Origin of the sequence: Bifidobacterium thermacidophilum subsp. thermacidophilum DSM 15837 (assembly GCF_000426425.1) — a bacterium.
GTDB classification, from domain to species: Bacteria; Actinomycetota; Actinomycetes; order Actinomycetales; family Bifidobacteriaceae; genus Bifidobacterium; species Bifidobacterium thermacidophilum.
Window position 1 is genome coordinate 1 of record NZ_AUFI01000011.1, and the last position, 57,671, is coordinate 57,671.

Sequence of the window (57,671 nt, forward strand, 5' to 3'; positions counted from 1 at the left end):
GTCCGGGTTGCCGGGGGTATGGTTCGGCCCCCGCCCGCATGGTGTGGACGGGGGCCGAAACCGGATTGGGCGCCGCTAGGGACTCAGACGCCGGGGCTCGGTAGGAGACACGTGGCTCCTACCGCCGCGGCTCAGTAGGCGACGCGGGATTGGACGAGTTTCTCGAACTCCTTGCGGTCCTGGCACCGCTGCTCGGCCACGTCGAGCTGCACGTCGCCGCGGTTGACCAGCCGCGCGAGGTCCTGGTCCAGGGTGTGCATGCCCAGGTCGCCGCCCGACTGCAACTGCGTGCGTACCTGGTGCGTCTTGCCCTCGCGGATCAGCGCGCTGATCGCCGGCGTCGCGTACATCACCTCGGTCGCCGGGACACGCCCGTGCCCGCTCGCCTTCGGCAGCAGCGTCTGCACGATCACCGCCCGCAACGTGGACGCGACCTGCACGCGGATCTGCTGCTGCTGGTTCTCCGGGTACACGTCGATCAGACGGTCCACCGTCGAGCCCGCGTCCTGCGTGTGCAGGGTCGCGAACACCAGGTGACCGGTCTCCACCGCCGTCAACGCGGTGCTGATCGTCTCCAGGTCACGCAACTCGCCGACCATGATGATGTCCGGGTCCTCACGCAACGCGTGCTTGAGCGCCTCCGCGAAACTCAACGTGTCCGTGCCGACCTCACGCTGGCTGACCACGCAGTTCTTGTGCCGGTGCACGAACTCGATCGGGTCCTCGATCGTGATGATATGGTCGTGCCGCTCCGCGTTCGCCTTGTCCACGATCGCGGCCAGCGTGGTCGACTTGCCCGAACCCGTCGGCCCGCACACCAGCACCAGGCCGCGCGGCAGGAGCGCCAGGTCCGCGATCCTCTGGTCCAGGCCCAACTGGTTGACCGTCTTGATCTCCAACGGGATCGTACGCAACGCCGCGCACACGCCGTTACGATCCTGGTACACGTTCACACGGAACCTGACCAGGTCACCGATCGCGAACGACACATCCAACTCGAGCTCCTGCTCGAACCGCTGCAACTCCTCATCCGTCGTCATCACCTGCACCGCAGCCAACGTCCGCTCCTTATCCCAGACGGACGTGTTCGGCGTGGGGACAAGCTTGCCGTCCACGCGGAGCATCGGGTGATCGCCCATGACTAGGTGAAGATCGGACGCGTTGAAGGCCACGAGCTGACCTATCGCGTTGATGAATTCAGGATCGGCATCGGGGTGCTCGGAGTATAGGGTTTGTGCGACGAGCTGCGCCTTGGCGATGCGTTCTTTGGTGACGGCGTCGTCCTTGCCTTTGTTGTCGGGAACGACGAAGGTTGGTGCCTGCAGGTTTGCCGGCGGCACGAGGGGCGTTTGCGGCTGTTGCTGTGTCGGGGGTTCCAAGGTCGGGGCGTTCCCGTGCGGAGCCATGGGATTCGATGCGCCACGTTGCCGCGCAAGCCGAGATTCGTCAATGGACGAACGCTGGTTTTGCGCGTCAAGTACGCGTTGCGCGGCGGCTTCGGTTTGGGCTTGCGCCTGATTGATGGCGGATTGCTGCGCGGTTTGCGCGAGCTGATGCCCGCCGGCCGCTGCCTGCTGTGCGTAACCGGCTTGCGCTGTCGCTTGCGTCTGGCCTTGCGCATCTTGAGCGCCTGTCGCCCCTTGCGTTGTCTGGCCTTGCGTTTGGCCTTGCACTGCCTGCTGCTGCATCTGCCGGATGCGCTGTGCCTGCATCATCTGCGCCTGTTGCAGTTGCTGGGCCTCGGCAAGCTGGTTCGACTGCATGCCGTTGCGGGACTGGCCTTGCGCTTGCATTTCGGCTTGTGCCAGGGCGGCCTGCTGCGCTTGGAACTGCTGGTAGGCCTGGGCTTGTGCCTGCCGGGCCTGTTGTGCGGCGATGGCTTGCAAGTGCGCTTGTTCCTTCGCTTGAGCGGCTGCGATGGTTTGCAGGCGGGCTTGCTTCTGCGCCTCTTCCTGGGCCTTGGCCCGTGCTTCGGCTTCGGCTTTCGCCCGTGCCTCGGCCTCCGCCTTGGCTTTCGCTTCCGCTTGGGCGCGTGCCGCTTCGGCAGCGGCCTGTTGTGCCGCTTCCGCCTTGGCTCTGGCTTGCGCCTCTACTTGGTCGATGAAGGAGGATGCCGCGAATAGCGCCTCATGCGTGTCCTGCTTTGCTTGGGCTTCTGCTTCCGCTTTTACCTTGGCTTCTGCCTTGGCGCGCTCTGCCGCTTCGGCGGCGGCTTTGGCTTTGGCGGCGGCCTTCTGCCGGGCTTCGGCTTCGGCTTTGGCCTTGGCGGCTGCTTCTGCTTGTGCTTGGGCTTCTGCTTCCGCTTTTGCCTTGGCTTCGGCGGCGGCCTTGGCCCGTGCTTCGGCTTCCGCCTTGGCCTTTGCTTCTGCTTCGGCTTTGGCTTTGGCGGCGGCTTCCGCGTCGGCGCGTGCCTTGGCTTCTGCGGTTTCTTTCGCGTAGCGTGCGGCGGCGTCGCTGCTGGCTCTGCTATTGGGGTCGCGGTGGTATGCGGCTTGCGCTATGGCATGGTCCATGGCCGCTTCCCAAGCGGACTTTTTGGGTTCTCGTTTGGCGTTCTTGGTGCTTTTGCGATCGTTGTCCGCTGCCGGTGCCGCCGTTGCTTGCGGGTCGGCGTTCTGGGATGGTGCCTGGTCGGTTTCCTTCGCTTGCTCCTGCTCGTCCTGCTTGTCGAGCAGGTTCAGCAGATCCTGCATGTGCGGGTCGGAGGTGTCGAAGGTGTTCTCGTTGGAGTAGTGTCGTCCACGATTTCCGGCGTCGCCGAAAGATGGCGCGGTGCTCGGAATCGTTATTCCCTTGAGTCCGGAGAGATGCCCGTTGCTATAGTTCCAATCATCGGCGGTCGCGCCGTCATCCGGCGACGTGTCCTCCGGTACTTCAGTAGCCCTGTCGTCTTCCATGATGGTTTCCCTCGTCCACAGTGATTCGAGTGTTTTCAATTATAGGACAAGACCATGATGTTGTGCGTGATGTTCACTTGCGATGATGACGCAGTCTTTTCGGCGATGTTTTCGTAACCATCCGCCCCGCGGCGCTATCTGTGAATCGGCAGGATGCATCGGGATGATTCGGATTGTCTGTTCTCAACAATCGCGGGGACCGGTTGGGGTGCCGGACATCCTGCGTCGGCACCCCGAGCGGCAGTCAGAAATTACCGCCGTTCCATCCCCAATCCGTGGTCGCAGTATATCGGATGTAGGTGCGGTCCTTGGGAATTCCCAGCTCGCGGTGCAGCGCATCCATGATCTGCCGGGTCAGCTGTTCCCACGCGGAACCGGGAACGCTGGAACCGAAGACATTCACCTCGACGTAGGCAGCGGGCTGTTCGTCGCTACCCGCGAAATAAATCGGCATGTTGTCCTCGAACGGGCACATCAGCCAGCCTTCGGACTTGCCGGGGACCGCGGTGATGGCTTTGCCATAGGCGGCCTTGAGTGCCTCGCGCTGCTCTTTAGTGGTGGAGACGGATACATGGGTGTGGATCACTGGCATAAGGTTCCTCCTGAAGCGTGCCGGCCCGGGAATCGGGTCGGGCTGTCAGTTTCCAGTCTAGTCGTCTTTGTGATTACTGAGTTGTGGATGGTTTTGCCGGTTTGTCTGGTTCACTGCGCTTTTCCGGATGAGTGCCGTTGAACTTGGGTGGTGTGGATGGTTGCACAATACAGGGGGGATGCTGTTCGGTTTCCTGATGGGTTGCTGGGTGGGCCCCGGTTGCGGGGCTGTGGAAGGGAGGGGCGGCGGTTTAGTGTCGGCGGGTGCGGTTGTGGACTGGTTCCGATTTCATGGTGTGATTTCCGGTTCGGTCCGCGGGCTCGGGTGGTTGTGCTGCTGATGTCCTGGCGGTTGGCCTCCGGGGTGTTGACGGATCCTTGGTATTCTGCGGTTTGAAGGTAGGTCGCTGCCGTTGGCGCGGATGGCGGCGGGTGTGTGCACGGACTGGATCGGATTCCGGCTCTCATTCTCCGGTTCGGTCCGTGGTCCGGATGGCTTCGGTGGTTGATTTGGCGGTGGTTGGTGATGATGGCGTGGTCCGATCGTTGGGATTCCGCGGTTTTGTGGTGTGGCTGTGGCAGGTGGGTGTGTGACATCCAATGCTGTTGTGGACTGGATCGGTTTTCGGGCTTCGTTCTCTCATGCAGTCCATGATCCGAATCTTTCAGATCACGGTCCGGGGGTGATTGATTGTGATGGTGTGAGTGGATTGTTGGGATTCCGCGGTTTTACGGTGTCGCCTTGGTTGGCCGTCGAGTGGCAGCGGGTGCAGTTGTGTACTGGTTCCGATTTCATGGTGTGATTTCCGGTTCGGTCCGCGGGCTCGGGTGGTTGTGTGGCCGGCGCCCTGGCGGCTGGTCTTCGGGGTGTTGGTGAAATCCTTGGTATTCTGCGGTTTTGTGGTGTAGACGTGGTTGTCGGGTGGATGACGGCCGGTGTTGGCGTGGGCTGGGTTGGTTTTCGGGTTTCATTCTCTGATTCGGTGCCGGGTGCCCATCCTGCCGCCACCAAAATCACATCATCTTCACCACCATCCTCCCATCCCCGCCCCTCAACCCGTCTAGATCAATCGACGAGACCGCCCAGAAAGGTGATGGCACAATACAAGTCAGATTGGCGGAACACAGCGGGTTCCGCTTGATTGCGGCGTTGATGCGTGGCCGAGTTCGCGGAAAAGGGGGCCACGGCGATGGACTCACGGATTCAGAAGGGATTCAGAAAAGATCGCGGCGGCGGATTCAGAAGGGGGCCACGTGGTCGGATTCAGAAGGGGGCCACGTGGTTGGATTCAGCGGCGATATGGGTATTACCGCGGGTTTGTGGAGATGAGCCCAGGTTCGCACTGACGGATTCAGCAAGCCCATGGGCCCGGATTGATAAGGAACCGTGAGGATTCCCGGTTCCAGACGGACATCGTCATTGTGCGAGTGTTTAATGGTGGGTTGTGAAAAAACTCATCGAACAGCTCATGAAATTCGGCGTCGTCGGTGTTATCGCCTTCATCATCGATGTCGGTGTGATGAATCTGCTGATGCGGTTCCTGCATATGCCGAATGTCGCGGCAAGTACGATTTCGTTCATTGTCTCGCTGATTTTCAACTATCTGGCGAGCATGAAGTACGTGTTCAAGCATCGCGACGATATGGCCCGGTGGATGGAAATGCTGATTTTCCTGCTGTCTTCGGTTATCGGGCTGCTGATCAATGATGCGATTATCGCGGTGAGTACCCTTGGCATGGCGGCCGACGCGATTGTCACCCAGCATGCCGTCTATGTGCTGCGGACGAATGCCGGCAAGCTGGTGGCGACCGCCGTGGTCGCGGTGTGGAATTTCGTCATTCGTAAATGGCTGTTGGACGATACCCACACGAATGCGGCGAATCGTCTGCGGAAAGCTGACAACAGGCTGACCCAAGAGGAGCTGGATGCCAAGTGGGAGCGCAGTTTCTCTCACCGTCTGGGATTGTGGTCGCTCAAGCATACGCCGGCGGGCTGGCCAAAGTAAGCGCCGCGAACGGGGTGGTGAGCGTCAGGCGGTAAAGCGCCGGGCAGTAAAGCGTCAGGCAGTGCGCGCTGGATGGAGATTCCGCGTTCACTGCCTGATGCTTTTTCACACCTCCACTTCAGTCAATGTCGGTGTTTCGGTGCTGGATTTGATTTGCCGGATGCCGGTCAGCGCGATCAGCAGCGAGCCAATCGCCAAAGCGGTGACGACCGTGAACCCGCCGTGTGATCCCGCCCGGTCAATGAAAACGCCGGCGATTGCCGATCCCATGGACGAGCCGATGGAATTCATCGCGCCCATCCATGCCATGCCTTCCGTGAATCGCGAGGGCGGCACGAGATGCAGCATGAGCTGGTTGCCGTTGATCCACGTCGGCGCTTGGCATACGCCAATCACTAGGTAAATCACCATAATGACCCACAGATGCTTGGCGAACAGGAACGAGCCGATACCGAGATTGACCACGGCAAGGCATACATAGAATCGTTTCCACAGCGGGATCATCCAGTTTTTCGCGCCGTACACGAGTGCTCCGGCGAGTGAGCTAAGCGAGAAGCATGCGAAGACGAATCCCGTGTACTGCTTCATATGCTGTTCCGTCGCGAAGGCGATGATGGAAATGCCGGCCGCCGATTGGAACGCGCCGAGGCCGAACCAGGTGGCGCACACGGCGATCAGTCCCGGCCCCCAGATTGACCCGCGTGAGTGCTTTGACTTACCTGTGTTTCCTTCCAGCGTCGCTTCTTGCAGCGCTGCGGCCTGTTGCGCTTCGCGTTCACGATACTGGGCGCGGGTGAGCCCCGCATTGCGGGCGAGTTGCGTCTGTGAAGGCGGTTCCGTGGTCCGTTCGGTCAGGAACATCAATGCGCCGACAATGACGCACATGCCGGTGAACGAGAATGCGAGCAGGCCGGAAATCACCGCCAGCGTGGAAGCGAGCGGATTGCCGACCACCCACATGCATTCGTCGAGCACACCGGAAAGCGACAGCGCGCGGTCGGTGCGTTCACGGTCACCGCGCAGCAAGCGTGCCCATCGTCCTCGGCTCATTGCACCCCACGGCGGGATGGCGGCCATGAACGGCACGATGGCGTACAGCACCCATTCGGGCGCGTGGTGTGTGATCGCGGTGACGAGTGATGTCGAGGCGATGATCCATACGATGATGGTGGGGATTGACACCTGTCGCTGACCGTAGATGTCCACGAGCTTGCCCAGCAGCGGGCTGACCAGCGCGGTCGCGATCGCCTGAATCGCGGTGAGCGCGCCGGCGAGGGCGTAATTGCCGTAATAATGCTGTACGGAGATTGTGATGGTCATGCCGACCATGGGGAACGGCATGCACGCGATCACCGAGCCGATGGCGAATCGCGCGGTGTGCGGCATGCGCAGCAGTTCGGCGTATCCTCCGAACAAGCGTTGGGTGAGGTTCTTGACTCCCGCGGCGAATGTGGTCATATCGTGCGGCCTTCTGTTGTCGTGTCTTCTATGTGATTGTCGAAGCGTTGTCTTCCGTGCTGTCCGTTGTGTGGCGGGGCGTTGAGGCGGGGCATTGGGTGTCTGCCGGCCAGGCGTCTTGTGCCTGCGTGCCTGTCTGGCAAGTTGTTGGCGGCCGTGGACGACGGTTTGTCGATGTCTGTTCGCCTGTTGTTCACTGAAGCGCTACATCTGTTGCGACGTAAAGTGTTTTGGCGCTCCGCTCGCCACTGTTCGGACAGCCATAGCAACTTTAGCCCGGTGCCGTGCATGACACGCGGTACATTGGAAAAGCAAGCGCCGGATTTCGGCGTCTCGTTATCGTATCACACCGCATACGCAGGAGGACCACATGCCGTCAACCACCATCCATTTCATCCGTCACGGCAAGGTCGAGAATCCCGATCACCTGTTGTATGAGCGGCTTCCCGGCTTCCATCTGTCTGATCTCGGCCGCCGCATGGCCCGGGCGGCCGCCGATTACGCGGCCGCGGATCCGCAACTGTCCAGCGTCGTGGCCGTATATTCATCGCCGCTTGACCGGACTCGCGAAACCGCGGGCATTATTATCGGCGCGCTCAACAAGGTCCGCGTCGAACGCGGGGAACAACCGCTCGAACTGCAAACCGACAGCCGCATCATCGAAGCGGGCAACGAATTCCGCGGCAAGCGCATCGGATACGGCGAGGGGGCGCTGTGGCGCAACGGGAACTGGCATCTTGTACGCAATCTGTGGAAGCCCAGCTGGGGTGAAAGCTATCAGCATATCGCCGCGCGGGTAGGGGATTTCGCCCAGGAGAAAGTCCGCGAATACGCCGGCAAGCAGATCATCGCAGTCAGTCACGAATCGCCGATCTGGTCGTATCGCCATCTTCTGGAAACCGGGCATCCCGAGCATAATATGTTCCTGCGTCATACCGCGCTCGCCTCGGTTACATCCATCACCTATGACAGCGAAACGGGGAAGATGCTGTCCATCAGCTATGCCGATCCTGCGAAGGACGTGCACTGAGCACGAAGATACGGCACGAAGGTACGGCACGAAGGCAAGAGGCGATAGAACGGTCGCCGCGCACCTTCGACGATGACGACAACGTGCTGACACGCCGCGAAAGCCTGCAGAAGCGCGGTAGTGTTGAATAAGTGCAAACATACGCGTTGGAATGTGGGCAAAGGAGCATGAGCATGACCATGATGGACGGACAAGTGCAAGATGAAATGCGGCGGCTCGCCAGTCTGCCGGATATCCGCGATGCGGCGGAGCGTGGCGCCGCGTTGACGTCCCTATGGCCGTTGACCGATGCGACGATGATGGGCAACGACGCGAAATATGCGGAAAATCTACAGGTACGGGAAAGTCTGGTGATTGCGCACGCGCTGACGGGACTCGACGTGACCCGTGCCGATGCGGAATACGTCTATGAGGGTGCGGACACGATTCCTGGCCGTCCGCAGGATATCGTCGACGCGCTGTTGGCGGCGAATGATGCCTGTGATGCGGCTGCTGCATACCGCGGACAGCCGGATTCTACGGTGTTCGCGGGTGTCGCGCAGGCGTTGGGGGCGTCTTGGAATGCCGAGATTGCGGGCGATATCGCGGATATCGTCCGGCGGGCTTCACAGTTTGCTGCTGATAATGTTGTAGCTCGCGATGGGGTGAATGATGCTGGAACTGCAAGTGGCGCCGCCGAAAGCGGCACCGCATCCGAAGCGCTGCGTGTCGCCGGTGACTTGGCGGTATATACGCTTGCAACAGCGGCCATACTCCGTCAATCGGATGCCGCGCAGGCGGGGACGGCAGGGGCGTGCGCCGTGCTGCTCGCGTTGAACGAGTGGTGTGACAGTATATCCTTGCCGCGGCTGTTCTATTCGCCGCAGCTGCTGTCGCAGCTGCTCGACGTTCGCAAGGCAAACGGTGATGGTGTCTGCGAGGCGTTCGTCTCGGTTATCGCTCAGGCCGCCGCCGAGGAATGGGACAAGCATCGCGGCGACGTGTTGTGGAATCCGAAAGAGGCGAAGCGTCAGGCAAAAGAGGCTGACGAACGCCGGAATAAGGCCGAATTGTCAGCGAAATTCTCCAAATAACGTGGTCGACTTCGCCGACGCGTGAAGCGAACGCGCGTGCCGTGTTGGTGTCGTTTGATACCGTTTGGTGCCGTTTGACATTGCGCGCGTACTCGCTTCACGCGGCGGACAGGGCATGTCACGCCTGGCTGTTGTGGCTGTTTTCGCTGTCTTGGTTGTGTTTGCTGTCTTGACCGGGAACGTCCCACGGGGTTGTCGGCGTTGTAGGGGATTGGACGGTGGTGCCGGCACCGAAATCCGCGAAATTCGTTGGAATCGCTGGCGCGCCGGGGTTGTCCGGGGCTGTCGGTGCTATTGTCGGCTGACCGGTGAACGGGAACTGCGGCTGTGCGGGGACGTGGACCTCATCAGTGGGGAAAGACACTGATTGGAGAGCCTGAGCCGGGTCGGTCGGCATGACCGGGGTTTGCGGGTCAGGCATGAAGCTGAAATCGGCGTCGGGTGTGTACGTTCCGGTCGGCATCTGGATGCCGTGCACGGTCTGCGGCTTGACCGCGGGAATATCGGGCACGCCGAGGGAGGATGGCGTGAACGTGACTCCCGACATCGCGGCGAGGACGGCGCTGGTGGTGTTCGCTTCGTCCGTCGTAGTCTGTGCGATTTCCGGCTGATCTGATGCTGACTGATTGGCTGCCGGCTGGTCGGAGGCGGAAACCGGTTGGATATCTGCCGATTGCGCCGGTGCGGGGTCTGACGCGGCTGACTGGACGGAACCGGATGCCACGGGCGTTTCGGATCGCTGCGCCTGCCAGATGTCGGGGTGCGTCGTGGTCGGTTGTGAGACAACTGATGGTGTGGCTGCCGGCTGTGGCCCTGCCGGCTGGTCGGTGTTCGTCGGTGCGAACGTTTGGCCGCCGATTGGGGAAAAGCCCATGGGGGCGGCCGTCGCCGGAGTCTGCGCGATGTCGATCTGCTGCCATGCGGGCGCTGTCTGTGCTGGAGTTTGCGGTATCTGCAGCATCTGAGCGTTCCATGGCGTTGCCGAAGCGTTTTGGGCCGCCGGTTGTTGCATCGTCTGCTGCGACTGCAACGGCTGTTGCGGCTGCTGGGGGAAATACGCCGGTGCCGTCGGAGTGTTGAATGTGCCGTCCGATTCGGTGCTCGGCGTTGGCATTGGTGTGACGGTCCGTTCGGCTTGTGCCGTTTGCATGGCCTGTAGCTGTTGCGCTGGCGCCCCGAAATCAGCCATCTGTATCTGCGGCATGTTGCCGAACTGTGGGGTATCGCCAAATTGCGGGGTATCGCCGGACTGCGGTGTGCTGCCGGATGGCTGTGCGCCGAACTGCTGGCCGCCCGCGATCGCTCCCGCGCCGGCGACGACATTCGCTGTGCCTTGCATATTCGGTGCGGCCGCGGGCATCGTATCCCCGCCACTTGCCTGAGCGGTCGGAGCTGCTGGAGTCGTAGAAGCTGTCGGAGCGGGCAGCGGGGCCATCGGCTGGTAGGTCATTCCGGCCTGCATGCCGAGATTTTGCGGTGTCGCCTGGCCACTGCCGGGAACCCAGACCACGCTGTTCTTGTCGAAACGCGCTCCTTCCGGCTTGGAGGAGCCGGCGAGGAGCCATAGCCACACCACCATGTCCAGGATGTAACCAAGTATCATAATCGCGAATCCGCCTGTCACCGCGGATTCCGGGGCATTGAGTTGTCGGGCGCCAACGCCCATCACGGCCAACCCGATCACGAGGCATATGATCGACGGGACCGATGGCGCGAAGATCCACCAGCCAGAGCGGTTCGTATCGTGCAAACGCCTGAACGTCAACGTGATGATAGGGAAAACCAGTGCGAGCATCAGCAAATCAAGCACCAGCGCCAGCGCATTCTGGTGATGCTTCGTCGCGGTGTCCACCGGATAGTAGAACACGGCGCACAAGATGGATATGTACAGGTACGCCCACCAGAATTCGCTTCGCGACGCGCGGCCGGAAAACACGAAATACTTGCGGTACATGCGTGCGATCGCCTTTGGGAACGAGCAGCCGTAGCAGGGCAGCTCTAGTTCCGAGCCTTGGTAGACAGGTCCATGCATCTGATTGAACGCGGCCGGCGACCATGCCGGGCCTCCCATCATTGGGTTGCCGCCATTGGGATTATTGCTTGGATTGCTCATAGGTGTTCCTTCTCTCAAGCCATAGCACAAGTATAAAGGAGAAAACCTGAATTCGATGTAACTTCATGACAAATTCGTGACTTTTTCATAAAAAGTCCGTTCACGCGTTCGTTCGCTGTACGTCCCTCACGCGCGGCACAATAGAGCGTATGACCGAAGCTGATAACAAAGAAAGCAAGGATACCAAGCCTGAGCTGCCGAAGGACGTGCGCGTGCGCTTCTGCCCGTCGCCGACCGGCACGCCGCATGTGGGCATGGTCCGTACCGCCCTGTTCAACTGGGCGGAGGCACGCCATACGCATGGAACCTTCGTGTTTCGCATCGAGGACACCGACGCGCAGCGCGATAGCGAGGAAAGCTACAATCAGATTCTCGATGCGCTCAAGTGGCTGCATATCGACTGGGACGAGGGCATCGAAGTCGGTGGCCCGGACGGCCCGTACCGCCAGTCCGAGCGTACCCAGATTTACAAGGACGTTGCCGCCAAGCTGCTTGAGGCGGGGTACGCCTACGAGTCCTATTCGACTCCTGAGGAGATCGAGGCCCGCAATGTCGCCGCCGGACGCCCGAAGGCCTTCGGCTATGACGGTTATGACCGAAACCTGACCGAAGAGCAGAAAGCCGCCTTCCGCGCCGAGGGCCGCAAGCCGGCGCTGCGCATTCGCATGCCCGACGAGGACATCGCTTTCGACGATCTGATCCGTGGGCGTATCGAGTTCAAGGCAGGGTCCGTGCCGGATTACGTGATCGTCCGCCCGAACGGCGACCCGCTGTACACGCTCACCAACCCGGTGGACGATGCGATGATGCGCATCAACGTTGTGCTGCGTGGCGAGGACCTGCTGAGCTCCACCCCGCGCCAGATTGTGCTGTACCGCTATCTCATCAAGCTCGGCATCGCGAAGGAAGTCCCGCTGTTCGGCCACATGCCGTACGTCATGGGCGAAGGCAAGAAGAAGCTGTCGAAGCGCGACCCGGAATCAAACCTGTTCCTGCACCGCGAGAACGGCTTCATTCCTGAGGGTCTGCTCAACTACCTCGCCCTGCTCGGCTGGTCGATCGCGCCCGACCGTGACGTGTTCTCGATGGACGAGATGATCGAGAAGTTCGATGTGCGAGACGTCAAGGCGAACCCCGCCCACTTCGACCTGGATAAGGCGATTTCGATTAACGCGGAGCATATCCGCATGCTCGAGCCGCAGGACTTCCTCAACCGTTCCGTGCCGTATCTGCACCGCGACGGTGTGGTGTCCGCCGACAGCTGGGATGCCCTGACCGATCGTGAGCGCGCGATTCTCACCGCCGCCGCGCCGCTGGTGCAGCCGCGTGTGCGCCTGCTTGGCGAGGTGTCCGGCATGGTCGGCAGCCTGCTGAGCGAGGAGCCCTACATTGAGCCCGCCGCGGATGCGCGCAAGACGCTCAAGGATTCCGCCGGCGATGTGCTTGACAAGGCGATCGCAACGCTCGAGGCCGTGGGCGAGGCCGATTGGAAGGCTGAACCGCTGCATGAGACCCTGAACAAGGCGCTGATTGAGGAGGCCGGTTACAAGCCGCGTTTGGCGTTCGGACCGGTGCGTGTCGCCGTGTCTGGCCGTCGTGTGTCCCCGCCGTTGTTCGAGTCGATGGAGATTATCGGCAAGCCGGTGACGGTGGCGCGTCTCAAGGGGCTGCGCGAGCATCTGTGATGTCTGTGCGCGGGGCCCGGCGCGGGCGGTAGATGCCGAGACCGGCGCTGAGCCCTTGTGGCAGTAGTGATAAGGCGGTCTGGAGCGTGATGTTCCAGACCGCTTTCACATTTCGACACGCCGATGAGGTTGGGTGATTTGCGCGGTGCAAGTATCCGCTGTATATTATTCAACTGTTGCGTCGAGAGACGTAAACAGATAACTAAACGCCCCCGTCGTCTAGCGGTCTAGGACTACGCCCTCTCACGGCGCCAACACCGGTTCAAATCCGGTCGGGGGTACGACCGACGAAGCAGTGCCAAGAACTGCGGCGCCTGCCAATTGGGGTATGGTGTAATTGGCAACACAGGTGATTCTGGTTCACCCATTCTTGGTTCGAGTCCAGGTACCCCAGCCAACGGAAAGCCACTGCAAACGCAGTGGCTTTTTCCGTATCCACCCAGATCAATCGTCAACATGCGTGTCCGCAGCAAGCAAACCGCGAGCACAATCGTCACAACCTTCTACCGACGCTTACGATGCAGTCAGCGTTGGTAGAAGCAGATGCATGCAACACGGTGTCGTCAACACGTATGCGACTGGCGTCCCCCTTCCCAAACTGTCTACGCTGAGCCCTCCGTCGGCGTAGACAGTTTGTACCAGACCACAAACTGGTGACGCTGACGAGGGTGTTTGCGCAGGTAGTTTGACAGGCAGGGTTTATTTCTTGTGTAGGGCGCGACGCAGGCGACCGAGCAATCCGGGTTTGCGCAGCAGGTCCATCGATTCGCCGATCTGGTCTGTTTCGCTTGAAATGGCGAACGTGTACGTCTTATGCGAGTTGGGCTTGCCGACCAGGTCGCCGAATTCCAGTAATTGCGTGCGCGGATGATATGGGTGTCGGATATCGAATTCGAACAGCCTTGCCGCGACGCGTGCGGGCGCCGGACCATACGACCCGAATCCGCAAGTCGGGGAAGCGACCATCAGCATGCCATCGACTTCACCAGCGAAACCATTGCGGTGATCATGTCCTGCACAAATCGCGAAATATCGGTCGCCGTTCGTAAGAATCGCGTATTCCCCGCTGTCGGCATCAGGACAGCTCACGCCTTCGCCCAGATAACTGCCAGGCAAGGTCTTGTCTTCGTCCAGAACATAGCTATGCCCAGAGAACACGCGATACCCTTCCACGGCGTGCGCCGCGTTCGGCGGCACCGATTTGAGCAGCCGGTAATACTGCGGGATGGGGAAATGCTGGAACACCATCATGCGAGTGTGCAGGACATCGGGCATGAGGCCAAGGAATTTCAACGCCGCGTCCGATGGCGAACCATACCCGCCGGAACGGGCATAGTCCCCGGAATCCACCACGGCCAGCCCCAGCACGGTGCGCTTGCGGTCCACATCCATCACCGGCAGCGCGAGCGTCCCCGCCTCACACGGGTAGATGCGCTGGTCGGGGAGTCCGGAACTTGAGCGGGTGCGAGGCAAATCAGGGCGCGATGCGGTTGACTCGACGTTGAGACACCCGGGAAACTCGCGGTAGATTGCGTCCATCTCCTCGCGACTCAGCCCGCACTGGCTGTCATGGTTACCGTACGTGACCACCCACGGGATGCCACGGTCGATCAGCGGTTGGAGAAACTGCCCGATGCTCTGTCGTACCATGTCGCGCGTATGGTCGAGCTGCTCGTGGCTCGCCTCGTTCTGCCGTATGCGCTCGAGCGGTGTGCGCCACGTGCGCTTTCGGAATGTAGCGGCGTACGCGCCATCATAGCCGGCGATCTGATTGCCGGTAAATATGACGATATCCGGTCGAGCCGCGTCTATCGCCGCGGTAATGAGCCGTATCGTATCGCTGGATACCTTCGGGCCGTCCTGGATGTCGGAAAGCTGTAACACCCGGAATTTGCCGGATTCATGGAATTGCAGGCGTCCCAGATGCGCGGACACCGATGTCGGCCGGCGTGTGGCGTTGCGTGTTCCATGATTGGGACGGCTGTCGGGACGTTGCTTGTCGCTCATGTCATCCACACTAGTGCACGTCGGCCCGGATTGCATGCCGAGTGGCCTGTTCGGCGAGGTCCGGTTTTGCCGTGGCGGGTCACGGAACCCTGTGCCAGCTGGACGCATTTGGTCGAAATGCCTCCTACCGTTGCCCCGGGGACGATTGCCGTGCAGGCTGGACGAACCCGGGCATGAAGCTGAATGATCTGCCATGCAATTGGTAGCGCATACCCAGTGTGCCGCATCGTTGCCCCAAGCATCGGCTGGTTATATAAGAGCTACCGGCAAACGGAACCCCTCCGGAGTGAGGCGAACCGGCGAGGTTTCGTCCGAAGCCCCATAACTATAATTGAACCCTTCTTCTTCTCTTCTCTCTCCTTGGCCCCGGCGGAAACGTCGGGGCTTCTCTTTTGCCGGGTTCCTCGGTTGTCGACATGGTCATTACGGATGTATCAGCTACTAGTTGATGCGGCATACAGAAATCAAGGGTATCGCTGTTGGAGCCTTGTTCAGATGTGTATGTAAGAACATGCGCAACTCGACGTAACACCGTCGACGGTCACGCAATCAGGTGGGATTCGACGGGTTACGAATGCCGCGGCACACGCAAACGTATTGGACGTCCTGATGGTGGGCTGCGTCTTGCGATATCCGACGGGTTGTGCATGTCTCGACATGCAGGACGTGACTGTCTGTTCTATCCGGTTGCGGTACTGAATGATAACCCGCGGACGATGCATGGCGGGACATACGTGGCAGGATATTTCGTTGCAGGGAGGGTGTGAATCGTCTTCTATCCGACGTATGACGTATGTCGCGTCAATATGCGCCCTGTCATCTCTCCAATCATGTTGTATGATGGCTTCTGTCTTTATTGGAGGGCTGATAGCAAAGTCGCGGAAGGGGAGCCTAAGGTGTGGAGTACTATCAGATTATCCGCGTATGTTCCCCGTTCTGAATGGTTCGCCCAAGCGACGTCGATATTCGTCAGGATTATTACCTTTCTGGCATTGGCTGGTGTATGGGCGCAGGCCGGTACAGGGGATGGGCGCGCATACTTGGTTTCGTATATGGCCATCGCGCAGGCGTTGGGTTTCCTGTTGCAACCCACGACCGCTATGGGGGATGACTTGGCGAACGGCACGGTCGCGACACGTATGCTGTGGCCGATAAGTCTCGTGAAATACTATGTTTCGCAATGGCTGGGCCATGTTATCGTCCCGTCGTTGATTTCAGGTTGCCTGATTCTTATGGCGTGGCATATCGCATGGTCAGGGTCTGTCCAGATGGGGCGTATTCCGGTTTTCTTGGTATCCCTGCTCTTAGGCGTGATAATCGGTATCGAGTTCGATTTCATATTCTCGATGCTGATTGTCAGAGTGGAGAATGAGACGTGGTTCGCGAACGCGATCCGATGGTCATTGGTTGCCATCTTCAATGGCTCGGTCATCCCTTTTGTGATTCTTCCCGAGAGCTGGCAAGGGGTGCTGCGTTGGCAGCCGTTCGCCTCGATGGCGAACATTCCTATCGATTTGTTGGTTTCGAGTGGATTCTCGCTTTCCTCGCTGGCCATCCAGCTGATATGGGTGGTCGTGTTCACCTTGGTATGTGTTCCGCTGTACCGGGCCACATGGAAGCGCATTACGGTGTTGGGAGGATGACCTGTGCTTGACATGTTGAAAACCAGCATGCGTCTCGGACTCGAGCCTATTATCGACGGCGGCGGGAGGGGACTGGTATGGATGTTCGGTGAACTGGTGTTGGCCATCAGTGCGATTGTGCCGTCATTGGCCATGGCGGTTGCGTTGGGTCGAGTCGGTGACTGGACTCGTCAGGATTTGCTCTTCCTAGTCGGGTTCGTGTTGACCGCCCGGGGTCTCGCCCAAGTCGTCGGCGGAGGTAACATCCTGATGATCAGCAGGAAAATCGGCCGCGGGCAGCTTGACCACAACCTGTTGCAGCCGCTTCCGCTTTGGAAATCATTGGTTGTCGAGGGATTCGGTTCCCTTGACCTGATTGTCTCCCAGCTGCTTGGTGTGGGGTGTCTGTGTTGGGGATTGTCTTACGTCGCGCGACCGGAACCGGCATGGTGGTTCGCGCTGATTGTGAATATCGTGTGTGCGGCGGGTCTCGTCATAGCCACACAATATTTGTGGGGAACCCTCGCGTTTTATGCTCCGCAATCCGCCGAGGAAATCAACACAATCACGGACGGGGCAATCAGCCAGTTGTCCGTGCTGCCATTGAATGGCGTGATACCGTTCGTTCGGGCTGTGTTGACTTCGATTCTGCCTGCGGCAATGATCGGGGCGGTACCGGCTTCATACATGCTGCATGCATATGGTTGGCGGCTTTATACGATGCCCCTGTTCGCGTTGGCGTTCGGCATTATCACCATCGTTATTTTCAGGCAAGGACTACGTCACTATGGAAAATACAGTGTTTCCAGGTATTCGAGCTTCGGACATCGTCGTTAGACTCGACGGTGTCTGCAAACAGTACAAGCAGAGGCAGGGGCATGACGGTACGCCGCGTTCATGGCGGAATCTGTTCAGGCGGCAGTACAAGACCATCACGGCACTTGACAATCTGGATCTCACGATCCATCGCGGTGAAACCGTGGCATACGCCGGTCCGAACGGCGCTGGGAAGAGCACGACGATCAAGCGTATTGCAGGATTGCTCACACCGGACTCGGGGACCGTGACATCGCTGGGAATGAACCCATTCTCTGACCGTGTCAGATATGTGCGGAATATCGCCGTGGTTTTTGGCCAGCGAACGGAATTATGGTGGGACCATCCGGTCTCGTCGTCTTTCCGATGGAAGAAAAGCATCTGGAAAATCGACGACGAGACATATTCCAGGCAAATTGGCATACTGCGTGAACGATTCAATCTGGCCCCTATATGGAACTCGTTGGCGCGTGATCTGAGCCTGGGGCAGCGAATGAGAGCCGATCTTGCGCTTGCCCTGCTGCCGGATCCCCAGCTGTTGCTGCTGGACGAGCCGACGCTCGGGCTCGATGTCGAAGCACGTATGGCAATGCTGAGGTATATCGGCGATCTCAACGCGAACACCGGGCTGACGATTCTGATCACCTCGCACAATACGTCTGATCTTGAGGAGCTGGGACAGCGTGTCGTACTGGTAGCGCAGGGCACGAAGCGATTCGATGGAAGCTTCAGTCAATTGCGTGCGCAGGTCGGTGATGTGCGTGATATGTGCGTGGTGACGGACTCATCCCGACCCCCGCAGGTTCCGGACACGATCGCATATGACCGTTCCGAAGGACGTGCACATTATTACCATTTCATGGCGGACGAGCACAATATCATGGATATCATCGACATGATTGGAAGACAGTGTCGGATTCTGGACATATCGATTGAACGGACATCCATAGACAACATTCTCACGCAACTGTACAGACGATACAACAGCGCATGATGCATTGACTGCCCATCGACATAACAAAAACCTTCTATCGACGCTGAGGCGATTGTCAGCGTCGGTAGAAGGTTATCGGAGGTGCCTAGGAATCTTAGGCCGGTTTGGAAACTGTCCTCGAGGACGGCGGTCCCTCAGCGCTCGCCGCTGGCACGCAGCAGGGCTTCGGTGAGGTATTTGCCGGCGGCCATCACGAGCGGGGCGTACCGGCGGCCAGGGGTCGTGCCCATGCGACCAGTCGGCCCGGAGATGGAAATCGCGGCGATGACCTGGCCGGAGGGGTTGCGGATCGGCGCGGAGATGGAGCATACGCCGTCTTCGCGTTCGTTGATGGATTCCGCCCATCCGCGCTTGCGCACGGCGGCAAGCTTGGCGGCAGTGAATTTCGCGTGGCGCAAGCCCTGATGCAGGCGTTCTGAATCTTCCCACGCGAGCAGGATCTGCGCGGCGGACCCGGCTTCCATGCTCAGCAGTGCCCCGACGGGGATGGAATCGCGCAGACCGCTGGCGCGCTCCACAGCGGCGATGCACACGCGCTGGTCGCCCTGACGACGGTAGATTTGTGCGGATTCGCCGGTGCGGTCAAGCAGAGTCTGCAGAATTGGGCCGGATGCGGTGAGCAGGCGGTCTTCGCCAGCGGCGGCGGCGAGTTCAGCGAATCGTGATCCGAGAACGAAGCGTCCATGCTGGTCGCGGATTACGAAACGATGGCGTTCCAAAGCAATGGCCAGACGATGTGCGGTCGGTCGGGCAAGACCCGTTTCGTTGACCAGCTGGCCGAGGGTGGCAGGCCCTGATTCGAGCGCATCCAATATTTTGACCGTTTTGTCAAGTACTCCGACGCCGGAATGGATATCGCCATCAGCCTGCGGCGGCTGATTCTGATCGAGGTTGGGACCCATGAAATCCTTGGTGTCAAAGCGTTCCGGTCCCACGGGGACGCGCAATGTGGAAGAAGTCATATTCCGGATTATGCCATCTCACATATCGAAACGCAAAAGCAGACACCCGTCGAAAACCGACATAGTGGAGTACAGAGGGCCATGTGGAAACGCATGGCTGAAGTAATTGTAGGGCGAAAACGTTGAAATTCCGCCAAAGGAGACAGCATGGGAACCACATTGGCCGAAAAGGTATGGGCTGACCATCTCGTACAGCAAGGCGAAAACGGCGCGCCGGATCTAATCTACATCGACTTGATGCTGATGCATGAGGTCACCAGCCCCCAGGCGTTCGAGGGGCTTCGTCTCGCGGGTCGCAAGCCGCGTCACACGGATTTGCTGATTGCGACGGAAGACCACAACACGCCGACCGTCGACATCGACCGTCCGAACCCCGACAAGACTTCCGCGCTTCAGCTAAGCACGCTGGAGAAGAACTGCAAGGAATTCGGCGTTCGTCTGCACCCGCTCGGTGACGCCGACCAGGGCATCGTGCACGCTTTCGCCCCGATTCTAGGCCTCACCCAGCCGGGCATGACCATCGTGTGCGGCGATTCCCACACTTCCACGCACGGCGCGTTCGGCGCCCTCGCGTTCGGCATCGGCACCTCCGAGGTCGAACACGTGATGGCCACGCAGACGCTGTCGCTCAAGCCGTTCAAGACCATGGCCGTGAACATTGAGGGCGAACTGCCCAAGGGCGTGAGCGCCAAGGACATCATCCTCGCAATCATCGCGAAGATCGGCACCGGCGGCGGCCAAGGCCACGTCATCGAATACCGTGGCGAAGCGATTCGCAAGCTGAGCATGGACGAGCGCATGACCATTTGCAACATGTCCATTGAGGCGGGCGCCCGTGCCGGCATGATCGCCCCTGATGAGACGACCTTCGAGTACCTGAAGGGCCGTCCGCACGCGCCTGAAGGCGAGATGTGGGACAAGGCGGTTGCCTACTGGAAGACGCTCAAGACCGATGACGACGCCGTATTCGACAAGGAAGTGACGCTCAACGCTGCCGATTTGACGCCGTTCGTCACTTGGGGCACCAACCCCGGCCAGGGCGTGCCGATCACCGGCAATGTCCCCGATCCGGCCAATATCGCCGACGCTGAGCAGCGCGCAGCCGCCCAGTCCGCCATCGACTACATGGGCTTGAAGCCCGGCCAGCCGATGAAAAGCATCCCGGTGGACACGGTGTTCATCGGCTCGTGCACCAACGGCCGCATCGACGACCTGCGTACCGCGGCGAAGATCATGAAGGGCCACCACAAGGCCGATTCCATCCACCGCGTGCTCGTGGTGCCAGCATCCTCCCGTGTGCGGCTTGAGGCCGAGCGTGAAGGACTTGATAAGATCTTCAAGGATTTCGGCGCGGAATGGCGCAACGCCGGCTGCTCGATGTGCCTGGGCATGAACCCGGACAAGCTGGTGCCGGGCGAGCGTTCAATTTCCACTTCGAACCGCAACTTCGAGGGACGCCAAGGCAAGGGATCGCGTACGCATCTGGCGTCGCCCGCCGTTGCCGCCGCAACGGCGATCCGTGGCACGATTTCCAGCCCCGAGGACCTGTAAACCGCAATCCCACGCCAAACAGGCTGAACAATTTAAGACGCATAAACGCGCAATCCGGCCGCCGACAACACGCCTGCGGCCGGTGAAGGCCGGCAGGCAGACGCCGGCCGATGAAAGGAATCGTTATGGAAAAGCTGACCGTGGTGACCGGAACCGGCGTTCCGCTCCGCCGCTCGAATGTGGATACCGACCAGATTATCCCCGCCGTGTTCCTCAAGCGGGTCAAGAAAACCGGGTTCGAGGATGCGTTGTTCTACGCGTGGCGTCGTGATCCCGAGTTCGTGCTTAATCGCCCTGAATACAAGCAGGGCAAGATTTTGGTCGCCGGACCGGATTTCGGCATCGGCTCGTCGCGCGAACACGCGGTGTGGGCGCTGCGTGACTGCGGTTTCCGTGTGGTCATCTCCTCCCGCTTCGCCGACATCTTCTACGGCAACACCGCGAAGAACGGTGTGCTGGCGGCGATTATGCCGCAGGAAAGCATCGAGCTGCTGTGGAAGTTGCTTGAAGAGGAACCCGGCCGTGATATGACCGTCGATTTGGGTGCGCGTACCGTGACTTGCGGCGACGTGACCCTGCCGTTCGAGGTGGGCGACTACGTGCGCTGGCGTCTGATGAACGGCTATGACGACATCGATCTGACGCTCCAGCACGAGGATGATATCGCCGCCTACGAGAAGATGCGCGCTGAGAAGTTCCCGTTCAAGCCGAAGACGCTGCCGGCCAAGCATTGGCCGGACGTGCCGATCCAGTCCGCGCGTGAGTCCGAGGAGACCAAGCCGTGGGCCGGGCCGATTGGTAGCCGGGAGTAGTCGGGGCATACGCTGTTGGCCGCGGAATCCGTGTGGATTCCGCGGCCTTTTGCGTTGTAGACGCGGGTGACGGGATGCTTGATTACGGGCACATTGTGCAGGCGAGCGGTTGCGGGAATCCGGTGAATACAACCATTTCTGGGGCATCGCTCCCGTGGGACTTCAGAAATCACAAGGCGGAAACCAACGCCCATCGGCTGTTGGCGATTTGGCGATTCGCCGCACCGGATACGGTACGCTTACGGGGACAGCGCAGCCGCATCCGGACGAAACCGGAGCGCGTCCCGACCGGAATGGAGCAACACATGGCGAAATACGCGAACGTCGAGGAATATCTTGGCTCAATTGCCGACGAGCGGCATCGCACCAAATTCAAGGAACTGCTCGACTGGGTGCATGCCACATGGCCGCAGCTGGTCTGCGAAGTCAAATGGAACCAACCCATGTTCATGGACCATGGCACATTCATCATCGGGCTCACCGCGCTGACCAACCATGTGACCGTCGGCTCCGAACCGCGCGCATTCGAGCATGCCATGCCGCTAATAGAGCAGCAGCATCTCAAGCGCGGCAAGAAGACCTTCCAGATTCCGTATGAGCGCAGTGACGCGTGGGAGGTGCTCGAACAGATTATCGAATTCACCATCGCGGACAAGCGCGACGTGCAGACCTTCTGGGATCAGCGCCGTCCAGGATGTTGATATCCGCGGTTTCGTGAGGTAAGCCGCAGGATTGCCTGCGTGGGTTGGCGGCGGATTATCCAAGGATTGTCTGCGCAGAACCCTAAGCAGAAAGGCTGGTGAGCCACGTCAACAGTATGCTCGTGCTGACCTGTTTGCCCGCTCTGATGGGATTGGTCTACGCGGTTTGGTTCATGCGCCGATGGCAGCTTTGATGCGCCGGACGAGCGTCGCATCCCACATGGCGCCGGTCGCGCTCATGACCGCATCTGCCCCCGCCTCTCGGTACGCGAGGTAATGTTCCGGCTCGATGACCCCGCCGACGCCGATGATCGCAAAATCAAGCCCGAGGCGCTCGCGAATCGCCGACAGGCGGCGGACCATGTCCAGTCCAGCCCCACGGATCGCGTTTCCGCACACGCCGCTGCGGTCGCGCCCCTCGCCAGGAAGCGCCTGATTGCCGGAAGCGTCCACGAGTTTCGCGGAAATCGTGTTGATGGTGGAGAAACCTTGCGCTGTGCCATGTCCGACGGTTTCGCGCACCATGGTCTCGAGCTCGATATCCGAGGGGAAATAGGCGAGTTTGACGATGAGCGGCCGGTCGCCAATCTCGTTCTTGACTGCTTCGGTGATGCGGCCGACCAGATGCGGGTCGTGGCACAGCAGGCGGTTATGGCCTTCGTTCGGGCAGCTCGTGTTCATTTCCATCAGCTGTGCGCCGGTTTCGCATACGAGCCGCGCAGTGGCCACGTGGTCGGCGATGTACTCGTCGGTGCTCATGCCGGCGACGCGTGAGCCTTGGAAACTCGGCACCAACAGCTGTCCGGGGCCGGCGGCGGCGATGGCGTCACGCATATCTGGCTGCCATACGTCAGGGTCGCGCGACGGCACGCCGAAGGAATTCGAGATGGAAATCGGCAAATCATACCGGGTGTCCGCGAGCACGCCTTCATCGAGTTCGGGGCTGCCGGGGGTGAGCGACCCGTCCGCCGCCTTGGGGTGCACGGCCAGCACGTTCGGGAAGGGGTTGCAACCCCAAGCGCGCGACCGCACGGTTTTGTACACGGCCAAATCGAATCCCATACGGAAGGCGGCGGTCGTGAACCGTGAGTTGAGCAGCGGGCCGGCGGGAATGCCGAACGGCAGATTCACCGGGAAACCGAGCACGGTTGCGGGTTCTGTGGGGGTTGCGTGTGTCGCAGCGGTTTCATCGGTTGTCGGAGCCGATTCGGAAGTCGCCGCGGAATCCATCGTGCCGCTGTTGGACGCTGCAGCCTCGCCTTTCAGTGCCGAAGCCTCACCCGCCAGCGCCTGCGCGAACTGGCCGAACGGCCCGCGCCGGTAATTGTCGTCATAGGTGAGGTTGACGTCATAGAACGGCTCGAATTGCTCGTTGGTCATGCTTGCAAACTCCCGTCATTTGCCTTTCGGCACCCGTATTTGCTCCCAGTATATGGATTGGCGTGATTGGTCGTGGCGATGTGCGGCGCTGGTGAGACGATTTGCGCGGCTGATTCAGAACGACCGATTCGGGTGGCATCCCAAAACCGACCGCGCAGTCGATTCCGACCAGCAATTACTCGCAGGCTACGCCGTCGCCATCGCGGTCGAGTTTCCTGGAATACCCCGGTTGCCCCTGATACAGCGGAGCCTTGCCCGCAGCGCGGACGGCCGAGCAGTTCTGGTAATAGACATCCCCGCCGGATTGCTGCGTGGGCGCTGGAACCGGTGCAGCCTGTGTCTGTGCCGGTGCTGGTGCCGGTGCGGGTGCGGCTTGTGTCTGCGCCGGCGCGGGCGTCTGCGCAGGCTGGCTGTCCGCTTGCGCAGAGGCGACCACGCCGCCGCCATCGGGTACGGTCTGCCCCGGGCAGCCGGACAATACGTTGGTCATCGCGTCTTTCTCAGCCTGCGTCACCCATAGCGCGTACTTGTGCTTCACGCCGATCTGCCGCGCGACATACTGGCAGCGGAACGACTTGTTCGACGGCAGCCAGGACGCCGCGTCGGAATCGGATTTCTGCTGGTTTGCCGGCCCGTCCACCGCGAGCAGATTGTATGGGTCATTCGCCAGTTGCAGCCGCTGGTCAGCGTTGAGCTGCTGTGCGCCCTTCTGCCACGCGTCGGACAACGCGACGACATGGTCGATCTGCACGGCGGTCGACGTATGCTGTCCGCGCACGAAATTGATGGTTTTCCCGGTGTACGGGTCGTTGAGCGTGCCGGTCTTGACCACGCAATCATGCGTGCCGGGTTTGAAGGTCACGTTCGTCATATCGCGTTTGAGGATGTCGTTGCGCGTGTCGCAGCCGTTGTGATCGACGTCCGACCAGGCGGCACCGAACTGGGTGCGCGCGTATCCGGTTTTGGGTGCGCGCCCTTTAACCGGCAGGGTTGCCAGCATGTCGACGGCGGCGCCGGACGCGTTGGATGATCCCGAATTTGCGTCGGATTGCGCGGATGCGTCGTCTGACGGGCTTGCGCTGGATTCGGGCGTTTCGCTCGGAGAGGCGGATTCGGACGGAGTCGCGCTCTCCGACGCGGAATCGCTTGACAACGCCGATGTATCGCTGTCGGACCCGCCGCACGCGGACAACGGCAGCAGCATTGTGCCTGCGAGGATTGCGGCAATCAGCTTGGTCAGCGAACGTCCCCTGGAAAAGACGCCACGCGTGATATTCGAATATTGGCGCTCTCCCGCGCCGCCGGAATTGCTCATGTGATGCTCCTCCACATGCTTGATCATTCCAAATCCCTCCGAAGCACCGCCCGATAGCGTGCTTCAACGAGACATTCTATGTCCGCAGGAAGGCTGACAACCGGCATCTCGCAAGCGTGTCATGGACGGTGTTGTCGTTGTTCTGTGGCGATTGGCGGAAAACCGCTTTTCACGTACGATTCGGCTGGTAGCATGTTCACCGCTTATGCACATGCGGTGTGGCACCATTGGTGATACCAACCAGTAGTGTGTCAGCGTCGGCCGCCCATTGGGGCGACAGACGTGTCCGGGCAAGGGAATCGAAAGAGGTCGACGTGGTCGAAAAGAAAGACGATGTGCTCCATGTTGAGGGCGGCAAACCGCTCCATGGCACGATCAAGGTTCGCGGAGCCAAGAATTTCGTAAGCAAGGCCATGGTTGCCGCCCTGCTCGCGCCCGGTAAGTCCGTCTTGAAGAATGTGCCGGAAATCCGCGATGTCCACGTGGTGTCCGATTTGCTGCGCCTGCACGGCGTGGACGTGAATGTGGACGGCAAGAACGGTATCGTCACCATCGACGCTTCCCACGTCAAACTCGCGGATGTCGCCGATGTGGACACCTTGTCCGGCTCCTCACGCATTCCGATCCTGTTCTCCGGCCCACTCGTGCATCGCTTGGGCGAGGCGTTCATTCCGGCGCTCGGCGGCTGCAATATCGGTGGGCGTCCGATCAACTTCCATCTCGACACTCTGCGCAAACTCGGCGCCGACGTCGACAAGGAACACAAGGACGGCATCCATATCACTGCTCCGAACGGCCTGCATGGCGCGAAAATCCATCTGCCGTACCCATCGGTTGGGGCCACCGAGCAGACCCTGCTGGCGGCTGTGCTCGCCGAAGGCAAGACGGAACTGTCCGGCGCGGCCATCGAACCGGAAATCATGGATTTGGTCGCGGTTTTGCAGAAGATGGGCGCAATCATCTCCGTGGACGTGGACCGCACCTTCCGCATCGAAGGCGTGGAAAAGCTCCAAGGCTTCACCCACACCGCACTGACCGACCGCATCGAAGCCGCCTCTTGGGCTTCCGCGGCGCTTGCCACCCGCGGCGACGTGTTCGTCAAGGGCGCCACGCAGGCCGACATGATGACCTTCCTTAACGTGTTCCGCAAGGTCGGCGGCAAGTTTGACATCACCGACGAGGGCATTCGCTTCTGGCATCCGGGCGGCGACCTGCACCCGGTGGCCATCGAGACCGACGTGCACCCCGGCTTCATGACCGATTGGCAGCAGCCGCTCGTGGTCGCACTGACCCAGGCGAAAGGCCTGTCGATCGTGCACGAGACCGTGTACGAGAACCGTTTCGGCTTCACCAAGCCGCTGGTACAGATGGGGGCGACCATCCAGCTGTACCGTGAATGCCTCGGCTCGCTGCCCTGCCGTTTCCATCAGCGCAACTACAAGCATTCCGCGGTGATTTTCGGACCGACCCCGCTGACCGGGCGCGATATCGACGTGCCCGACCTGCGCGGCGGCTTCAGCCATTTGATCGCGGCGCTTGCGGCTTCCGGCCCGTCCGACGTGCACGGGATCTCACTGATCGACCGCGGGTACGCGGACTTCCGCGGCAAGCTGCTCGCGCTTGGGGCTGATATCGACTGACGTTGGCTTGGTGCTTGACGCGCGGTGCTCTGTGCTCGGCGGCTAGTCTGGTAGGTCCGGCTGGTCTGGGAGGTCCGGGCGGGGATGTTGCCGGGTTAGCTGATTCCGATGGCTGTTGGTACTGATGGTGCCGTTCTCCGATGTGGAGGGCGGCACCACGTGTTTTCGGGCGGTATCTGGCGGTGGTATCCTGGTGTTGTGCGACTCGGCGGTTGCAGGGCAGCTGGGTTGGAGGATGGTTCCGGCGCGGTATCTGGACGAGGCGTGACGTGGAAGTCACACGGCGGGCAGATGACGGATGACAGCAACGAGTCGGTACCTATCGTCAGCCGCGTGTCGCGATGTTAAGATGGCGCTCAGTTGAGAAGTACAGCCCGGAAGACGAGCGTTGTTGTTCGGTAGGATTCGGGGCGCTGAGACGAAGGGATTCGCCATGTATTGTGGGCACTGCGGATGGAAGAACACCGATGATGCCAAGTTCTGTGCGTCATGTGGCAACCCTCTGCGTCAATCGGGCGTGGGGCAAGCAGCGGCTCAAACCGCGGTACAAACCCAGCCCGGTCAGGTGATGGCACCTGATGGCTCTCCGGCTTCGGCTCCGGATTCTGTGCGTCCAGCAGCGTCGCCATCATCCATCGAACCGAATGGCACTGTGCCGAATGCCACTGCATCGAATACCCCTGTGGCTGCCACACACCAGCCCAAAGCCATCATCGCGGTGATTGTCGCAGCGGTGCTTGTCGTCGCAGCGGGTGTAACGGCAGGCCTGACATACCATGCTGAACTCTGGGGCGGCAAGACCTTGCCTGATATCGCTGCCGCCAGTGCGAACGCCGGAAAACAATCAGGAAAGGCGAAAGCGGCCGTCACTGCGGATTCCGTGGTCGCGCAGTTGAAGGCCAAAGGCATCACTTCAGCCAAGCGCCAGGAATTTTCCGGGGCTGAGAAAGGCGCGTTCCTCGGGTATGGCAACGCCAAGGCCGGGCAGCGCGTGCGGTCCGGTTCCAGCGTGGTCGTACGCGAATCCGCAGGGCCCGGCGTCCCGAGCAATGTCGAACATGCGAAAGCCAGCACGGCAGTCGCCACACTCAAGACTATGGGCGTGCCGGTCCACACCAAGCAGATCGCAGTGAGCTCCTCCTCGAAACTCGCCAGCGGCACGGTGATCGCGACCTACCCGCTGGCCGGTCAGGCGGTCACCGACACAACCACCGGCATCTACGTCGGCGTTGCGGCGAAAACCGACGGCAAGACCCCGGCCATCCCCTATGACGCCATCGGTACGGATATCAACAGCGTGAAAGACATACTCGCCAAAGCCGGCGTGAACGTCGTCGCCAAGCCGCATTTCTCGTCCAAGAAGAACGTCGGCAAATTGGTCTCTTCAAGCCCGGCGCCCGGCACCGTGCTATCCTCGGGCGAAAGCGTGACGCTCTACTACGGTGTCGGCGCCGACAAGGTACAGGAGGCGACTGTAGGGCAAAGCAACGCGCCGTATTTCTACGCTTCGGAACTCAACGACACGGTGACCGGCACATATTGCAAGAGCACTGTGACCGACGTTGCAAAAGATTGCATCACGCTCGCGCAGGATGAAAACGGCTCGGTATACCGCGTCACGGCGAAAGACACCGGCACAAGCAGTGATGAGCACAGCAACGACTTGCTGACCATGTGCTTCCCCTTCGCGGACGGCAACGCCGGTGACATCGGCACCTGCTCGTACGGCGGCTCACAACTGCCGCCAGGGGAGGGCGGCATGGCGAAGCGTCTGATCGCCAAGCAGTGGGGCGCCTTCGATTTCGGCGAGCTCGGCGGCTCACCAAGCTGCGGCACCGCCATGTTCTCCCCGTACGACGAAGGCTGCAACGCCAGCAAACAGGTCGTGCAGGACCAAGACATGTCCGGAGCGACCTTCGACATGCATGACTTCTACGTGTTCTTCGCTTCCGGTGCGAATCTGGATGCCATCGAGAAGAGCGGGTATTTCGACGACAGTGCGCTCGCGGCAGCGAAGAAAAGCTCGAAGCCGGACACATCTCGCCCGTTCATTCTCGCCCGTGACGCCTCACAATACGACACCACGAGCGTTCCATACAGCAAGGCGCCGGTGCCGTCCGGGCAGACGCTGGTGCAGGACCCCTTCGTCCCCGGAGTCGGCGAATTCTCCGCATCCGTGAAGTTCAAGCCGGCGCCCACCGATGCGAACGCCTACTATCTCGTCGAATCCGGCCAGCCCGACTGGCAGAATCTGCCCAACTGCGACGCCAACGGCAAGGTATCCGAAGCGGTCGCACAGGAGCAAGGATTCTGGCGCCAGGTGCAGGGGAAGTATATTTTCTCCGTTGGTGCCGGCGCATGGTCAACGATAATGACGGTTAATGTAGATGGCACATTCTCTGCTGATTATCACGATTCCGACCTTGGGGTAACCGGCGATGGATATCCGAATGGATCCAGATCAATCGCGGCCGGCACAGGTAAGTTCAACTATTCCAAGCGCAACGATGATGGCTCGTTCAGCATGACATGCGACCAAAAGGCGTTCCACCAGAACGGCACCGTCGGCGACGTGACCATCAAAGACGGTGTCCGGGTGGAAACGGTTGACGGCATTTACGGGCTGACCCCGTGCGGCACGTTCACCGTGTATCCGGCCGGATACGCGACCAGCGCGCTGAGTGACGACGTGAAAAGCTGGATGTACGGCACGGTCGGCAATCCGCTCCCAACGACGCTGGCCGGTCCGCTCATCGTCAATGACCGCGGTACGTTCGCTTTCATCTACGACCAGAACTGATGACGGAGTGGCTATCTTCTGGCAGTGTATTGAAATCTTTTTTGAACTGATTGGTTCAGAATAATGATTCAAGGATCGGCCAGATTTTTCGTTAGCCCATCGGAACTGGTGAAGCGTTTGTCGATACGAGCATCCGTCTGTTGCGTGGCCTCGACGCTTGTCAGACTTTCCCGTGTGACCTTGAATGGCAGCCGTTCTCACGGATGGATTGCCGCGGAAATACGCTGACGGGCAGGTGATATTCCGGTTAGGCACATTTGTTGCGCATTGCGATTTGCTCCCGGGAGATCTCGCGCGAATCGGTCGAGAACGGGTAAAACTCCCGGATTCTCGCGGGAGTTTACAGCAGATATGCGAATACGGTGCTGTTCTCCCAAAATCGGCTTTTGGGTCGATTTTTCAGAACCGCGGAATTCCAACGTTCCTGTTGGGAGATTATCTGTCAGGGCACCGGATTGCGCAAAACTCCCACGTCCCGCGCGGGAGTTTAGCCGCAAATCGCAGGATTCGCCGAGTTCTCCCGCAGGAACGTCCCTTTTGGTGGCGACAGGGTAATCAAATCAAACCAAGCCGGCTGAACGCGTGCGCGAACCCGTCATCCTCCACGCTGTCGGTGACCATGTCCGCCGTATGCTTGATCTCCTCAATCCCGTTGCCCATCGCGACGCTGGTGCCGGCCGCGAGAATCATCGCCATGTCGTTGCCGCCGTCGCCGAGCGCGATGGTGTCCTCGATGCGATACCCGAGCGTGCGCGCGATCTGTGCCACGGCGGTGCCTTTGTCGGCACCGGGGATCAGCAGCTCCCCGTGATTGTCCGAAATCTTGCCGTACGTGCCCGGTACGGCGGTAAACCACCGGCTGAGCGCCTTGCACGTGTCCTCGAACGACGTCGGATTGCCACGATCGGCGAAATACGAGCCTTTGCTCGCCCTGATGGATGCGCCGAGGCTCTGCCCGTGTGTGTCGAGATCATCGATGACATGCCAGCGGGACGCGAACTGTGGATCCTTCCACGCGGAGTCTTTCGCTTGCAGATACTGCATGTACCCGCGCGACACGTACAGGCCGTCCGGCCCCTGCCACTGGTAGTTGCGGATGTCGTGTTCCCGGAAGTACGCGGTCGCCGCATCGATGGCTTCGGGGCTGATTAGATGTTCGAACAGTGTGCGGCCGTTGATGTCCGCCCGCGCCCCGGCGACCGAGACCACGCCATCGAAGCCGAGGTCGAGGATGCTCTGCTCGATTTTCATGAGCGACCTGCCGGTGCAGATGAACAGCAGATGCCCGTTGCGCTGGGCCTGCCGGCACGCGTCGATGGCCGATTGTGGCACGTGATGGTGCTCGTCGGCCAGTGTGCCATCGATATCGATGAACACGAGCTTGCTGCCGGCAGACGCATGCTGACCGGATATGCGCGGTTCGGCAGACACCTGTCGGTCGTCCGGTGACACATTGCTGCGATTTCTGCTGTCCTTGCTGTCTCTGTCGCCCTTGCCGCACATGCAGTCCACACAGTCCATGCTGCCCATGTCGTCCCTGCGGTTCATGCCATTGGCATCACTGATATCGCTCATACCGCCACCGTACCGCCCACCACAGTCAGATTCCTGGCGATTGAACGCCGGGAATCCGCACAACACCCGGTTTTCGATTGATAATGCGGTCCGCCGCTGACAATCAGTCGAATCCCGACGGATTGACGGATTTCATGCGCGCGCAGCCCTCAGCCTCCTCTGCCTCTGCCTTGGCCGGCGGTTGCGGCACAATGGTGGTATGACTTCGAAAGGCAAACCATCGCCGCGCAGCGCGGTCAAGCCGCTGAGCGACGAACAGGTCGCGAAACTTGCGCAGCGCCATCATCTGGTCGATCCGACCAAGGAATACCCGACAGGCCCGCGTACCCCGAACGATGCGGAAATCAACGCGCAGAACCCGAAAGCCACCGCCCGCCTGCTCAAAGGTGTGTCCGTGGTGCTCAGCCAGCGCAGCAAAGTGTACGCGTGGGGCCTGGAGCATGTTCCCGAAACCGGCCCGTTCATCACCGCCGCCACACACGTGACCATGTACGACGTCTTCGTCCCGATGATGAGCCTGTTCCACCTGGGCCGCCGCCCTCGGTTCATGGCCAAGGCGGAAATGGCGCATTGGCCGGTTATCGGTAAATGGTTCCAGACCGTCGGTATGCAGCCGGTCCCGCGGCGTTCAGGCAAGGCGAAAGCCATCGAGGCGGAATCCATCAACATCCTCACCTCCGGCCGTCCGCTGACCGTCTGGCCGGAAGGCACCCTCACCCGCGATCCGCAGAAATGGCCGATGAGCATGAAATCCGGCGTCGGATACATCGCGCTCGAAGCCTCACGCCGGCTTGGCTACCAGATCCCCTTGTACTGCTCAGTCACATGGGGCGCGGCAAGCATCAACCAGTTCTGGCCGTGGCCGCGCAAGAACGTCATCATGTGCTATGACGACCGGCTTGATTACGCCGATCTGCTCGTCACACAGGATTCGTGGGGTGACGAGCCGCCTGTCGAACTCGCCCAGGCGCTCGCCGACCGTGTACGTGCCCGAATGGAAGAGGTCATGGCCGAAATCCGCGGCGAACAACCGCCGGCCGAAGGATACTGGGATTACCGCACGATGAGCCGCAAGCCACGTCCGCAGATTTCTTTCCGACGTGAGGACGGCGAGACGCCGTTCATCGCGGCCACGCAGGGCGCCGCACCGGCTTCAGCCGTGTGATTTAGGCGTTCGCGCACGACTTTCTTCCAGTACTCTCACTTCGCATTCGCGCGTGTATAGGCGGGGCGAGTACCATGAAGCCCAGCACTACGGAGTCCGCCCGCAGCAGGCGGGCTCCAGCGGCGGCAGCGACAACCGCCACGACCACAATCAGGCGCCGCAACACGTCTGCAAGGAGATTGACATGACAAACATCACCGTCCTGGGTGCAGGAGCATGGGGAACCGCGTTCGGCCAAGTTCTCGCCGACGCGGGCAACACCGTGACCATGTGGGCGATTGAGCCGGAAATCGTCACGGACATCCACGAGCATCACCGCAACTCGTACCGTCTGCCCAGCGTCGAACAGCTGCCGGCGACCATGGACGCAACCGGTGACCGCGCACAGGCGGTGGCGCATGCGGAAATCATCGTCGTCGCAATCGCGGCCCAGTTCGCCCGCGTCGCGCTCGCCGAATTCAAGGATCTGATCCCGTCCACTGCGCTTGTTGTCTCCCTGATGAAAGGCATCGAACGCACCACCGGCAAGCGCATGGACCAGGTGGTTCGCGAATCCCTGAACCTTCCCGAGGAGCGGTTTGTCGCGATTTCCGGCCCGAACCTGAGCAAGCAGGTCGCCGACCGCCAGCCTGCGGCCACTGTGGTTGGCTGCGCTGACATCGACAACGCACGCACGGTCGCAAAAGCCTGCGAAACCAAGTATTTCAAGCCTTTCGTCACCACTGATGTCATCGGCCTGGAAATGTGCGGGTCACTCAAGAACGTGGTCGCGCTCGCCGTCGGCATGGTTCGGGGAGCCGGGTACGGGGAGAACACGGCCGCGATGATTGAGACTCGCGGTCTGGCGGAATTGACGGCGTTAGGCAAGGCTGCGGGCGCCGACCCGAAGACCTTCGCGGGACTCGCCGGCGTGGGTGATCTGGTCGCCACCTGCGGATCCCCGCTGAGCCGCAACTACACCTTCGGCGCAAATCTGGGCAAGGGCCTGAGCGTCGAGGAAGCCACGAAGGCAAGCAATGGCGTCGCCGAAGGCGTGCCGACCACTGATGCGGTGGTGGCGCTCGGCCGTCAGCTTGGCGTGCCGACCCCGCTCGCCAGCGCGATGAGCGATGTGCTGGGCAAGGGCATCTCCTGCGCCGACATGCTGGGCGAGTTGTTCGGCGGCGACATTACTGAGGAGTAACGCCACCGAGGAGTGACATTACTGAGGAGTGATGTCACCGAAAAACGACGTCACCGAACAGTGCCGCCGCACAGGCAGTGGCACCGTTAAGATTTCCGGCGATTCGTGCCCCTCGCGGCCGCCGAACCATGGTTCGCGCTATGGTTGCGGCAGACGAACGCGCAGCGATCCGCCGCCATGAGGTTTATTCGAAGTCAAGGTGAGAACCGGGCGCCCGCGCGTAGGCGGGGAACAGCCCACAACGTAAAGGATGATTATGACGAAGCAACGCATTATGGTGCTGTACGGCGGCAAGGCCGACGAACATTCGATTTCCTGCATTTCGACCGCCGGTATGCTCAATGCGCTTGATACCGAGCGTTTCGAGCCGATTCCGGTGGGTATCACCAAGGACGGCAAGTGGCTGGTCGGCGGAACCGACCCGCGCACCTTCTCGCTGGACGGCGGTGAACTCCCGGTCGTCCAGGCCAGTGCCGACGCGCGCGAAGTGGTGCTTGACCCGGCGCGTGGGGCGGATGGGTTCTTCGCCCGCGAACAGAACGGAACGCTGACTTCCCTCGGACATATCGACGCGGTGTTCCCGGTGCTGCACGGTCCGTACGGTGAGGATGGCACGGTTCAGGGCCTGCTTGAGATGATGGGCGTGCCGTATGTGGGTTGCGGCGTGTTCGCTTCCGCCGCTTGCATGGACAAGCATTTCACGAAGGTGCTGCTCAACGCCGCCGGCATCGCCACGGCTCCGGGCATCACCCTCGACACCCGCGATTTCGATGCGGCCAACGGGTTCGCCGCCCAAGGTGAGGCGCTGATCTGCCAGGTACGTGAGGCAGGGCTCGCATACCCGCTGTTCGTCAAGCCGTCGCGCGCCGGTTCAAGCTTCGGTGTGACGAAAGTCGAGCATGAGGGCGATGCCGCCGAACTGGCCGCCGCCGTGTTCGAAGCTTCCCGCCACGACTGGAAGGTGCTGATTGAGCAGGGCATCGACGCGCGTGAAATCGAATGCGCGGTGTTCTCGCCCAAGCCAGGCGGACAGCCGCGCGCCAGCTGGCCGGGCGAGATTGTGCTCGACCGCCGCGACGATGGTGAGGACCAGTTCTACGACTTCGACAGCAAGTACATGGACGCACAGGCATCTCACGTCGAGGTGCCAGCCAAGCTGCCGCAGGAGACGCTCGAACTGGTGCGCAGCACCGCGATCAAGGCGTTCAAGGCTGTTGACGGCGCCGGATTGAGCCGTGTGGACACCTTCGTGACGAAGGACGGCTCGGTGATGGTCAACGAAATCAACACGATGCCGGGATTCACGCCGATCTCCATGTACCCCAAGGCCTGGGCCGCGACCGGTCTGCCGTATGGCGAGCTGATTTCCCAGCTGATTGACGGGGTGCTCAAGCACTGAAACCGCTGTCGTACGCAAGCCGGCGGAACTTGTAACCGCTCGGCTTGCTTCGCGCTTGTAGCATCCCTTGCTATGATGAACCTCACCAGTGCTTTGCGGCGAGGGCTGAGCATGTGGACAGTGGTCGAACAACGCAAGGGATGCTCATGACATGGATGAATGATAACAATCAGCCGGATGACAGCCAGCCAGGTGGCAGCCAACTGGACGACAGCCGGCAGGATGGCAACGGGACAACGGAATCTCAGCAGATGCCGCAGCCGGAACAGACGCCGCAACAGGAGCCGATTTCGCAGGAGCAGAAGCAGTCTGCGCCGGCGGGACAGCCATATCTGCTCGCCCCGCACCAAGGGCCAGTGAATTCTGCGGCGCCATTCCCGTATGCTGTGCCGTATGCTGTGCCGCCGCAGTCACCGCAATTGCCGGTGACGCCGGTTGTTCCCGGTCCGCAGACCATGGCGTATCCTCCGACGATGGGGTATCCGCCAATTCCACAACCCGCTCCGCAGCCGGTTCCTATGGCTCAACCGTACGTGCCGCAATACCGGGCGATGCCCCCGCAATACCCCGCTATGCCGCCGAAGATGCCCCAATCTGCGACGCAACCGCAATTCCAGACCCCGTCGCCGCAACCCCGGCCAGTGCCTGAGCCACAACAAGCGCCACAGGGGCAGCAGACCCCGCATCGCCAACAGCCGTCGCCGTCCCCGCAACAGCCCTATCAGCCGGCATACTCTGCATACCCAACGTATCCAACGTATCCAACGCCGGCGTACCCCGCGTACCCGCCGTATCTTCCGCAGGTCTTCCCGCCTGCCCAGTTCGCGCAGATGTTTCCTCAGCAGTGGCAGGCATGGTGGCAGGCGAAGCGCCGCACACAAGCGGCGAAACACGACTACTCAATCATCGGCTGGGCGCTGATACTCATCATCGGGGTGTGGCTGGTCGGCGCGTCCCTTGTGACCGTCGGCGTCGCTTTGTCCCACAATGGTGAAAACATCCCCACTGGTTTGCTTCTTCTGCTGAGCAACCTGCCGTTGTATGCCATCGCGATGCCCCTGTCGTTGCTTGTGTTCCGCAACGTGCCGAGGCTGGCGACCAAGCGGTTCGACATGTCGCCCGGCACATTCATCAAGCTGTTCGTCGCCATTGTGCCGATCATGTATATCGGCGCGATTATCGGCAATCTCGTCTCCGCACCGTTTTCAGGCGACGACCAGGATACGCTCGAATCAGCGTTGGCGAACACGGACTATTTCTCCCTGTTTCTGTTGACCTGCGTGTGCGCCCCGATTTTCGAGGAGTGGATCTTCCGCAAGGAAATCATCGACAGAACCCGCAAATACGGGGAAAAGACGGCGATTGTGGTGTCCGCGCTGTGCTTCGGACTGTTCCACGGCAATGTGCGGCAGTTCTTCTACGCATTCGGTCTTGGCTTGATTTTCGGATACATGTATGTGCGCACGTCGAAACTGTGGTATTCGATGCTCATGCATGCGCTGGTCAATCTCAACGGCGGAGTCATTTCGATTTGGGTGACGTCCCAGATCGACGACAAAGCGCTGATGCGCGCAATGGAACAGTCCAACGATGCTGCGATGCGTGAGGTGCAACGCCAGATGGGCGGACTGATTATCGTCGGTGTCTATGTGCTAATCATGTTGGCGTTGTTCATCGTGGGCATCGTCATTCTTGTGCGCAACCGCAAGCGTTTCGTCTTCTTTGATGCGCCCGAGCAGCTTGAGCAGGGTACCGGCGTGAAGACGGCGCTCGGCAATCCCGGCATGATTGTGTTCCTCGTCGTCGGTATCCTCATGACCATCAGCGCGTTGGTGATGTCGAAGATTCCGGCGGAGGGATCGTTCGGCGTCGATGATGCGGGTTCGGCAACCATCCTGCTACAGATGCTCGGAGCACTGATCGGCTGAGGGTGCCGGCGTTCCGCCTGTGCCCTGTCGGAGTGTTGTTTGAGCTTGGACCGAAGCTCTGCTGGGTTTCCGCAACACCGTTTTCCGCAGTTTTGATATCGCTGAAATCAATGCCGCTGAACCCCGTTGTGTGAGGATTTGCTCACACAACCGGACGGATGCCTTTCGGCTCATTCCCCGGTCGCGGCGCGCTGCTCGAGGAACTCCTCGCCGGCCAACGACCGGACCGCCGCATCTCTCACGGTGGACGCGAAGATGCCGGGCTTGGCGAACACCATGATCTCGCCCTCGACCCCATACGGGGAGAAGCCGGTGAACTTGACAAGCGGCGGGTTCCCGTCCGCCGCATATTCCGCCGTCGCCTTGCCGACTGTTGCGATCATCCGCATGGAGGCGGCATCGAGGTCGGTTCCTGATTTCAGTGTGAACGGCACGGTGACGCACCCTTCGCTCGCTTCGGTTACGCGCTCGAGCGACGAGGTGTTCAGCACGGAATTGGGGATGACGATTTCATCGCCGCTGCGGGCTTTGACCACCGTGTGCCGCCAGGTGATGTCTTTGACTACGCCTGTTGTACCGGCTACGGTGACCAAATCACCGGGCTGAATCACTTTGCCCAGCATCAGCCCGAATCCGCCGATGACATTCGCGATGGTGTCTTTCATACCGAGGGAGATCGCGACGCCTCCAACGCCGAGCGCGGTGATCAGCGTGGTCGGATTGATACCGAACACCGGTTGCAGCACGATGGTCACGGCAATCACCCAAATCAGGACGCGCGCCAGATTGATGAAAATCGAGGCGCTCGGCACTTGCGAGCGGTCAAGCAGCGTACGCAGTCCCCGGCTGACGAGTTTTGAGATGATGATGGCGGCGATGATCACTGCCGCCAGCCAGATGAGTTTGCCTGCGTTGGCGCTTAGCCACGCGATGATATATTCGACGATGCTCATATTCCCTCGATTCCCGGGTTACCAACGCCGGTGCAGTGCCGATACCGTATTCGGATACCGCATAAATCCGGCAGAACCAATCCGGCAAATCAGATCCGTTCCGTTCCCGTTCCAGTATCTTGTATCTTGCACCATCGCGTCGCGACTGTGCGCCCGTTCGTGGCCGATTCGCACAGAATCAACGAATTGCCGGCAATCGTGTTGCGGGCATGGCTCGCAGAACTGGAAAGAATCGCCGCCATGCCCTGTCACGGTGTCGAACGGTTCTCGACTACGATGATGGTATGGGCAACATCGTCGATTATGTGCGCACCGATTTCCGTACCTTCGCCGAGCATCCGTTCTCCGCTGTTGATTCCTTGCTGCTCAGCGAGCTGTCGTATATCCGTTTGCCGTTGGTGGTCCCGGTGTTCGGGGCGGCGCGTTCGATTGACACCATCGCGTTGACAGGATTGTTGCGGGCGGAGGATTTTCCGATGATGTTCGCCGCCGACTCCCAGCAGGTCAACAGCGCTCGTCTTGATTTGCTGGTTGCCGTCGCTGAAAGCCCGAGATTCCGCGGCTTGCGCGTGGGTGAGTACATCCAGCGCGACGATGTCGACCGTGAACAACAGTTTGCCGCGATGACCTTCGATCTTGGGGATTGCGCGGGTATCCGCGATTCCTTCGGTCCCGGCGGCTTGCTGTATATCGCGTTTCGTGGTACCGACGGCACGCTGCTTGGCTGGAAAGAGGACTTCAATATGGCGTTCCGCTGCCCAGTCCCGTCGCAGGAGTCGGCGGCGAAGTACCTTTCCTCAATCCTTGACCGGTCGGCGGGCGTGCCCGGCGGCGATGTCCCCGCCGTGATGGTGGGCGGACATTCGAAGGGCGGCAATATGGCGGTGTACGCGTCGGTTCGTATGGCTGCGCGCGATCTGGATGCCATGCAGTGGCTCGCGGATGAATCCGGCGAATCGCAGTTACCGATGATTGAGGCGACGTCAATGGCGGGCCGCCGGACATCCGACAAGCAGTTGCGCATCGGTAGCGCCGACCCCGGTGACGCCGGCAATATCAGCCGTGGCAGCAAAGACAGCCAAAACCTCCCCACTGACAGCACCACCCAATACGTTCAACCCGCCCAACGCAACCGGTACGCTGCGCGTATTTGCCGGGTGTTCTCCCATGACGGTCCGGGATTCCCCAAGCGGCTCGAATCCGCGGCGTTCGATGCGGTGGCGTCGCGCGTGGACAAAACCGTTCCGCAGTCATCGGTCGTCGGCATGCTGATGGATGACGGTCTGCCGCACCGGGTCATCGAAGCCGATGCCGTCGGTATCATGCAGCATCTGGGCATGTCGTGGCAGGTGCAGGATGGCGAGTTCGTCACAGCGCCCGGATTGTCGGCGACCGCGATGTTCGCTGGCAGCACGGTCAACGCATGGATGCTCAGTATCGACCCGGCTGACCGTCGGAAGGTGATCGACGAACTGTATGTGATTTTCTCGACTCCCGGCTACCGCAGTTTCGGCGAGCTTGCAGAGCATTGGACGACAGCGCTCCCGGTGATTATCGATGCCGCGCGCAAGACGGACCGTGAGACGCGTCGGCTGGTCGCCGGTGTGCTGGCCGCGTTGCCGGCGACGGCTTGGCGCAACTTGCCGCAGGTTCCGCAACTGGTGATTGATTCGCTGCGTTGACGGTTCGCGATAACGAAACGTTCGTCGTGCCGGCAGCCGAGTCCAAGTAGCCAAGTCCTGACAGTCAAGCCCCGCCGGCCCTGTGAGTCGCCGACTATTGGATGCGCGGCGCGGCGGAGGGGTTGAATACCCGCTTCCAATAGCCAAGCATGTCGGTTTTCGACAGGCTCAGATACATGCTCATCGCCAAGGCGGCGGTATCGTCGTTGAGCAGGTCTTCCGGCTTGATGCGGCCCGACAGTTCCGGCCAGCGCCGCAGAACGCCAAACATGCCGCCGATCGCGAAGTCAAGCATGAGGTCGGTTTTCAAATCCAGTTGCTGCGGGTCGATTTGCAGGATGCTCATCAGGTTGAGCCGCGAGAAGTCCCGCAGGGATGCAAGCAGTTCCGCCGAACCGTGCGGCCCGGTGACCAAGGACAGCCGGTCAAGCCGTTCGCGTTGCTCCGGCGACTGCAAAACATTGGCGACATTTGTCCGCCAAGCTGTTTCCGGGTCGGTGCCTGACTGCGGCAGCGAAACCGGTGTGTTTTCCACCATGTGCAAGATTGCGGCGTCGGCGAGTTCGGGCAGGCCGCTGAAATGGTAGTAGAAGGAGTTGCGGTTGACGTCGGCTTCGCGCACGATGTCGGTGACGGTGATCTTCCGGTATTCGCGTGATGCGAGGAGGTCCCAGAACGCGTTCTCCATGCGCTCCTTGGCGGGAAGGATTTCCGAGTCTCGGCGTGGCCTTGCCATACGTGCCTGCTCCTTTTCTTGGGATTGTGGCGTCCGCTGCACCACAGGTCACCATTGTCGCATTATTGATTGACGTTGCCGAAGATGGGCAAGAGAGGGGGTGAGAGAGAGGTATTGATATCGCGGATATTGGAAGGTTGCGGAATCCAGGTGTCACAATCACCGTCCACCACTAACGACTCGATGCATCTCGGTGGGGCTTTCACCGGGACGACCAGTAAAACAAGCAAGAAATCGGTTCCGGCACGGGTACCTGTCGCTGATTCGCACGAACTGGTCGAGGAACCCAGGTCTCCGGTGCGGGCTTATGCTCTGGTTTGGCGATACACCGTGAGATGCCGCGTTTCCTGTATTGTGGATAGCCGGATGTGTCTGGCGTACAGTCATCAGGTGTGTTGTATCGGGCAACGCGTCACAATGGCATCCGGCACGAATCCGCATTCCGCGATGCTCGCGTTTGAAGGCATCGGCGGATGTGATGAGAAGAAAGGCAGGCGGCATGCAGGTATTGGAATTCGTGGAGCGGCTGTTCCTGACATGGGCGTTGTACAGCTGTATCGGCTGGATTTGGGAGACCGGACTGTCAATCGTCGTGCGCCGTCGTTTCGTCGACAGGGGTGTCCTGATCGGACCTCTGTGCCCGATTTACGGTTTCGGCGCGCTGCTGGTACTGTTCCTGCTCAACGATGTGACCAATCCCGTCGCGTTGTTCCTCAGCAGCGGCGTTGTCGCATGTACGTTGGAATACATCTCCTCATACGTCATCGAAAAGCTGCATCACGTCAGATTGTGGGATTACAGCAACAAGCCGTTCAATATCAACGGCCGCGTATACCTCAACGGCTTCATTGCGTTCGGAGCCGGTGCGACGCTGGTCAAACTCTTCGTGCAACCATGGTTCATGGGGATTGTCCGTCAGTGGACGCCGCTGGCCTTGCATATAGTATGCGGCGTCATCGCGGTGCTGCTCATTGTGGACGTCTCATTGACCGCGGCATACTCGTGGAGCTTCGACACCAAACTCAAACGCATCAGCGAAGATGTCAATGCGGTACATGCCGAACAGGTCGCGAATCTTGACGAGAAGGTGGTCACGGCGAGTGAGCGTCTCGAGGAGCGCAGGCGCGCTGTGCTCGATTCGCATGTGTCGCATACGCTCAATTGGCAACAGCGACGATTGATGCAGGCGTTCCCCGCCATGCGTTCAGTGCGCGACAATGCGATCATCGACCAGCTGCGCGAGAGCATGGAAGGGTTGCGTTCCGGCCGTCGGACGCGCGATACACAGCATGACAGCGATGAATCGCGCGTCGACAAGTAAACCAAGTAACGCTTGCGGGCAGGGCGTCCCGTCGAAACCCCCGTGCAGCGCGAAGCCCAGAGTCGTCAGGCTTGCGCGCCGCCCTGTTCACGGCATGTCTGGCCCAAGCGGCGGGACAAGGTAATCGGGTCAAGCAGTTGGTCGAGACGGCCGTCGGGCATGTCGGTGCGCTCGCCGGCGACTTCGCGGACCGTGCGCTTGGTACGCAACGCCTCCTTGGCGATGGCCGCGGCACGCTCATAGCCGATCTCGCTGTTGAGCGAAGCCGAGATAGACGGCGATTCGGCGGCGAACTGGCGCCCCTGCTTGAGGTTGACGGTGATGCAGTCCACGCAGTTGAGGCGGAAGGTGCGCATCGCGTTGCCCAGCAGGCGGATGCCTTCGAGCAGCGTATGCACGGCGACTGGTTCGAATGCGTTGAGCTGCAGCTGACCTTCGGCGCACGCCCAGTTGACGGTCGTGTCCATACCGAACACGGTGAAGCAACACTGGTCGACGCACTCGGGGATCACAGGGTTCACCTTGCCCGGCATGATGCTCGAGCCGGCCTGACGCGGGGGCACGTTGATGTCGTTGAATCCGCAGCGTGGGCCGGAGTTGAGCAGACGCAGGTCGTCCGCCGCCTTCTTCAGGTGCACGGCAAGGTTTTTCAGTGCGGACGAGGTGTTGACGAATGCGCTCATATCGCTGGTTGCGGCGATCGGGTCGGGCGCGGCGGTCACCGGATAACCAGTGATTTCACCGAGATGCTCGATTGCGGACTTGCGGAAGCGGATATCAGCGCAGATGCCGGTGCCGATGGCGGTACCGCCCAGGTTCATCACCGCGAGTTCAGGCTCCAGCTTGTCGAGGGATGCCTTGTCGGCCTTGAAATACGAGGCGAACGCGTGGAATTCCTGACCGTAGGTCATCGGGACCGCGTCCTGGAGCTGCGTGCGACCGATGGTCACATCGTTGATGTGCTTGTCGGCGAGCTTGTGGAAGGCGCGGGCGAGCAGGCGGCATTCCTCGATCATCGGCTTGAGCGCGGTAATGAGGGCGAGACGGCAGGCCGCCGGGTACGTGTCGTTGGTGGACTGCGACTTGTTCACGTGGTCGTTCGGGTGGATATACCCGTAGTCGCCGCGCGGGTGGCCGGCGAGTTCGAGCGCGCGGTTGGCGATGACCTCGTTCATGTTCATATTCGTCGAGGTGCCGGCGCCGCCCTGGCGTACGTCGACGGGGAACTGGTCGGCGAGCTCGCCGGCTTCGATGTCACGGCATGCCTGCCGGATGAGTTCGGCGCGCATCGGGTCGATCAGGCCGAGCTCCTCGTTGGCGTCCACGCAGGCGCGTTTGACTTGTGCATACCCGGCGATGAGTTCCGGATGCCTGCTGATGGGTGTGTCGGAAACAGGGAAGTTCTGGATGGCGCGCTGCACGTTGATGCCCCAGTACACATTCGCCGGGACCGGCATTTCGCCGAGGGAATCGTGCTCGATGCGCGCGGGGCCGCTGAACGGCAACGGCATATGGGATACTGTCGCGTCGCGGGGGTCGCGCAGTTGTTCTGTCGCGTCCTCGCTGACCGCCGCTGCGGCGGCTTTCGCGTCGGCGTCGTAGTCGATGCCTTTCGCGGTTGTGATGTCGCCTGCGGCGGCATCCGTGGTGTCAATGGTGTCGTTGCTGGTAGCTGCTGTATCCATGGTTTCACCCTAGGCTTTCTTCGTTACCTATGATGCCGCATCGTAACACGACACGCTTGAAGCTGAAACTAGGCGGAAACGTGTCCGGGTACAGGTGGTCGGTGGGGTTCGATGTCGCGCATTTGACGGGAGTTACGCGAATCCGGTAGTCAACCTTGTGCAAATCCGAAAGTGGGAGTTATGCAGATTCGGTAGTGAAAGTTATGCAAATCTGGAAGTCAAAGTCATGCAGATTCGGTAGTGAGAGGGCAAAAACGTTGGAATATGGCTGATTTCAGATGCTAACGAATCGTTGGAAAAGGTGCTGTAATTATGGGAATCCGGCTGTCTCATCGAAGCATTCGGGCTCCGAAGAGACATCCGGCTAGACAGCCGGATTCGTGAATCTGCCAAACGGTGGTATTAACGTGCGTTATGCCGCGGTTTCGCTGGCGGTAGCCGGATCGCGCTGCAAGATGAGGAACACGAGCGCCACGGCGAGCAGCAGGCCGATCGACAGCACGCCGAGTGACGGATTGCCGGTGATTGACGTGGTCGCCGCGACGATGAAGGTGCCGAGAATGCTTGCGGTCTTGCCGAAAATATCGTAGAACCCGTAGTATTCGTTGGCATGCGACTTGGGGATGATCTTGCCGTAATACGAACGGCTGAGCGCCTTGATGCCGCCCTGGAACATGCTGACCAGAATCGCGAGAATCCAGAATTCGGTGGCCGAACGCAGGAAGAACGCCGCGAAGCAGACGATGCCGAGATAAGCGATGACCGCTGCCATGATCATCGGCTTGCACCCGAACCGCTTGGCGAGCCGGCCGTAGGCGATGGCACACGGGAAGGCGACGAATTGCGTGACCAGCAGGGCGAGCACCAGCTGCGTGGAATCGATGCCGAGCTGGGTGCCGTACGAGGTGCTCATCGAAATGATCGTGTTGACGGCGTCAATGTAGAAGAAGAACGCGATCATGAACATCCACAGCGGCTTGTTGCGCGAGATCTCACGGAACGTGTGTCCCAGCTCGCTGAAGGTGCCGCGCACGGCGTCACGCATATGGTCGGCGGTTTCACGGTAATGGGTCTGGTGGTAGCCGCTGATCAGCGGGATTGTGAACGCGGTCCACCACAGGGCGGTGATGACGAAACTGGCGCGTGTGCAGGCCGTGGTGCTCCAGCCGAATGCCGACGGACCGGCGAAAATCAGCGCGATGCAGGCGATGAACGGGATGGTGGAGCCGACATATCCCCATCCGTAACCGTGCGAGGAGACTTGGTCCATGCGGTCGTTGGTGGTGGTGTCGATGAGCATGGAATCGTAGAAGGTGAGCGAACCGTTAAGCCCGATGGTGGCAAGCATGCATACCGCGAGGAACGCGACCCAGCCCAGCGGCAGTGCCATCGCGCAGCAGGCGAGGACGCCGGTGCCGAAGAAACCGATGAAGAACTTGATTTTCATGCCCTGCACGTCGGCGACGGAGCCCAGAATCGGCATAAGCAGCGTGATGATGAGGGATGCGATGGTCTGCATGTACCCCCACGTGGACACGATGTTCGATTCGCCGGCGGCCTTGAGCAGGGAGTTGGCGTAGATGGGGATGACGGCGGTGGACAGCAGAACGAATGCGGAATTGCCGACGTCGTACAGGATCCACTGCTTTTCGCGGTGGTTGAAGTGGTTGGTGGTGGCGGCTTGGTCGGTGGCGGCTTGGTTGGTGGCGGCGTTGGAAGCGATGCCGATGATGTCATCCGTCGCGTTGCTGTTGGTTGGTGTGATGAGTGCGGTGGACGTAGTCGGCACGGTCGCCGGTTTGGCCGGTCGTTGCGCGGTGTCAAGAATATTGGTCATGGGGACTCCCGTCTGTCTACCAGAAGGGTATGTTTGCGCAAACAACAGATGGGGTGTAACAGATGAACTGCCCATGAACAATGGGTGATTTTCTCGGGTGGCAGGTGCGAGGCGCGATTGGTGATGGGATGCGGCCGGTGACGGGAGATGACTGGTCAGATGGGACACCGGTGACGGAAGACGCCAGGGTTGGCGGCGTCTGTCGTCACCGGTACTGCCGTGAAACCGCCGCTACGCTTGCGCGGAGGTGTCTGTGTTCCCTTCATGCTGTTTGATGAGCGCGATCGCATCCTCGACGGGCGGGCAGTCAGGCACGCCGGCCTTGTTGTTGCGAATTGCGATGGATGCCGAGGCGTTGGCGATCCGCACTGCGTCAAACAGCGACCAACCCTGGGCGAGCATCGCGCACATCACGCCGGTGTGGCATGATCCGGCGGAACGCGTATGCGTCGATTTCACTGGGAAACCCTCGAGATGAATCACTTCGCTGCCGGGCACGCGCACCCACGCACCTCGCGCGCCGGCGCGCAGCACCAGCGGGGCGCGCAGCGTGGTGCCGAGCGCGTCGCACAGTGTGGTCATCGCGTCATCGAACCCACCGCCGATGGTCAGTTCGGCATCATCCGTCGGCGGAATGCCGAGCCGCTCGGCGAGTGTGTTGGCTTCCTGGCGGTTGCATGACCATGTCGGGCGGCATAGCACGGTGTCCTCAATCAGGTGGTCGTTGACCAGATGCAGGGAATTCGTAGGATTGAGCACGATTGTGTACGGGCGCTGCTCGGGATTCGCGCCGGCACGATGCAGGAATCCTTCAATACCGGCCGCCGAGTGGTCCATCAAGGTATTCCCGCTGATATGGACGACGTCGCCCGCCTCGGGCTCAATCGCGTCGAAGGTGCGCTCGTCGCCTTGCGCTTCGGCGCCGTACGTCGCGATGAAGGTTTTGCGTGATCCGTCGTTGAGCACCAGTCGGAATCCGGAGTCCTTGTCAAGCCGGTCACCGCCGATGTGCTGGATGCCATTCGCCTCGAATTCGTCGCGGATTACGGACGACCACAGTCCCGTGCCGACGATACCCGCGTGCTTGGCGGGCGATCCCGACCGCGCGGCCGCCTGCAACACGCGGAAACTCCCGTCCACCGAGGGCGTCACCGAATCGGCAACAGCGAATCCGCCCGGCTGTGGAAGTTCTCCAACGCCCATCATGATGTCGACCCATACCTGGCCGAGTGAAATCACCGATGCTGCGCTCTGCTCCGGCTTGCGCGAGTTGAGGATATCGTGAAGCATACAACCTCCTGACTCATCCTTGTGCGATGCGTATGCGAGGCAACCGAGACAACGTGGTTGCCGCAGACTGTTCTCACATTCTATCGGTATTTCTGGGATTATTGTGGAGGTTGAAGTTAGACATGTTGCTTGAAAATGCCGGGATTTCGCTGCTATCCGCGAATGCGGCACGCAGGTTTGCACTTGATCGGATTTGGTTGTAGTCTAGTGTAGTTGTGTGTTCGGCGGACGCATATGCGGCGGTCGGGCAGACACGACTTGCAAGTCAAAGAAATGTATAGGGAGTCCATCATGGCAGCTCGTTGCGCAGTGTGCGGCAAGGGACCGCAAACCGGTTTCACCGTGTCGCATTCGCATATTCGCAATAAGCGCACCTTCCGTCCGAACCTGCAGCCCGTCCGCACTACCATTGACGGTCAGAATGTCCGCCTGCGCGTGTGCGTGAAATGCATCAAGGCTGGCAAGGTTCAGCGTGTGGCCGCGTGAATCGCGAATGAAGAAACAAGACCCCGGAACTTCAGTTTCCGGGGTTTTGCTTTTCTGGTGGCGCTGGGTTGGCGGTGATGTCCCGGACCGGCGCAGGAGTTTGTCGGAAAATCGGTGGGCTGGGGTGATGTTCCGGGTTTTCGCGGGAGTTTATCGCGGATGCGTGGATTTGCCGGTGTTCTCCCGATTTCGGCTTTTTGTTCGATTTTTCTGAATCGCGGATTTCCAACGTTCCTGTTGGGAGATTATCCGCAGAGTGCCTGATTCGTGCAGAACTCCCGTGTCCTGTGCGGGAGTTTATGCGCGTTTCGTGCGGATCCGGCACTTCTCCCGGAAGCATTCCGGCCCCCAGGTGCTTTCCGACCGACAAGCTGCGGACGATTCAGTGGCTCACCGGTAAGGGCCATCCTTGGACCATGACACTATGACACGCTTACCGCACAATGCCGACGGGGGTGACCGGCAATACCTGTGATTCCTGCATGCCTATCTGCCTGCTGTGAGATTGGGCTGTCGCACGGCGGTGAGATATCGACGGTTTCCGATGGCTGGTGGTGGCTATCTGTCTGTGGTGCGACTGGGGTGTCGCACGGCGCCGGGATTGCCGCTGGCTCACCCTGAGAAGTCGGGACTATCAGCCAGCTGTGCGACTCCGTCATCGCACGACAGGCGAGTTCCGTCGCCCTCCCCGCCGCGCAGAACCTGATGTGGGACAATAAGAGGTATGACCGTTTCACTGACCACCCCGCTAGCCAAGCTGTTGACCAACCGTCGTCGGGTCAGCGCGCTGAAAGGCCTCGGCTTGGTCACGTGCGCGGACGCCCTGACGTATTACCCGTTCCGGGTCACCGATCCCGTGCCCCTGCGGGCGGTGCGAGAAGGCCGAATCGGCGAGCCGATGGCTTTCGCCGGTGTTGTGCGCGATGTTCGCGTGATGCAGATGAACGCCCGCCGCGGCTACCGGGTTCAAGCCATGGTCGACGATTCCGCGTTCGCCGCCCAACGCCACGTGCCCGGCTCCGTCACCGCACTCGTGTTCTTCTCCTACAAGCAGCAGTACGTCAATTGGCTCAGCGCCCGACTACACGCCGGCGCGTCGGTGGTCGTGTGCGGTACACCCAGCGAATACGACGGCATGCCACAGTTCACCCACCCAGAAGTGCTCACCGTTCCGCCCACCCCAACCGCATCGCAGGAATCCGCCCGCGGCCTGCGTTTCGACGCTGACAGCATCGATGACGCGTTGCGACGCGTCTGCCGTCCGCGCCCGGTTTACCACGCCAATTCCCGTATTTCCAGCGAGCATATCCACGATTCCATCGTCACCGTGTTGCGTGCGCTCGCTGCCGGAGACGATGACGAAGCCGAGCTGTCTACCGCGCAATCCGAAAAAACCGCGCAATCCACACAATCCGGAACACACGGAACGACCGGCACAACCGCAATATCACCGGAACCCGCGGAACCCCAAGAATCCGCACCGTCACTATCCCGCGCATCTTCCCTCTCGCCAGCCCCCGACGGCATAGAGACATCCCCAAAAATCCCTACTGCCGCCTTGCGTCGCGCCATTCCCGACATCCTGCCCGAGAGCGTGCGTGAAGCATGCGGCCTGATGCATCGGGCCGAAGCCTTCCTTGCCATACATGAACCTGATTCGGTGGACTCGTTCCGGCAAGCCCTTCACACCTTGCGATATGAGGAAGCGTTCATCTCGCAGACCGCCGTCCTGCAAGAACGCGAGCAGGCGCGCAAAGCCGAGACCTTCCCCTGCACTGACGGCGACATGCGCGAAACTTTCATCGATTCACTCCCCTTCACCCTGACCGGCGGGCAGACCAGCGTCATCGACGACATCGTCCAAGACATGGGCCGCGACTACCCGATGCAGCGCCTGCTGCAAGGCGAAGTCGGCTCCGGCAAAACCGTGGTCGCGCTCGCCGCGATGCTGCAAGCCGTCGGATCAGGCTATCAGGCGGTGCTTGTCGCCCCCACGCAGGTGCTCGCCGAGCAACACGCCGAAACCGTCGGCGGCATGGTCAGCAAGGCAGGACTTGACATTTCGGTCACGCTGGTCACCGGCGGCATGAAGCTTGCGGCACGTCGCAAAGCGCTCGCGGCGGCGGCGAGCGGCGAGCCGGGCATCATCATTGCCACGCACGCCGCGTTTTCGAGGACATTCCAAGCGCCGAATCTTGCCCTTGCGGTTATCGACGAGCAGCACCGATTCGGCGTCGAACAGCGCGAAACCTTGCTGCAACGCGGTGAGAAGATCCCGCATCTGCTGGTTATGACGGCCACGCCGATTCCTCGCACGGCCGCGATGACATGGTTCGGCAGCCTTGATTTGTCGTGGCTGACGGAGCTGCCGGGCGGTCGCAAGCCGATCCGCACCTTCGTGATTCCCGAGGCCGACGGCCCGACGATGGCGAATATGTTCCGGCACATTCGCCGCAGGATTGACGCGGGGGAGCGTGCGTACATCGTCTGTGCGCGCATCGACGAGGATGAGAGCGACGACCAGGCCGGTCAGGATGCCGAACTGTTCGAAGAGCCGGACGATGCCTCCGGCTCGGGGGATGGCACCGGTGGGTCATCGTCCGCCCAGCCCAAGCCACCGCTGCATGCGGTCAGCGAAATCGCCGCGCGGCTTGAAGCACTCCCGCAATTCCAGGGTGTGCGGTTCGCGACCTTGACCGGGCGCGATGATGATGCGACCAAGCAACAGGTGATGGCTGATTTCGCCGCCGGTGTCACTCCGGTCCTCGTGGCGACCACGGTGATTGAGGTGGGTGTGGACGTTCCGCAGGCCAGTTGTATCGTGATTTTCGATGCGGACCGATTCGGCTTGTCACAGCTGCATCAGCTGCGTGGGCGTGTCGGGCGCGGCGGCACGGATTCGTGGGCGTTTCTCGTGTCCCGGGCGGAACCGGGCAGTATCGCCGAACAGCGGCTGGCTGTGATTCAGGGTTCGCTTGATGGCGCGGAAATCGCGCAGGCGGATTTGGAGTTGCGCGGCGCCGGCGATGTGCTGGGCGATGCGCAATCCGGCGGAAAATCGGGCCTTAAGCTGCTGCGTGTGGTCAAGGATGCGAAGATGATTGCGGATGCCCGTGCCCGCGCTGAGCAGGTGCTTGCAGCCGATCCGGGTTTGGAGCATGAGGTCCAGCTCGCCGGAGCGGTCCTCGATTTCACCCGAGGCAACGAATCCCACCTCATCAGCAGCTGACGCCCCAGCTTCTGCCGACGCTAGGTGGTGTGTGAGCGTCGGTAGTGGGTGGTGGTTCTGCTTCTGCCGACGCTGGCAGACCCATGAGCGTCGGCAGAAGCAGAGGCGTCAGCGTGGTGACGCGGCGTTGGTATCGGCGTCCTGAGCGTCGGGTTCGAGATAGATGACCGCGGTCTCGCCGTATTTGCGCGCATCCGCCTCGTGCCAACCTGCCGGCGGAGTGAGCGCATCCGATCGGGCGGAACGCTCGACTACAATCATGGTGTCCGGTCCGGTCGCTTCACCTTGGGTGAGTGCTTCCAACAGCGCGTTGCACTCTTCGGTCGCATATGCGTACGGCGGGTCGATGAACACCAAGTCAAACGGCGCACCATGATACGAGTCAACGAACACTTCAGCACGCCGACGCATCACTCGCGCGGACAATTCCGGCCGCCACGCCTTGGAACGCTTGAGCTGGGTGAGCGTACCGTTGATGAGCGCCGCGGCGGGTCCGGCGGACTCCACAGCCACCAGCGATTGCGCCCCGCGCGACAGCGCTTCAATGCCGAGCGCTCCCGTACCGGCGAACAAGTCCAGCACATTGGCTCCACGCACCAAATCCCATGAGTCAAGATGGGAGAACACCGCCTCTTTGGTACGGTCGGTGGTCGGCCGGGTCCCCGGCTTCGGCGTGGCCAAGGCCATGCCTTTGAATCGTCCTGCAATCACGCGCATACCGACCACTCTACCCGTGCTCCGGTCACTGGCGTGCGTGTGACGTCGCCCACATATTCTGTCAGAGAAAACACGGGTGTCGAACCGGTCCGACATGTACCGTAAAACCAGCAGGACAGATGATAGGATCGATGCAACGGTACGCGCATCATCTATCCTCGGCAGCAGTCCGCTGAACCATATCATTCGTATCACCGAAAAGCCGGATTACCGGAACATTCCGCAACTCCGCAACCGTCACTTTGGGAGGCATCATGTCCGCACTTGTTTCCGCGATTTCCGCCCGTCGTTCGCAGTATGCGCTGTCTGACGCTGCCGCGCTGCCCGATTCTGAGATCGTCGATCTTGTCCGCTCGGTCGCCGGCGAAGTCCCCAGCGCCTTCAATTCCCAGCCGCAGCGCGTCATCGTGCTGTTCGGCGCGGAACATCACCGTCTGTGGGCGATTGTGCACGACGCCCTGCGCGCCGTGGTCAAGGACGATACCGCATTCGCCGTCACCGAGCAGAAGATCGCCGGTTTCGACGCCGCGCACGGCACGGTGCTGTACTTCGATGACACCACCGTCACCACGAACTTGCAGAAGCAGTTCCCCTCCTACGCGGCGAACTTCCCGGTGTGGGCGCAGCAGGCGAACGGCATGCTCCAGTTCGCCGTCTGGTCAGCGCTCGCCGAGGCGGGTATCGGCGCGAACCTGCAGCATTACAATCCGCTGATCGATGACGTGGTCCGTGAAGCCTTCGGTATTCCCGAGAACTGGAAGCTGGTTGCGCAGATGCCGTTCGGCGAGGTCACCGCGCCTGCCGGCCCGCGCGAGCACATGCCGCTGGACGAGCAGGTCCAGGTGCGCGGCCTGTGACGCGACCCTTGTGATTCGGAGCCTGCCGGGAGCGATTCCGGCAGGCTTTCGTTGTTATGGGGGGCGTTTCGGTGTTCCTGCGACAGGTCGGCTGCGGGGAGTGCGGATTGTAGCGTTATTTCGTGGTGGCTGTGCGAGAAAGTGTTCCGATGCCGGTTTGCTGTTATGGCGGTGTTCCGGTGTTCCGCCGATGAGCGGCAATCCGCTTGTTGCTGTTGGACGGCGCCCGCAGGATGGCCGGGATGCCTCGATATCCGCGTGATGTTGTGCGATATGGTGTTCTAGCGCCGATATTCTGTTGCGGTGGTGTTCCGGTGTTCCGCCGATGGACGGCTATCTTGCGGTTCCTGCTCGGCAGCTGTCGCAGGAAGTGCGGATTGTAGCGCTATCTTGCGGCGGCTGTGTGATTGGGTGTGCTGGTGCCGGTTTGCTGTTGCGGCGGTGTTCAGGTGACCCGGAGATGTGCAGCTATCTGGCGATTGCTGTTTGGTCGATGTTCCGGGAATCCGTTGATGCGTGTCTATCTGGCGGTTGTTGTTGAGCGGTGGTCGTGGGGAGTGTGGATTGCAGCGGTATTTCGTGGCGGTTGTGCGATATGGGGTTCTAGTGTTGGTTTGCTGTGGGGCTGGTGTTCCGGGAACCCGCAGATACACAGTCATCTGGCGGTTGCTGTTGGGCGGCGCCCCCCCAGGATGACGGGTATGCCTTGGCATCTGCGTCATCCTGCGCAAGAAGGCCGTGTATCTCGCGGGATTGTACGGAGTGCGGCCCGGCATGTCGTAGATGCCGGACTATCCACCGATACCTGCACGAGGAGCAGCAAGGAGAACCAACACAAATCCCCCTATCCCTGATATACAAGGGCGCGGAAATACTCAGAGCCCCGGACCTCAGCATGCGAGGGACGATGCAACCGTCGCCCCATCTATCCTGCCGCACCCGTCGCCCTGCCGTCTACTCCCGATTCAGCCGCCGCGGATGCTCTGCCGAAACCTCCCAGCCGAGCGCCATCAGCGTTTTACGGTCGGCCTTGCTCAGCTGCGCACAATCCAACTGTTCGATCAAATCAGGCCGAATCGCATCGGTAAGCGCCAACGCCTCATCGCGACGGAAGCGGTCGACTTTCCCGTGGTCGCCTGAAAGTAGCACATCAGGCACGCCCATTCCGCGCCACACCGCCGGCCGCGTGTACTGCCGATGCTCGAGCAGCGCCTCGGAACCCGTATACGATTCCTCAACAATGGACTCCGGATTTCCCATAAACCCGGGCAGCAGGCGCGTAATCGCCTCCAACATCACCGATACCGCGACCTCGCCGCCGTTGAGCACATAATCACCGATCGAATATTCGCGTACATCCACGCCCTGCGCCCGGTAGTACTCAGGAATGCGCGCGTCATAGCCCTCGTAGCGCCCGCAGCCGAACACCAGTCGTTTGGCGTGACTCAGTTCGGTCGCGTCGCGTTGGGTGAACAGGGGAGCGGAAGGATTGGGGAAGATCAGCACGGTGCCGAGATTGTGGGTGGGAACCTGCGAATCGCTGTCGAGTACCGTATCCGCCGATGCACTGTCGGATGCCGGCTGATGCTCCGTGTCGCCGGTGCCGTCGCTCTCGGCGGCTGTCACAACCGTGCCGTTGCTCGGTGATTCGCCCGCTGCGGCGCTCGTCGTAACCGTGGTGTCAGCGCCGTCACAGACGCCTGCGCTGGCATCGCTATTGCTGTCGCTCTCGCCATCGGCGTTCATCTCGCGCGGTTCCAGCCCGAGCAGATCGTCGAGGCATTCCGCCCAGATCTCCGGTTTCATGACCATGCCGGCGCCGCCGCCGACCGGGGTATCGTCCACGGAATGATGCACGTCATGCGTCCAATCGCGCAGATTGTGGGCGTGGACACTGACGAGCCCCTTGCTTTGCGCTTTGCCGAACAGGCTCAGGTTCAGCACGTCGAAGTATTCGGGGAACACGGAAACGATATCAATCTGCATGCCCACCACTGTACCGGCCCGCCGTCCCAAGAATCTGTACAGCAGATGTGTGCGGCCACAGCCGTTGGCGTGGTCGTTGTCCATACTGCGGTGTGGCGCCGGCGTTCTCGTTGATTCGCTGATACAGTTATCTCAGCAGAAGCCTGCATGGTGCTGAACAATGATGAATGTGAGGCAGGCGTGATTTTACTGGGCCTTGTCATCCATGCGGTGGAAGCGACAATGCCGGAAGTCCTTGATGACACGGCGTTGCATGTCAGCCAGTCTTTTGGCAAAGGAGCAAGAAGAACATGACCAACGGACAGATTCCATGGGATGCGCAGTCCGGCGAGCAGCCCGCCGCGGGTATGGGCCAGCAGCAGGCACCTCAAGATATCCAGCCTGCAGCGCCGCAGCAGTACGGCCAGCCCGCCGATCAATCTTTTCCGCAGCCCCCGCTGCCAGCTGACCCGCAATATCGGCAGCCTGTGCAGCAGCCGGGGTACGCGCAGCCGGCAGAGCAATCCGGATACGCGGCTCCGGCACCGCAGCCAGGGTACGCGCAGCCGACCCAGCCGGTGCCGGCGCAGGCGACAGGATACGCGTACCCGCAGCAAGACTATGCACAGCAGCAGTATTACGCCCAACCGACCCAACCCGTTCCCGCTGCGGCTCCGGCCCCCGGTTACGGCGCATACGGGACTCCTTCCGCCAATAATGCGCCGTACCCGGTCAAACCGAAGATGAACACGATGGCCGTCGTCGGTTTCATCTTTTCGTTCCTGATCTCGATTGTCGGCCTGATCCTGTGCATTATCGCGAAGAACCAGATCAAGACCAGAGGAGAGCGCGGCGACGGTCTGGCGACCGCCGGCATCATCATCAGTATTGCCAGTATGGTGCTTGCGGGGATTCTCCGCATGTCCATGGGCTCATCATCCGACACCTACAGTTCGACGGTGCTGCTGCCGATGCTGTTCGGCTTCCTCGGCTGACAGCCGGTCGCCATACGCGCGACAATACAGCGTGAGGGGTGTACGTTCCGTAACAGAACGCACACCCCTCACGTGTTTTCGCGCGGCAGATGCCGGGCGTGTCACCAGCCGGGAATCAATCCTCCAGGCGGGTCGAGCGTCAGGTACCCGTTCTCAAGGTCGATGTCGGGCACCAGCTGGTCGACGAACGGCACCAGCGTGCTGGTGTCGCCGTCCACCGGCTTGGCGAGGCGGATTTTGAGCAGATATTGGGCGCCTTCGATGACGTCCACGACCTTGCCGACCGTCTGCCCGGCTGGCGCGCCGAGCATGTTGCCCTCGGCAAACCGGGCTTCCAGCCCCAAGAGATCCTTCGGATACCATGCGTCCTCTTCGAGCATGTCCTCCGGATCGTCGGCTTCGCCGTACAGGACGGTGCCGTTGAGGGCTTCGGCGGCATCACGGTCGTCGACACCTTCGAAATGGATAATCCAACGGTTCTTGAAGGTCCGCGAATGCGCGACTTCGAACTCCTGTTCGCCGTCACGCGTATAGAGCAGGGAACCCGGTTCGAACCGGTAGTCAGGCTCGTCGGTGAACACCTGCACGGTGACTTCGCCTTTAAGCCCTTGAGCGCGGCCGATACGACAGACCCTCAGCAGTTCGCGCTGCTGAGGGTCGTCGGAGTGTTGCTGATGCACCACGCTCTCGCTCACCTGCGTACGTCCATGATGTCGACACGCACTTTGTGGTCGGCGATGGCCTGCACGACCGTGCGAATCGCATTGGCCGTACGGCCCTTGCGACCGATGACACGGCCGATGTCCTCAGGGTTCACGCGAACGCGCAGCAGTTCGCCGCGCGCGTTCTCGTGGGATTTGACCGAAACATCGTCCGGGAAATCCACGATGTTCTTGATGAGGTGTTCAACAGCTTGGGCGAGCATGTCACTCAGCCTTTTCCTCAGCCGGTGCTTCAGCGGTCTCCTCGGCCTTCTCAGCCTCGGCGGCGGCTTCAGCTTCAGCCTTGGCCTTGGCCTCAGCTCCGGACTTGGCGGCCTTCAGCTTCTGTGCCTGGGCTTCAGCGGCCTCGACACGAGCGGCGGCGTCCGGACCGGCTTCCGGGGTCTTCAGGGTGCCTTCGGCGCCCTCAATGCCCTTGAACTTCTGCCAGTCACCGGTGATCTTCAGCAGCTTGAGCACAGGCTCGGACGGCTGCGCGCCGACACCCAGCCAGTACTGAGCGCGCTCGGAGTCAATCTGGATAAGCGAAGGCTGCTTGTTCGGATCATAGATGCCGATCTCCTCGATGGAGCGGCCGTCGCGCTTGTTGCGCGAATCCATGATTACTACGCGGTAGAACGCGTAGAACTTCTTGCCCATGCGCTTCAGACGAATCTTGGTTGCCAAAATGGCTCTCCTTGTATTGATAATGCGGGTTACAGCTTCTGTGTGGGGCACGGAAACCGAATCCACGTGTTCCTCATGACCGCGGAAAGAGAGGGCTCCGCACCCATGAATAACTTAACAAGTATAGCGCAAACACCACGATGTTTCGGCGTGTCGTGCGCAGTGCCATCTCCTCTCCCACAAACTATCTACGCTAAGGCTCCTGTTTGCGTAGACAGTTTGTGGAGGGGAGGGAGGTTACCGCACACTCAAGGTGACGAGCAGCGCCCGATGATCGGTATCGCGCACGGTGATGGCTTGCGCCGAATGGAAGACCACGCCGCTGTTCGCCAACGCATGGTCGAGTTCGATACGCGGCCACGGCGTCCAAGAGGGGAACGTCAGGGTCGGGCCATGCGCAACATCAAGGCTCGCGTCATGCACTCCGGCGGCAAGTACATCACGCAGGCACCGGTGGTCAAGGCAGGCGTTCAGATCCCCGAGTACGACCACAGGCTCCGGACTGGTCACGATGGCATCCAGCTCCCGCACGCCGTACGACCATTCCCGGCACCCGCGCATCGGCGATTTCGTGTGTGCGGCGGCGAACGTGACTTGGCGTCCCGGATTGCTTGGAGCGCCCGGTGTGTCGCAGGCGTCCGCATCGATAGTGATGGCGGGAACATCCGCCGCATGAATATTCAGGAACGTCGCAATCCGCCCGACCGGTTCGGCGCGTGACCAGATTGCGTTGAACCCGCCGTTGTCTCCGGCATGCTGCGCGCCCTGCTGGCAGTAGGGCAGCAGCGTGTTCAAGCCCGCGTGCGAGAGTCGTTCGACGAGCTCGTCAGTGAGTTCTTCAAGCGCAAGCACATCGATGTGCCGCTCCCGTACCAGCCGCACGATGTTCTCGGCATCGGCACGTCCATAGCGGCAGTTGAGCGTCATCGCGCGGATGACACCGTCGGCAGAGGTTCCCGGACGGTCGGTTCCATCGGTCGCGGTGTTCGCCGTTGCCTGCGACGTGTTGGCAGTTCTGCCGAACAGATGCCGATAATACGGGGATTCGCCCGCAATCACCAGAACGAGCAGCAACGCATACAGCGCCGCACCCCACCAGCAACCGAGCGCCGCCGACCAGACCGCGCCGATGACCGCGGGCACCCACAGATGCCGGTCAAGCGCGGTGCTGTACGGCATTGGCATATGCGCTTCCACGCCCGCAGGCACAAAGCGCAGCAACCACCACACCAGCAACAGGACGGCGATTATCGTCAATACCACGGCCATTCGCGTTCGCTCCATTCACGTATGTACAGTCCACCTAACCTGTGATGGGCATTATAGGAGAGATGATGTGATGAGGCCCGCAAGCATCGCAAACGCTTGCGGGCCTCATGAGATTTGCTGATTCAACTGACTGATTCAATCATTGACGCCGCCGGACGGCCATGAACCTGAATCGGCGTGGCTTCAGCCGAGCAGATCGCCCAATCCATTGCCGAGATTCGGCGGCAGATCAGGCATGCCGTTCTCGCCCATCATCTCCTGCAATCCGGCAGGAAGTGCGGGGTTCTGTGGCTTCTTGGCGAATGCGGAACCGCCAGAGCTCTTGCCGCCGCCAGCGAGCCGCTGACGCAATGCCTTCTCTTCGGCTTCGCGCTTCATCGGATTGCCGGACTTCGAGCCTTTCTTCTTCTTGCCGCCCTTCTTGTTCTTCTTGCTGCCGCCGGGGCCGCCGAATCCGGGGATACCACCCATGCCGGCACGGTTCGTCATGCGGCGCATCATCTTGGATGCCTGCTCGAAGCGCTCCAGCAGACCATTGACCGCAGACACGGTATTGCC

General features: G+C 60.8%; 44 protein-coding genes, 2 tRNA genes and 1 pseudogene (1 of these 47 running past the window's edge). 26 read left to right on the forward strand and 21 right to left on the reverse strand.

The annotated features are described in order from the left end of the window. Positions 1-131: 131 nt before the first annotated feature. Positions 132-2,897: a type IV pilus twitching motility protein PilT gene (locus tag K315_RS10865; RefSeq protein ID WP_029576837.1), complete on the reverse strand. Its 2,766-nt coding sequence runs from the start codon at positions 2,895-2,897 to the stop codon at positions 132-134. Between the two features lie 244 nt (positions 2,898-3,141). After that, entirely contained in the window at positions 3,142-3,489 is a 348-nt protein-coding gene (locus tag K315_RS0107180) for a phenylpyruvate tautomerase MIF-related protein (RefSeq protein WP_029576838.1), read from the reverse strand. 1,444 nt (positions 3,490-4,933) lie between these two features. Here K315_RS0107180 and K315_RS0107185 point away from each other — a divergent pair. Beyond that, positions 4,934-5,494 carry a GtrA family protein gene (locus tag K315_RS0107185; protein ID WP_029576839.1) on the forward strand — a complete coding sequence of 187 codons (561 nt, stop codon included), beginning with the start codon at positions 4,934-4,936 and terminating at the stop codon, positions 5,492-5,494. A 105-nt stretch (positions 5,495-5,599) separates the two neighbouring features. On the opposite strand, the gene K315_RS0107190 is transcribed toward K315_RS0107185, so the two are convergent. Next, the gene (locus K315_RS0107190; RefSeq protein WP_029576840.1) at positions 5,600-6,952 is read right to left on the reverse strand and encodes an MFS transporter; all 1,353 of its coding nucleotides are present in this window, start codon (positions 6,950-6,952) and stop codon (positions 5,600-5,602) included. A 370-nt stretch (positions 6,953-7,322) separates the two neighbouring features. On the opposite strand from K315_RS0107190, the gene K315_RS0107195 reads away from it, so the two are divergent. Both K315_RS0107195 and K315_RS0107200 read left to right on the forward strand, forming a co-directional pair. Continuing rightward, complete coding sequence (locus tag K315_RS0107195) at positions 7,323-7,982, forward strand: histidine phosphatase family protein (RefSeq protein ID WP_029576841.1); 660 nt, start codon at positions 7,323-7,325, stop codon at positions 7,980-7,982. Between the two features lie 173 nt (positions 7,983-8,155). Next, on the forward strand, positions 8,156-9,055 hold the full coding sequence (locus K315_RS0107200) for a hypothetical protein (RefSeq protein ID WP_052316570.1): 900 nt from the start codon (positions 8,156-8,158) through the stop codon (positions 9,053-9,055). 118 nt (positions 9,056-9,173) lie between these two features. On the opposite strand, the gene K315_RS0107205 is transcribed toward K315_RS0107200, so the two are convergent. Further along, the gene (locus K315_RS0107205; protein ID WP_029576843.1) at positions 9,174-11,168 is read right to left on the reverse strand and encodes a DUF805 domain-containing protein; all 1,995 of its coding nucleotides are present in this window, start codon (positions 11,166-11,168) and stop codon (positions 9,174-9,176) included. A gap of 149 nt (positions 11,169-11,317) precedes the next feature. On the opposite strand from K315_RS0107205, the gene gltX reads away from it, so the two are divergent. From gltX to K315_RS0107220, 3 genes are all read left to right on the forward strand, one after another. Continuing rightward, the gene (gltX, locus tag K315_RS0107210; protein WP_029576844.1) at positions 11,318-12,853 is read left to right on the forward strand and encodes a glutamate--tRNA ligase; all 1,536 of its coding nucleotides are present in this window, start codon (positions 11,318-11,320) and stop codon (positions 12,851-12,853) included. A 208-nt stretch (positions 12,854-13,061) separates the two neighbouring features. Beyond that, a tRNA-Glu gene (locus K315_RS0107215) sits at positions 13,062-13,134 on the forward strand. 41 nt (positions 13,135-13,175) lie between these two features. After that, positions 13,176-13,250: transfer RNA gene (locus K315_RS0107220), tRNA-Gln, on the forward strand. Between the two features lie 302 nt (positions 13,251-13,552). Here the strand turns inward: K315_RS0107220 and K315_RS0107225 are convergent. Then, on the reverse strand, positions 13,553-14,860 hold the full coding sequence (locus K315_RS0107225) for a metallophosphoesterase (RefSeq protein ID WP_029576845.1): 1,308 nt from the start codon (positions 14,858-14,860) through the stop codon (positions 13,553-13,555). Between the two features lie 1,040 nt (positions 14,861-15,900). Here K315_RS0107225 and K315_RS0107230 point away from each other — a divergent pair. From K315_RS0107230 to K315_RS0107240, 3 genes are read left to right on the forward strand one after another with little or no spacing between them, the layout of a single operon-like run. Further along, positions 15,901-16,503, forward strand: coding sequence for an ABC-2 family transporter protein (locus K315_RS0107230; protein ID WP_162142816.1), 603 nt, complete (start codon positions 15,901-15,903; stop codon positions 16,501-16,503). 12 nt (positions 16,504-16,515) lie between these two features. Continuing rightward, the gene (locus K315_RS10745; protein ID WP_044085957.1) at positions 16,516-17,319 is read left to right on the forward strand and encodes an ABC-2 family transporter protein; all 804 of its coding nucleotides are present in this window, start codon (positions 16,516-16,518) and stop codon (positions 17,317-17,319) included. Next, positions 17,270-18,292 (forward strand): ATP-binding cassette domain-containing protein, encoded by a 1,023-nt coding sequence (locus tag K315_RS0107240; RefSeq protein WP_161786019.1) that lies wholly within the window; start codon positions 17,270-17,272, stop codon positions 18,290-18,292. The genes K315_RS10745 and K315_RS0107240 overlap by 50 nt, the downstream gene beginning before the upstream one ends. Before the next feature lie 134 nt (positions 18,293-18,426). Here K315_RS0107240 and K315_RS0107245 read toward each other — a convergent pair whose 3' ends face one another. Further along, positions 18,427-19,194: an IclR family transcriptional regulator gene (locus K315_RS0107245; RefSeq protein WP_029576849.1), complete on the reverse strand. Its 768-nt coding sequence runs from the start codon at positions 19,192-19,194 to the stop codon at positions 18,427-18,429. 207 nt (positions 19,195-19,401) lie between these two features. On the opposite strand from K315_RS0107245, the gene leuC reads away from it, so the two are divergent. The 3 genes from leuC to K315_RS10520 all read left to right on the forward strand — a co-directional run bounded on the left by leuC (position 19,402) and on the right by K315_RS10520 (position 22,318). Continuing rightward, the gene (gene leuC / locus K315_RS0107250; protein WP_029576850.1) at positions 19,402-20,805 is read left to right on the forward strand and encodes a 3-isopropylmalate dehydratase large subunit; all 1,404 of its coding nucleotides are present in this window, start codon (positions 19,402-19,404) and stop codon (positions 20,803-20,805) included. A gap of 125 nt (positions 20,806-20,930) precedes the next feature. Beyond that, positions 20,931-21,617, forward strand: coding sequence for a 3-isopropylmalate dehydratase small subunit (leuD, locus tag K315_RS0107255; RefSeq protein ID WP_029576851.1), 687 nt, complete (start codon positions 20,931-20,933; stop codon positions 21,615-21,617). A gap of 305 nt (positions 21,618-21,922) precedes the next feature. After that, positions 21,923-22,318, forward strand: coding sequence for an iron chaperone (locus K315_RS10520; RefSeq protein WP_029576852.1), 396 nt, complete (start codon positions 21,923-21,925; stop codon positions 22,316-22,318). Between the two features lie 171 nt (positions 22,319-22,489). On the opposite strand, the gene K315_RS0107265 is transcribed toward K315_RS10520, so the two are convergent. Further along, entirely contained in the window at positions 22,490-23,698 is a 1,209-nt protein-coding gene (locus K315_RS0107265; protein WP_029576853.1) for a beta/alpha barrel domain-containing protein, read from the reverse strand. A 175-nt stretch (positions 23,699-23,873) separates the two neighbouring features. Beyond that, positions 23,874-25,040 carry a GmrSD restriction endonuclease domain-containing protein gene (locus tag K315_RS0107270; RefSeq protein WP_029576854.1) on the reverse strand — a complete coding sequence of 389 codons (1,167 nt, stop codon included), beginning with the start codon at positions 25,038-25,040 and terminating at the stop codon, positions 23,874-23,876. 287 nt (positions 25,041-25,327) lie between these two features. Here K315_RS0107270 and murA point away from each other — a divergent pair, with 287 nt between their 5' ends. The 3 genes and pseudogenes from murA (at position 25,328) to K315_RS0107280 (ending at position 29,453) form a co-directional block, all read left to right on the forward strand. Continuing rightward, the gene (gene murA, locus K315_RS0107275) at positions 25,328-26,653 is read left to right on the forward strand and encodes a UDP-N-acetylglucosamine 1-carboxyvinyltransferase (RefSeq protein ID WP_029576855.1); all 1,326 of its coding nucleotides are present in this window, start codon (positions 25,328-25,330) and stop codon (positions 26,651-26,653) included. Positions 26,654-27,086: 433 nt separating this feature from the next. Then, positions 27,087-27,152, forward strand: a pseudogene (locus K315_RS10955) (zinc-ribbon domain-containing protein); the annotation flags it as partial. Between the two features lie 183 nt (positions 27,153-27,335). Continuing rightward, positions 27,336-29,453: a PASTA domain-containing protein gene (locus tag K315_RS0107280; protein ID WP_033520682.1), complete on the forward strand. Its 2,118-nt coding sequence runs from the start codon at positions 27,336-27,338 to the stop codon at positions 29,451-29,453. Between the two features lie 555 nt (positions 29,454-30,008). Here K315_RS0107280 and K315_RS0107285 read toward each other — a convergent pair. Next, entirely contained in the window at positions 30,009-31,028 is a 1,020-nt protein-coding gene (locus K315_RS0107285; RefSeq protein WP_029576857.1) for an HAD family hydrolase, read from the reverse strand. Between the two features lie 199 nt (positions 31,029-31,227). Between K315_RS0107285 and K315_RS0107290 the strand changes: the two genes are divergently transcribed. From K315_RS0107290 to K315_RS09680, 4 genes are all read left to right on the forward strand, one after another. Next, the gene (locus K315_RS0107290; RefSeq protein WP_029576858.1) at positions 31,228-32,193 is read left to right on the forward strand and encodes a lysophospholipid acyltransferase family protein; all 966 of its coding nucleotides are present in this window, start codon (positions 31,228-31,230) and stop codon (positions 32,191-32,193) included. Between the two features lie 184 nt (positions 32,194-32,377). Next, complete coding sequence (locus K315_RS0107295; RefSeq protein WP_029576859.1) at positions 32,378-33,376, forward strand: NAD(P)H-dependent glycerol-3-phosphate dehydrogenase; 999 nt, start codon at positions 32,378-32,380, stop codon at positions 33,374-33,376. Positions 33,377-33,632: 256 nt separating this feature from the next. Next, positions 33,633-34,775: a D-alanine--D-alanine ligase family protein gene (locus tag K315_RS0107300; RefSeq protein ID WP_029576860.1), complete on the forward strand. Its 1,143-nt coding sequence runs from the start codon at positions 33,633-33,635 to the stop codon at positions 34,773-34,775. A 146-nt stretch (positions 34,776-34,921) separates the two neighbouring features. Continuing rightward, complete coding sequence (locus K315_RS09680; RefSeq protein ID WP_029576861.1) at positions 34,922-36,703, forward strand: CPBP family intramembrane glutamic endopeptidase; 1,782 nt, start codon at positions 34,922-34,924, stop codon at positions 36,701-36,703. A gap of 170 nt (positions 36,704-36,873) precedes the next feature. Here K315_RS09680 and K315_RS0107310 read toward each other — a convergent pair whose 3' ends face one another. Then, positions 36,874-37,656 (reverse strand): mechanosensitive ion channel family protein, encoded by a 783-nt coding sequence (locus tag K315_RS0107310; RefSeq protein WP_029576862.1) that lies wholly within the window; start codon positions 37,654-37,656, stop codon positions 36,874-36,876. A 284-nt stretch (positions 37,657-37,940) separates the two neighbouring features. Between K315_RS0107310 and K315_RS0107315 the strand changes: the two genes are divergently transcribed. Then, the gene (locus tag K315_RS0107315) at positions 37,941-39,338 is read left to right on the forward strand and encodes an Mbeg1-like protein (RefSeq protein ID WP_029576863.1); all 1,398 of its coding nucleotides are present in this window, start codon (positions 37,941-37,943) and stop codon (positions 39,336-39,338) included. Between the two features lie 94 nt (positions 39,339-39,432). Here the strand turns inward: K315_RS0107315 and K315_RS0107320 are convergent, their stop codons facing one another. Then, a complete protein-coding gene (locus tag K315_RS0107320; RefSeq protein ID WP_029576864.1) occupies positions 39,433-40,074 on the reverse strand; it encodes a TetR/AcrR family transcriptional regulator in 642 nt (213 codons plus the stop codon). 499 nt (positions 40,075-40,573) lie between these two features. Here K315_RS0107320 and K315_RS0107325 point away from each other — a divergent pair, with 499 nt between their 5' ends. Next, complete coding sequence (locus K315_RS0107325; RefSeq protein ID WP_029576865.1) at positions 40,574-41,395, forward strand: putative ABC transporter permease; 822 nt, start codon at positions 40,574-40,576, stop codon at positions 41,393-41,395. A gap of 65 nt (positions 41,396-41,460) precedes the next feature. Here the strand turns inward: K315_RS0107325 and K315_RS0107330 are convergent, their stop codons facing one another. The 3 genes from K315_RS0107330 to K315_RS0107340 all read right to left on the reverse strand — a co-directional run bounded on the left by K315_RS0107330 (position 41,461) and on the right by K315_RS0107340 (position 46,195). Then, positions 41,461-42,906, reverse strand: a complete 1,446-nt coding sequence (locus K315_RS0107330; RefSeq protein ID WP_033520707.1) for an aspartate ammonia-lyase — start codon at positions 42,904-42,906, stop codon at positions 41,461-41,463. Positions 42,907-43,492: 586 nt separating this feature from the next. After that, complete coding sequence (locus tag K315_RS09685) at positions 43,493-44,917, reverse strand: MFS transporter (protein WP_152571436.1); 1,425 nt, start codon at positions 44,915-44,917, stop codon at positions 43,493-43,495. Between the two features lie 231 nt (positions 44,918-45,148). Next, positions 45,149-46,195 carry a PfkB family carbohydrate kinase gene (locus tag K315_RS0107340; RefSeq protein ID WP_420796744.1) on the reverse strand — a complete coding sequence of 349 codons (1,047 nt, stop codon included), beginning with the start codon at positions 46,193-46,195 and terminating at the stop codon, positions 45,149-45,151. Between the two features lie 303 nt (positions 46,196-46,498). On the opposite strand from K315_RS0107340, the gene rpmB reads away from it, so the two are divergent. After that, entirely contained in the window at positions 46,499-46,693 is a 195-nt protein-coding gene (gene rpmB / locus K315_RS0107345) for a 50S ribosomal protein L28 (RefSeq protein ID WP_015449820.1), read from the forward strand. A gap of 724 nt (positions 46,694-47,417) precedes the next feature. After that, the gene (locus tag K315_RS0107350) at positions 47,418-49,922 is read left to right on the forward strand and encodes an ATP-dependent DNA helicase RecG (RefSeq protein ID WP_029576868.1); all 2,505 of its coding nucleotides are present in this window, start codon (positions 47,418-47,420) and stop codon (positions 49,920-49,922) included. Positions 49,923-50,030: 108 nt separating this feature from the next. Here the strand turns inward: K315_RS0107350 and rsmD are convergent, their stop codons facing one another. After that, positions 50,031-50,639 (reverse strand): 16S rRNA (guanine(966)-N(2))-methyltransferase RsmD, encoded by a 609-nt coding sequence (gene rsmD / locus K315_RS0107355; protein WP_029576869.1) that lies wholly within the window; start codon positions 50,637-50,639, stop codon positions 50,031-50,033. 254 nt (positions 50,640-50,893) lie between these two features. Between rsmD and K315_RS0107360 the strand changes: the two genes are divergently transcribed. Next, complete coding sequence (locus tag K315_RS0107360) at positions 50,894-51,496, forward strand: nitroreductase family protein (RefSeq protein WP_029576870.1); 603 nt, start codon at positions 50,894-50,896, stop codon at positions 51,494-51,496. A 954-nt stretch (positions 51,497-52,450) separates the two neighbouring features. Here the strand turns inward: K315_RS0107360 and K315_RS0107365 are convergent. Further along, positions 52,451-53,482, reverse strand: a complete 1,032-nt coding sequence (locus K315_RS0107365) for a tRNA (guanine(37)-N(1))-methyltransferase (protein WP_029576871.1) — start codon at positions 53,480-53,482, stop codon at positions 52,451-52,453. A gap of 147 nt (positions 53,483-53,629) precedes the next feature. On the opposite strand from K315_RS0107365, the gene K315_RS10445 reads away from it, so the two are divergent. Together K315_RS10445 and K315_RS10045 are read left to right on the forward strand one after the other, a co-directional pair. Continuing rightward, complete coding sequence (locus K315_RS10445; protein ID WP_155804623.1) at positions 53,630-53,776, forward strand: hypothetical protein; 147 nt, start codon at positions 53,630-53,632, stop codon at positions 53,774-53,776. Next, positions 53,773-54,456: a DUF4190 domain-containing protein gene (locus K315_RS10045; protein WP_029576872.1), complete on the forward strand. Its 684-nt coding sequence runs from the start codon at positions 53,773-53,775 to the stop codon at positions 54,454-54,456. The genes K315_RS10445 and K315_RS10045 overlap by 4 nt, the downstream gene beginning before the upstream one ends. Before the next feature lie 101 nt (positions 54,457-54,557). Here K315_RS10045 and rimM read toward each other — a convergent pair whose 3' ends face one another. From rimM to ffh, 5 genes are all read right to left on the reverse strand, one after another. Further along, the gene (gene rimM, locus K315_RS0107375) at positions 54,558-55,139 is read right to left on the reverse strand and encodes a ribosome maturation factor RimM (protein ID WP_029576873.1); all 582 of its coding nucleotides are present in this window, start codon (positions 55,137-55,139) and stop codon (positions 54,558-54,560) included. A gap of 8 nt (positions 55,140-55,147) precedes the next feature. After that, complete coding sequence (locus K315_RS0107380; RefSeq protein ID WP_015449829.1) at positions 55,148-55,381, reverse strand: RNA-binding protein; 234 nt, start codon at positions 55,379-55,381, stop codon at positions 55,148-55,150. 1 nt (position 55,382) lies between these two features. Further along, positions 55,383-55,844 carry a 30S ribosomal protein S16 gene (gene rpsP, locus K315_RS0107385; protein WP_029576874.1) on the reverse strand — a complete coding sequence of 154 codons (462 nt, stop codon included), beginning with the start codon at positions 55,842-55,844 and terminating at the stop codon, positions 55,383-55,385. 237 nt (positions 55,845-56,081) lie between these two features. Next, positions 56,082-57,113: an endonuclease/exonuclease/phosphatase family protein gene (locus tag K315_RS0107390; RefSeq protein WP_029576875.1), complete on the reverse strand. Its 1,032-nt coding sequence runs from the start codon at positions 57,111-57,113 to the stop codon at positions 56,082-56,084. A 183-nt stretch (positions 57,114-57,296) separates the two neighbouring features. Further along, positions 57,297-57,671: the final stretch of a signal recognition particle protein gene (gene ffh / locus K315_RS0107395; RefSeq protein WP_029576876.1), read on the reverse strand. Its footprint extends 1,266 nt past the window's final position; only the last 375 of its 1,641 coding nucleotides appear in the window; the start codon falls outside the window, past its right edge — the gene reads right to left on this strand; it ends in the stop codon at positions 57,297-57,299.

Bases quoted from the DNA above. Each gene is read 5' to 3' on its own strand.
- K315_RS09680 (WP_029576861.1), top strand. From the start codon at position 34,922: ATGACATGGATGAATGATAACAATCAGCCGGATGACAGCCAGCCAGGT.
- K315_RS0107360 (WP_029576870.1), top strand. From the start codon at position 50,894: ATGTCCGCACTTGTTTCCGCGATTTCCGCCCGTCGTTCGCAGTATGCG.
- K315_RS0107290 (WP_029576858.1), top strand. From the start codon at position 31,228: ATGACTTCGAAAGGCAAACCATCGCCGCGCAGCGCGGTCAAGCCGCTG.
- K315_RS0107285 (WP_029576857.1), bottom strand. From the start codon at position 31,028: ATGAGCGATATCAGTGATGCCAATGGCATGAACCGCAGGGACGACATG.
- K315_RS0107240 (WP_161786019.1), top strand. From the start codon at position 17,270: ATGGAAAATACAGTGTTTCCAGGTATTCGAGCTTCGGACATCGTCGTT.
- K315_RS10045 (WP_029576872.1), top strand. From the start codon at position 53,773: ATGACCAACGGACAGATTCCATGGGATGCGCAGTCCGGCGAGCAGCCC.
- K315_RS0107350 (WP_029576868.1), top strand. From the start codon at position 47,418: ATGACCGTTTCACTGACCACCCCGCTAGCCAAGCTGTTGACCAACCGT.
- leuD (WP_029576851.1), top strand. From the start codon at position 20,931: ATGGAAAAGCTGACCGTGGTGACCGGAACCGGCGTTCCGCTCCGCCGC.
- K315_RS10865 (WP_029576837.1), bottom strand. From the start codon at position 2,897: ATGGAAGACGACAGGGCTACTGAAGTACCGGAGGACACGTCGCCGGAT.
- K315_RS10520 (WP_029576852.1), top strand. From the start codon at position 21,923: ATGGCGAAATACGCGAACGTCGAGGAATATCTTGGCTCAATTGCCGAC.
- K315_RS10445 (WP_155804623.1), top strand. From the start codon at position 53,630: ATGGTGCTGAACAATGATGAATGTGAGGCAGGCGTGATTTTACTGGGC.
- K315_RS0107295 (WP_029576859.1), top strand. From the start codon at position 32,378: ATGACAAACATCACCGTCCTGGGTGCAGGAGCATGGGGAACCGCGTTC.
- K315_RS10745 (WP_044085957.1), top strand. From the start codon at position 16,516: ATGTTGAAAACCAGCATGCGTCTCGGACTCGAGCCTATTATCGACGGC.
- K315_RS0107265 (WP_029576853.1), bottom strand. From the start codon at position 23,698: ATGACCAACGAGCAATTCGAGCCGTTCTATGACGTCAACCTCACCTAT.
- K315_RS0107300 (WP_029576860.1), top strand. From the start codon at position 33,633: ATGACGAAGCAACGCATTATGGTGCTGTACGGCGGCAAGGCCGACGAA.
- K315_RS0107310 (WP_029576862.1), bottom strand. From the start codon at position 37,656: ATGAGCATCGTCGAATATATCATCGCGTGGCTAAGCGCCAACGCAGGC.
- gltX (WP_029576844.1), top strand. From the start codon at position 11,318: ATGACCGAAGCTGATAACAAAGAAAGCAAGGATACCAAGCCTGAGCTG.
- K315_RS0107325 (WP_029576865.1), top strand. From the start codon at position 40,574: ATGCAGGTATTGGAATTCGTGGAGCGGCTGTTCCTGACATGGGCGTTG.
- K315_RS0107365 (WP_029576871.1), bottom strand. From the start codon at position 53,482: ATGCAGATTGATATCGTTTCCGTGTTCCCCGAATACTTCGACGTGCTG.
- K315_RS0107190 (WP_029576840.1), bottom strand. From the start codon at position 6,952: ATGACCACATTCGCCGCGGGAGTCAAGAACCTCACCCAACGCTTGTTC.
- K315_RS0107180 (WP_029576838.1), bottom strand. From the start codon at position 3,489: ATGCCAGTGATCCACACCCATGTATCCGTCTCCACCACTAAAGAGCAG.
- leuC (WP_029576850.1), top strand. From the start codon at position 19,402: ATGGGAACCACATTGGCCGAAAAGGTATGGGCTGACCATCTCGTACAG.
- K315_RS0107225 (WP_029576845.1), bottom strand. From the start codon at position 14,860: ATGAGCGACAAGCAACGTCCCGACAGCCGTCCCAATCATGGAACACGC.
- K315_RS0107320 (WP_029576864.1), bottom strand. From the start codon at position 40,074: ATGGCAAGGCCACGCCGAGACTCGGAAATCCTTCCCGCCAAGGAGCGC.
- K315_RS0107380 (WP_015449829.1), bottom strand. From the start codon at position 55,381: ATGCTCGCCCAAGCTGTTGAACACCTCATCAAGAACATCGTGGATTTC.
- K315_RS09685 (WP_152571436.1), bottom strand. From the start codon at position 44,917: ATGACCAATATTCTTGACACCGCGCAACGACCGGCCAAACCGGCGACC.
- K315_RS0107315 (WP_029576863.1), top strand. From the start codon at position 37,941: ATGGGCAACATCGTCGATTATGTGCGCACCGATTTCCGTACCTTCGCC.
- K315_RS0107200 (WP_052316570.1), top strand. From the start codon at position 8,156: ATGACCATGATGGACGGACAAGTGCAAGATGAAATGCGGCGGCTCGCC.
- K315_RS0107245 (WP_029576849.1), bottom strand. From the start codon at position 19,194: ATGGGTCCCAACCTCGATCAGAATCAGCCGCCGCAGGCTGATGGCGAT.
- K315_RS0107330 (WP_033520707.1), bottom strand. From the start codon at position 42,906: ATGCCGTTGCCGTTCAGCGGCCCCGCGCGCATCGAGCACGATTCCCTC.
- rsmD (WP_029576869.1), bottom strand. From the start codon at position 50,639: ATGCGCGTGATTGCAGGACGATTCAAAGGCATGGCCTTGGCCACGCCG.
- K315_RS0107270 (WP_029576854.1), bottom strand. From the start codon at position 25,040: ATGATCAAGCATGTGGAGGAGCATCACATGAGCAATTCCGGCGGCGCG.
- K315_RS0107195 (WP_029576841.1), top strand. From the start codon at position 7,323: ATGCCGTCAACCACCATCCATTTCATCCGTCACGGCAAGGTCGAGAAT.
- rpmB (WP_015449820.1), top strand. From the start codon at position 46,499: ATGGCAGCTCGTTGCGCAGTGTGCGGCAAGGGACCGCAAACCGGTTTC.
- K315_RS0107390 (WP_029576875.1), bottom strand. From the start codon at position 57,113: ATGGCCGTGGTATTGACGATAATCGCCGTCCTGTTGCTGGTGTGGTGG.
- K315_RS0107205 (WP_029576843.1), bottom strand. From the start codon at position 11,168: ATGAGCAATCCAAGCAATAATCCCAATGGCGGCAACCCAATGATGGGA.